The 56,299-nt window shown below is 73.1% G+C and carries 49 protein-coding genes (2 of these 49 running past the window's edge); 34 read left to right on the top strand and 15 right to left on the bottom strand.

Translation table 11 applies throughout. The features are described from left to right. Window positions 1-351: the 5' portion of a class I SAM-dependent methyltransferase gene (locus tag ACIBCJ_RS16010; RefSeq protein WP_362101923.1), read on the bottom strand. The gene continues 345 nt to the left of window position 1, outside the view; only the first 351 of its 696 coding nucleotides appear in the window; its start codon is at window positions 349-351; its stop codon lies off the left edge, out of view. Between the two features lie 273 nt (window positions 352-624). On the opposite strand from ACIBCJ_RS16010, the gene cobT reads away from it, so the two are divergent. Further along, complete coding sequence (gene cobT / locus ACIBCJ_RS16005; protein ID WP_365980132.1) at window positions 625-1,698, top strand: nicotinate-nucleotide--dimethylbenzimidazole phosphoribosyltransferase; 1,074 nt, start codon at window positions 625-627, stop codon at window positions 1,696-1,698. Window positions 1,699-1,949: 251 nt separating this feature from the next. Here cobT and ACIBCJ_RS16000 read toward each other — a convergent pair whose 3' ends face one another. Then, window positions 1,950-2,690: a hypothetical protein gene (locus ACIBCJ_RS16000; protein ID WP_362101917.1), complete on the bottom strand. Its 741-nt coding sequence runs from the start codon at window positions 2,688-2,690 to the stop codon at window positions 1,950-1,952. Window positions 2,691-2,750: 60 nt separating this feature from the next. Here ACIBCJ_RS16000 and ACIBCJ_RS15995 point away from each other — a divergent pair, with 60 nt between their 5' ends. Beyond that, window positions 2,751-3,533: an adenosylcobinamide-GDP ribazoletransferase gene (locus tag ACIBCJ_RS15995; protein WP_362101914.1), complete on the top strand. Its 783-nt coding sequence runs from the start codon at window positions 2,751-2,753 to the stop codon at window positions 3,531-3,533. A gap of 31 nt (window positions 3,534-3,564) precedes the next feature. On the opposite strand, the gene ACIBCJ_RS15990 is transcribed toward ACIBCJ_RS15995, so the two are convergent. After that, a complete protein-coding gene (locus tag ACIBCJ_RS15990) occupies window positions 3,565-4,359 on the bottom strand; it encodes an endo alpha-1,4 polygalactosaminidase (RefSeq protein ID WP_362505551.1) in 795 nt (264 codons plus the stop codon). Window positions 4,360-4,610: 251 nt separating this feature from the next. Here ACIBCJ_RS15990 and ACIBCJ_RS15985 point away from each other — a divergent pair, with 251 nt between their 5' ends. The 7 genes from ACIBCJ_RS15985 to ACIBCJ_RS15955 all read left to right on the top strand — a co-directional run bounded on the left by ACIBCJ_RS15985 (window position 4,611) and on the right by ACIBCJ_RS15955 (window position 15,845). After that, window positions 4,611-6,143 (top strand): leucyl aminopeptidase, encoded by a 1,533-nt coding sequence (locus tag ACIBCJ_RS15985; protein WP_362101908.1) that lies wholly within the window; start codon window positions 4,611-4,613, stop codon window positions 6,141-6,143. Window positions 6,144-6,583: 440 nt separating this feature from the next. Beyond that, a complete protein-coding gene (lpdA, locus tag ACIBCJ_RS15980; RefSeq protein ID WP_166661916.1) occupies window positions 6,584-7,972 on the top strand; it encodes a dihydrolipoyl dehydrogenase in 1,389 nt (462 codons plus the stop codon). Between the two features lie 63 nt (window positions 7,973-8,035). Beyond that, window positions 8,036-9,838: a 2-oxoglutarate dehydrogenase, E2 component, dihydrolipoamide succinyltransferase gene (sucB, locus tag ACIBCJ_RS15975; protein WP_365980131.1), complete on the top strand. Its 1,803-nt coding sequence runs from the start codon at window positions 8,036-8,038 to the stop codon at window positions 9,836-9,838. A gap of 211 nt (window positions 9,839-10,049) precedes the next feature. Then, a complete protein-coding gene (locus tag ACIBCJ_RS15970; RefSeq protein ID WP_133888340.1) occupies window positions 10,050-10,673 on the top strand; it encodes a GntR family transcriptional regulator in 624 nt (207 codons plus the stop codon). Window positions 10,674-11,041: 368 nt separating this feature from the next. Further along, the gene (aceE, locus tag ACIBCJ_RS15965) at window positions 11,042-13,744 is read left to right on the top strand and encodes a pyruvate dehydrogenase (acetyl-transferring), homodimeric type (RefSeq protein WP_365980130.1); all 2,703 of its coding nucleotides are present in this window, start codon (window positions 11,042-11,044) and stop codon (window positions 13,742-13,744) included. A gap of 61 nt (window positions 13,745-13,805) precedes the next feature. Beyond that, window positions 13,806-14,789: a WYL domain-containing protein gene (locus ACIBCJ_RS15960; RefSeq protein ID WP_365980129.1), complete on the top strand. Its 984-nt coding sequence runs from the start codon at window positions 13,806-13,808 to the stop codon at window positions 14,787-14,789. 534 nt (window positions 14,790-15,323) lie between these two features. Beyond that, window positions 15,324-15,845, top strand: coding sequence for a DUF4240 domain-containing protein (locus ACIBCJ_RS15955; RefSeq protein WP_362505578.1), 522 nt, complete (start codon window positions 15,324-15,326; stop codon window positions 15,843-15,845). 49 nt (window positions 15,846-15,894) lie between these two features. Here ACIBCJ_RS15955 and ACIBCJ_RS15950 read toward each other — a convergent pair whose 3' ends face one another. Then, on the bottom strand, window positions 15,895-16,776 hold the full coding sequence (locus ACIBCJ_RS15950; RefSeq protein WP_362102998.1) for a peptidoglycan recognition protein: 882 nt from the start codon (window positions 16,774-16,776) through the stop codon (window positions 15,895-15,897). Window positions 16,777-16,935: 159 nt separating this feature from the next. On the opposite strand from ACIBCJ_RS15950, the gene ACIBCJ_RS15945 reads away from it, so the two are divergent. Next, entirely contained in the window at window positions 16,936-18,120 is a 1,185-nt protein-coding gene (locus ACIBCJ_RS15945) for a MarP family serine protease (RefSeq protein ID WP_365980128.1), read from the top strand. On the opposite strand, the gene ACIBCJ_RS15940 is transcribed toward ACIBCJ_RS15945, so the two are convergent. Continuing rightward, on the bottom strand, window positions 18,110-18,679 hold the full coding sequence (locus ACIBCJ_RS15940) for a GNAT family N-acetyltransferase (RefSeq protein WP_365980127.1): 570 nt from the start codon (window positions 18,677-18,679) through the stop codon (window positions 18,110-18,112). The two genes, ACIBCJ_RS15945 and ACIBCJ_RS15940, sit on opposite strands and share 11 nt — an antisense overlap. Window positions 18,680-18,751: 72 nt before the next feature. Here ACIBCJ_RS15940 and ACIBCJ_RS15935 point away from each other — a divergent pair, with 72 nt between their 5' ends. Further along, on the top strand, window positions 18,752-19,696 hold the full coding sequence (locus tag ACIBCJ_RS15935) for a TIGR01777 family oxidoreductase (protein WP_362103004.1): 945 nt from the start codon (window positions 18,752-18,754) through the stop codon (window positions 19,694-19,696). A gap of 379 nt (window positions 19,697-20,075) precedes the next feature. After that, window positions 20,076-21,476, top strand: a complete 1,401-nt coding sequence (locus ACIBCJ_RS15930) for an NAD(P)/FAD-dependent oxidoreductase (protein ID WP_362103006.1) — start codon at window positions 20,076-20,078, stop codon at window positions 21,474-21,476. A gap of 43 nt (window positions 21,477-21,519) precedes the next feature. Here the strand turns inward: ACIBCJ_RS15930 and ACIBCJ_RS15925 are convergent, their stop codons facing one another. Further along, window positions 21,520-22,983, bottom strand: a complete 1,464-nt coding sequence (locus ACIBCJ_RS15925) for a regulator (RefSeq protein WP_365980126.1) — start codon at window positions 22,981-22,983, stop codon at window positions 21,520-21,522. Between the two features lie 235 nt (window positions 22,984-23,218). Here ACIBCJ_RS15925 and lipB point away from each other — a divergent pair, with 235 nt between their 5' ends. The 4 genes from lipB (at window position 23,219) to ACIBCJ_RS15905 (ending at window position 26,462) form a co-directional block, all read left to right on the top strand. Further along, on the top strand, window positions 23,219-24,019 hold the full coding sequence (lipB, locus tag ACIBCJ_RS15920; protein ID WP_362103010.1) for a lipoyl(octanoyl) transferase LipB: 801 nt from the start codon (window positions 23,219-23,221) through the stop codon (window positions 24,017-24,019). Between the two features lie 195 nt (window positions 24,020-24,214). Further along, window positions 24,215-25,168 carry a lipoyl synthase gene (gene lipA, locus ACIBCJ_RS15915; protein WP_133888330.1) on the top strand — a complete coding sequence of 318 codons (954 nt, stop codon included), beginning with the start codon at window positions 24,215-24,217 and terminating at the stop codon, window positions 25,166-25,168. A 244-nt stretch (window positions 25,169-25,412) separates the two neighbouring features. Continuing rightward, complete coding sequence (locus ACIBCJ_RS15910; protein WP_133888329.1) at window positions 25,413-25,643, top strand: hypothetical protein; 231 nt, start codon at window positions 25,413-25,415, stop codon at window positions 25,641-25,643. Between the two features lie 114 nt (window positions 25,644-25,757). Continuing rightward, on the top strand, window positions 25,758-26,462 hold the full coding sequence (locus ACIBCJ_RS15905; protein ID WP_362103013.1) for a DUF4191 domain-containing protein: 705 nt from the start codon (window positions 25,758-25,760) through the stop codon (window positions 26,460-26,462). Window positions 26,463-26,588: 126 nt separating this feature from the next. Here ACIBCJ_RS15905 and ACIBCJ_RS15900 read toward each other — a convergent pair whose 3' ends face one another. After that, on the bottom strand, window positions 26,589-27,056 hold the full coding sequence (locus ACIBCJ_RS15900; protein WP_133888327.1) for an RDD family protein: 468 nt from the start codon (window positions 27,054-27,056) through the stop codon (window positions 26,589-26,591). A gap of 219 nt (window positions 27,057-27,275) precedes the next feature. Here ACIBCJ_RS15900 and glnA point away from each other — a divergent pair, with 219 nt between their 5' ends. Both glnA and ACIBCJ_RS15890 read left to right on the top strand, forming a co-directional pair. Beyond that, a complete protein-coding gene (glnA, locus tag ACIBCJ_RS15895; protein WP_133888326.1) occupies window positions 27,276-28,685 on the top strand; it encodes a type I glutamate--ammonia ligase in 1,410 nt (469 codons plus the stop codon). 172 nt (window positions 28,686-28,857) lie between these two features. Continuing rightward, a complete protein-coding gene (locus tag ACIBCJ_RS15890) occupies window positions 28,858-29,118 on the top strand; it encodes a hypothetical protein (protein WP_362103016.1) in 261 nt (86 codons plus the stop codon). Between the two features lie 30 nt (window positions 29,119-29,148). On the opposite strand, the gene ACIBCJ_RS15885 is transcribed toward ACIBCJ_RS15890, so the two are convergent. After that, a complete protein-coding gene (locus ACIBCJ_RS15885) occupies window positions 29,149-29,988 on the bottom strand; it encodes an NAD(P)H-binding protein (RefSeq protein ID WP_362507668.1) in 840 nt (279 codons plus the stop codon). A gap of 108 nt (window positions 29,989-30,096) precedes the next feature. Here ACIBCJ_RS15885 and ACIBCJ_RS15880 point away from each other — a divergent pair, with 108 nt between their 5' ends. Beyond that, window positions 30,097-30,480 (top strand): helix-turn-helix domain-containing protein, encoded by a 384-nt coding sequence (locus tag ACIBCJ_RS15880; RefSeq protein WP_362103020.1) that lies wholly within the window; start codon window positions 30,097-30,099, stop codon window positions 30,478-30,480. A 106-nt stretch (window positions 30,481-30,586) separates the two neighbouring features. Next, the gene (locus ACIBCJ_RS15875) at window positions 30,587-31,774 is read left to right on the top strand and encodes a winged helix DNA-binding domain-containing protein (protein ID WP_362507665.1); all 1,188 of its coding nucleotides are present in this window, start codon (window positions 30,587-30,589) and stop codon (window positions 31,772-31,774) included. A gap of 163 nt (window positions 31,775-31,937) precedes the next feature. Here ACIBCJ_RS15875 and ACIBCJ_RS15870 read toward each other — a convergent pair whose 3' ends face one another. After that, window positions 31,938-32,252: a hypothetical protein gene (locus tag ACIBCJ_RS15870; protein ID WP_362103024.1), complete on the bottom strand. Its 315-nt coding sequence runs from the start codon at window positions 32,250-32,252 to the stop codon at window positions 31,938-31,940. Window positions 32,253-32,426: 174 nt separating this feature from the next. Between ACIBCJ_RS15870 and ACIBCJ_RS15865 the strand changes: the two genes are divergently transcribed. Together ACIBCJ_RS15865 and ACIBCJ_RS15860 are read left to right on the top strand one after the other, a co-directional pair. Then, window positions 32,427-32,786, top strand: coding sequence for an arsenate reductase family protein (locus ACIBCJ_RS15865; RefSeq protein WP_362103026.1), 360 nt, complete (start codon window positions 32,427-32,429; stop codon window positions 32,784-32,786). Window positions 32,787-32,904: 118 nt separating this feature from the next. Next, complete coding sequence (locus ACIBCJ_RS15860; RefSeq protein ID WP_365980124.1) at window positions 32,905-33,642, top strand: hypothetical protein; 738 nt, start codon at window positions 32,905-32,907, stop codon at window positions 33,640-33,642. Between the two features lie 3 nt (window positions 33,643-33,645). On the opposite strand, the gene ACIBCJ_RS15855 is transcribed toward ACIBCJ_RS15860, so the two are convergent. Further along, window positions 33,646-34,518 (bottom strand): alpha/beta fold hydrolase, encoded by an 873-nt coding sequence (locus ACIBCJ_RS15855; RefSeq protein WP_365980123.1) that lies wholly within the window; start codon window positions 34,516-34,518, stop codon window positions 33,646-33,648. Between the two features lie 115 nt (window positions 34,519-34,633). Here ACIBCJ_RS15855 and ACIBCJ_RS15850 point away from each other — a divergent pair, with 115 nt between their 5' ends. From ACIBCJ_RS15850 to ACIBCJ_RS15815, 8 genes are all read left to right on the top strand, one after another. Then, window positions 34,634-35,110, top strand: a complete 477-nt coding sequence (locus ACIBCJ_RS15850) for a MarR family transcriptional regulator (RefSeq protein ID WP_365980122.1) — start codon at window positions 34,634-34,636, stop codon at window positions 35,108-35,110. 135 nt (window positions 35,111-35,245) lie between these two features. After that, window positions 35,246-36,277: a glutamine synthetase gene (gene glnII / locus ACIBCJ_RS15845; protein ID WP_362103032.1), complete on the top strand. Its 1,032-nt coding sequence runs from the start codon at window positions 35,246-35,248 to the stop codon at window positions 36,275-36,277. A gap of 41 nt (window positions 36,278-36,318) precedes the next feature. Further along, window positions 36,319-37,248 (top strand): DUF6891 domain-containing protein, encoded by a 930-nt coding sequence (locus ACIBCJ_RS15840; RefSeq protein WP_365980121.1) that lies wholly within the window; start codon window positions 36,319-36,321, stop codon window positions 37,246-37,248. A 340-nt stretch (window positions 37,249-37,588) separates the two neighbouring features. Then, the gene (locus ACIBCJ_RS15835; RefSeq protein WP_365980120.1) at window positions 37,589-38,203 is read left to right on the top strand and encodes a winged helix-turn-helix domain-containing protein; all 615 of its coding nucleotides are present in this window, start codon (window positions 37,589-37,591) and stop codon (window positions 38,201-38,203) included. A gap of 69 nt (window positions 38,204-38,272) precedes the next feature. Beyond that, window positions 38,273-39,307: an SDR family oxidoreductase gene (locus tag ACIBCJ_RS15830; protein WP_362103038.1), complete on the top strand. Its 1,035-nt coding sequence runs from the start codon at window positions 38,273-38,275 to the stop codon at window positions 39,305-39,307. A gap of 52 nt (window positions 39,308-39,359) precedes the next feature. Then, a complete protein-coding gene (locus ACIBCJ_RS15825; protein WP_365980119.1) occupies window positions 39,360-40,646 on the top strand; it encodes a sensor domain-containing protein in 1,287 nt (428 codons plus the stop codon). Then, window positions 40,631-41,284, top strand: coding sequence for a response regulator transcription factor (locus ACIBCJ_RS15820; protein ID WP_362103042.1), 654 nt, complete (start codon window positions 40,631-40,633; stop codon window positions 41,282-41,284). Before ACIBCJ_RS15825 ends, ACIBCJ_RS15820 begins: the two co-directional genes overlap by 16 nt. Window positions 41,285-41,443: 159 nt before the next feature. Continuing rightward, complete coding sequence (locus ACIBCJ_RS15815) at window positions 41,444-42,955, top strand: DUF1996 domain-containing protein (RefSeq protein ID WP_365980118.1); 1,512 nt, start codon at window positions 41,444-41,446, stop codon at window positions 42,953-42,955. Between the two features lie 75 nt (window positions 42,956-43,030). Here the strand turns inward: ACIBCJ_RS15815 and ACIBCJ_RS15810 are convergent, their stop codons facing one another. After that, window positions 43,031-43,474: a hypothetical protein gene (locus ACIBCJ_RS15810; RefSeq protein WP_362103046.1), complete on the bottom strand. Its 444-nt coding sequence runs from the start codon at window positions 43,472-43,474 to the stop codon at window positions 43,031-43,033. A gap of 129 nt (window positions 43,475-43,603) precedes the next feature. On the opposite strand from ACIBCJ_RS15810, the gene ACIBCJ_RS15805 reads away from it, so the two are divergent. The 4 genes from ACIBCJ_RS15805 to ACIBCJ_RS15790 all read left to right on the top strand — a co-directional run bounded on the left by ACIBCJ_RS15805 (window position 43,604) and on the right by ACIBCJ_RS15790 (window position 48,056). Further along, entirely contained in the window at window positions 43,604-44,119 is a 516-nt protein-coding gene (locus ACIBCJ_RS15805; RefSeq protein WP_362103048.1) for a tetratricopeptide repeat protein, read from the top strand. 60 nt (window positions 44,120-44,179) lie between these two features. After that, window positions 44,180-46,111 carry a hypothetical protein gene (locus ACIBCJ_RS15800; protein ID WP_365980117.1) on the top strand — a complete coding sequence of 644 codons (1,932 nt, stop codon included), beginning with the start codon at window positions 44,180-44,182 and terminating at the stop codon, window positions 46,109-46,111. Window positions 46,112-46,209: 98 nt separating this feature from the next. Further along, window positions 46,210-47,298: a PDR/VanB family oxidoreductase gene (locus ACIBCJ_RS15795; RefSeq protein ID WP_365980116.1), complete on the top strand. Its 1,089-nt coding sequence runs from the start codon at window positions 46,210-46,212 to the stop codon at window positions 47,296-47,298. A 68-nt stretch (window positions 47,299-47,366) separates the two neighbouring features. Continuing rightward, window positions 47,367-48,056, top strand: coding sequence for a TetR/AcrR family transcriptional regulator (locus ACIBCJ_RS15790; RefSeq protein WP_362507635.1), 690 nt, complete (start codon window positions 47,367-47,369; stop codon window positions 48,054-48,056). Here ACIBCJ_RS15790 and ACIBCJ_RS15785 read toward each other — a convergent pair. The 4 genes from ACIBCJ_RS15785 to ACIBCJ_RS15770 all read right to left on the bottom strand — a co-directional run. Continuing rightward, window positions 48,053-48,406, bottom strand: coding sequence for an isomerase (locus ACIBCJ_RS15785; RefSeq protein ID WP_362103056.1), 354 nt, complete (start codon window positions 48,404-48,406; stop codon window positions 48,053-48,055). The two genes, ACIBCJ_RS15790 and ACIBCJ_RS15785, sit on opposite strands and share 4 nt — an antisense overlap. Window positions 48,407-48,453: 47 nt before the next feature. Then, window positions 48,454-53,868, bottom strand: coding sequence for a pullulanase-type alpha-1,6-glucosidase (pulA, locus tag ACIBCJ_RS15780; RefSeq protein ID WP_365980113.1), 5,415 nt, complete (start codon window positions 53,866-53,868; stop codon window positions 48,454-48,456). Between the two features lie 221 nt (window positions 53,869-54,089). Beyond that, complete coding sequence (locus ACIBCJ_RS15775; protein WP_365980112.1) at window positions 54,090-55,772, bottom strand: glycoside hydrolase family 13 protein; 1,683 nt, start codon at window positions 55,770-55,772, stop codon at window positions 54,090-54,092. A gap of 113 nt (window positions 55,773-55,885) precedes the next feature. Further along, window positions 55,886-56,299, bottom strand: partial view of a sugar ABC transporter permease gene (locus ACIBCJ_RS15770; RefSeq protein ID WP_133888304.1) — the 3' portion only. 498 nt of this gene lie beyond the right edge of the window; only the last 414 of its 912 coding nucleotides appear in the window; the start codon falls outside the window, past its right edge; the stop codon is at window positions 55,886-55,888.

Below are 56,299 nucleotides of genomic sequence, written 5' to 3'. Positions count from 1 at the left end.
GTCGAGGCCGTCGAACGAGGTGTACGGGAAGTGCCTGCGCGCGGTCAGCGGGAAGTCGGCGTCCCCGGTGCCGACGTCCAGCCAGCTCTCCGGCGCGGGACAGCGGCGGAGCACGGCGCGGGCGGCCAGCCCGTGTCTCAGCCGGACCCCGGCCCGGACCAGGGGGTGCTCGGGGCCGGGCGTGAGCGGGGGGTTGCGGAAGACGTGCCGGCAGTCCGAGCACCGCTCGACCGGCGACCGGTGGGGCGCGCCCTGCCGCGGCCCGTCACCGCGCAGCCGGGCACGCAGCCGCCGCGAGCCGCACCACGGGCAGTCCTGCCGGTAGGGCCCGTACGGAGGCACGGGAGGCACGGCGGGCACCGGGGAGGCGAGAGCAACGGGCGGCACCGGCGGGGCGGGGGGAACCGGGGGCACCGGGGGGAGCGGGGGCACCGAGGGGCTGGAGGGTCCGGACACGGGCGGCTCCCGACGCGAGACGAGGACGTACGAAGGGCGTACGAGGCGTACGACATTCCTGGCAAAACGTTACGTAGGTGATCGCGTTCCGGTGCGCAACGACGCAGCCCGGGCGCGCTGCCCACGGGCCCTTAATCGGGTGGGACCGGGGCCGGTACTGTTCGGCGAATGAGCTCGCTGAATCTCGACGACTTCACCGACCTGATCGAGCGCCCCGACGGCGGGGTGCGTCGCGACGCGGAGGCGCGCCGGGAGCGTCAGGCCGTCCCGCCCGGATCGCTGGGCCGCCTGGACGACCTGGGCGAGTGGCTGTCGGCCGCGCAGTCCGCGGTACCGGTCCGGCCCGTCGTGCGGCCCCGGGTGGTGCTCTTCGCCGGTGACCACAAGGTCGCCGAGCTGGACGTCTCCGCGCGGCCCGCGGGCGGCGCCGGTGAGCTGGTGCGCGAGGTGCTGGAGGGCGGCCGGCCGGTGTCGGTGCTCGCCAGGCGCCTGGACGTGCCCGTGCGCGTCGTCGACATGGCGCTGGACTGCGACCCCGCGACGCTGTCGGCCGAGGTGGCCGGACACCGGGTGCGGCGCGGCGGCGGACGCATCGACGTCGAGGACGCGTTGACCCTGGAGGAGGCGGAGGCCGCCTTCCGGGCCGGCATGGCGGTGGCCGACGAGGAGGCCGACTCGGGCACGGACCTGGTGGTGCTCGGCGACGTGAGCGTCGGCGGTACGACGGCGGCGGGCGTCCTGGTCGCGGCGCTGTGCGGGACGGACGCGTCGGTCGTCACCGGGCGGGGCGGGCTGCCGATCGACGACCTGGCCTGGATGCGCAAGTGCGCGGCGATCCGCGACGCGCTGCGCCGCGCGCGGCCCGTCCTCGGCGACCAGTTGCAGCTCCTCGCCACGGTCGGCGGGGCGGACCTCACCGCCATGACGGGCTTCCTGTTGCAGAGCGCGGTGCGGAAGATGCCGGTGATCCTGGACGGGGTGGTGACGGCCGCGTGCGCGCTGGTGGGGCAGCGGGTCGCCTTCCGGGCGCCGGACTGGTGGCTGGCCGCGCACGACAGCGGGGAGCCGGGGCAGACCAAGGCGTTCGACCGGATGGCCCTGGAGCCGCTGCTGTCGCAGGGCGTGAAGGTGGGCGAGGGGGTCGGTGGACTGCTCGCCCTGCCCCTGGTGCAGGCGGCGGCGTCGCTGGCGGCGGAGCTGCCGGAGGTCTCCGACGGCGAGGTTGCGGCAGTCGACGAGTGAACGGGTTGCCCGGTGACCCGGCATGGGTGCGGGCGCGGGGGGCGCGTGGCCCGGCGCTGACCGGGTGCCTCCCCCGGTGACGGAACGGCCTGGGAGGTACCCCCAGCGCCCACCCGTGCCGCCCTGGGGGTGCCCCCTCTGGGGTGCCCCCTCTGGGGGAGGCACGACTGCCCGCAGCCGGGGGGCGGCATCACTGCCCGCAGCCGGGGGCGCGGCAGCCGTTCGCGGCTGGGCGCCGGGGTGACGCCCGGTCAACGAGGGTCCGGGCGGCCGCCGATCCAGTCCTGGACGGTGCGGCGGGGGCCGGTCCAGCGGCGGTCGTGGTGGTAGGCGCGCAGGCGGGCCCTCGCGCGGGCGCGGGGGCGGCGGGCGTAGAAGCGGCGGGCCCACGGCGAGCCCGGCCGGGCCAGGCGGACCGCGCCGACCAGGGCGATCACGGGCACGATGACCCCGAAGACGGCCAGCCGCGCCTTGCCCTTGGCCAGGGAGAGCAGGGAGAAGAGGAAGTTCCCGGCGACCGTCGCGGCGACGTTCACGCGGTCCTGCATCTCGTCCTGCGACAACCCGTCGACCCCGAACGGCGTGAAGCCGGCGAGGACCAGTCCGACCAGGGCCGCGGTGAGCACCACGACCTCCACGCTCTTGCGGCCCGCCTCGGTCCAGTAGACGTCGTCCAGGTGCAGGATCAGCGCGAACTCGTCCAGTACGAGCCCGGCGCCCACCCCGAAGACCACCGCCGCGAGCGCGGACCCGAATCCGTGCCGGCCGCCCGCCACCGCGCCGAAGCCGCCGACGACGGTGAGCACGACCCCGGGGACCACGTGGTGGATGTGCACCCCGCCCGTCTCGACGTTGCCAAAGGGGCCCTTGCCGGCCCTGATGAGCCGGGTGACGACCCGGGTGATCACGAACGTCAGCACGAAGGCGCCCAAGGCGAGGAGCAGCGGCAGCTTGCCCGGTTCCATGATGTTGCGCTGCCACCAATCTCCCATATGCGCACTTTATCCCCGGGGCGCGTCAATGCCTCGCCGACCGCCGGGTAGTCTGCGCCGGTGCTCAGGACCCCCTCCCCCGACGGTCTCCGTTTCGCCTTCGGCACCCTCACCGTGTTCCCGGTCGAGGTGACCCGCTGGGACCGGGACGCCGCGCGCGGCGGCATGCTCTGCGCGCCGCTGGCCGGGCTGGCCGTCGGCGTCGCCGCCGCGGGCACCGGGCTGTTGCTGCTGTTCCTGGGCGCCGGGAGTCTGCTCGCCGCGGTCGCCACGGCCGCCGTGCCCGCCCTGCTCACGCGTGGACTCCACCTGGACGGGCTGGCCGACACCGCCGACGGGCTGGGCAGCGGCAAGCCCGCCGAGGACGCCCTGCGGATCATGAAGCAGTCGGACATCGGACCGTTCGGCGTGCTGGCCCTGCTGTTCACGCTCCTCGCCCAGGTGGCCGCCCTGGCGCAGGCCTACGACGGCTCGTGGGCGCGCGGCGCGCTCGCCGCGGTGGTGTCGGCGACGGCCGCCCGGCTGGCGCTCACGACGGCGGCCCGGGCCGGGGTGCCCGCCGCCCGTCCGGAGGGACTGGGTGCCGCGGTCGCCGGGGTGGTCCCGGTCGGCGGGGCACGGGCCGTGGCGGCTGCCGTCACCCTGGCCGGCGCGGCGGCGGGGGCGGGCCTGGGCCCGTACGACGCGCTGCGCACGGCGCTCGCCGTGGTGGGTGCGGTCGCGGCCGCCGAACTGCTGCTGCGGCACTGCGTGCGCCGCTTCGGGGGCGTCACGGGCGACGTCTTCGGCGGGGTGGCGGAGACGGCGGCCACGACCGCGCTGGTCGTCCTGGTCCTGGGCTGAGCCGCGAGGACGGGGCCCGGGACCGAGGGGTTCAGCAGGCCTCGCGCCACGCCCCGAGTTCGTACTTCTTCAGCATCGAACTGAGCCGCAGCTCACGGGAGTCGGCGCAGAAGCGTTCCGTCGGCAGCTCGTACTCGACGTGGAAGACCGCCTTGCCGGCGTCGATGAACGGCTGGTTGTCGCCGCACTCCCGGTACTGGGCGCACTGCTCGTTGACGGCGAAGTCGAAGTCGTCCACCAGCTGCGGTATCTGGTCCAGGTCGTTCTTCAGGCCGACGGCCATCCCCCGGTCGTGGGCGAGCTTCGCGATCAGCCGGTTGTAGCGGAGCTGGTCGTCGCCGGTGAGCGGGAAGCCGGTCTCGTTCCTGTAGCCGTCCATGTTGTCCGGCTCGACCGCGTCGAAGCCCTTCTCCCGGCACATGTCCAGGCGTTCGGCCATCAGCGGCTCCAGGACGTCCGTCGCACGGATGTCCAGCCACCGCTCCCCCTCCCAGCCGTTGCCCTTGCCCAGCACCGCCGCCGGGAACGTCTCGGCGTCGGGCCGGAAGTCCTCCCAGGCACCGGTGGAGACGTAGCAGATCACCTTGCGTCCGTCCTCGTGCAGGCCCGCGACCGCGGCCTCGTCGTGGTCGAAGCCGTCGATGTCGTAGACGGGTACGTCGACGGACGTGTCGAGCCTGCCGCTGAGCTGCCACTGCCAGGCGGTGCCCGGCGTCGGCCGCCAGTGGCCGCCGGCCCCGCCGTCGTCACCGTCGTCGTCGGGCGCCGACGTGCAGCCCGCGAGCAGCAGCAGGAGAAGGGCTGTCGACAGGACCGGGCGTCTCACGGGCGTTGCTCCAGAGTGAGGTCGGGGCGGGCGGTCGTGCCCCGGCAATGATCTCCCATCCGCGTCTCCGGGCGGAAACCGCGGCCCGCGGGAGGGGGCGCGGCCCGGGGCGAGCGTAGGCTCGTGCCGAGTGTTCGCCTGCCCAGGCGAGGACCGCATCGCAGGAGGGATCTAGGGTCGGTTGTCGGGCCCGGTCGACCCACCCGCATTCGGCCACACCAGACTTCATACGGAAGCGAGAATTCACCACCGTGACTGCTCTCACTCTCTCCACCGCCGCGGCGCCCGGTCTCCGGGCCGACGCGATCGTGATCGGCGTCGCCAAGGGCGCAGGCGGCCCGGCCGTCGCCCCGGGCGCCGAGGCCGTGGACAAGGCGTACGACGGCCGGCTCGCCGGCGTCCTGGAGACCCTCGGTGCCTCGGGCGCCGAGGGCGAGGTGACGAAGCTGCCCGCTCCGGCCGGCTTCAAGGCGCCCGTCGTGGTGGCGGTGGGTCTCGGCGCCGAGCCCGAGAAGGACGCCGGCTTCGACCCGGAGTCGCTGCGCAGGGCCGCCGGCGCGGCCGCCCGCGCCCTGGCCGGCGCCAAGAAGGCGGCCTTCGCGCTGCCGCTCGCCGAGGCCGCCGACGCCGGTTTCGTCGCCGAGGGCCTGCTGCTCGGCGCGTACTCCTTCGACGCGTACAAGGAGTCCGCGAAGGAGGCCAGGGGTGCCAAGGGCAACGGCAAGGCCCCGCTGGCGGAGGCCGTGCTGCTCGGCGGCAAGCCCCGCGACAAGGCGTACAAGGCGGCGATCGAGCGTGCCGTGGCCGTCGCCGAGGAGCTGAACCGCGCCCGCGACCTGGTCAACACCCCGCCGAACGACCTCAACCCGGAGGCGTTCGCGGCGGTGGCGCAGGCCGCGGCCAAGGAGCACGGCATCAAGGTGCAGGTGCTCGACGAGAAGGCGCTCACCAAGGGCGGTTACGGCGGCATCCTCGGCGTCGGCGCCGGTTCGGCGTCGGGTCCGCGGCTGGTGAAGCTGTCGTACACCTCGCCCAAGGCGAAGAAGTCCCTGGCCTTCGTCGGCAAGGGCATCACCTACGACTCGGGCGGCATCTCGCTGAAGCCGGCCGGGCACAACGAGACGATGAAGTGCGACATGGCCGGTGCCGCCGCCGTGTTCGCCGCGGTCGTCTCCGCCGCGCGCCTCGGCCTGGAGGTCAACGTGACCGGCTGGCTGGCGCTGGCCGAGAACATGCCCTCGGGTTCCGCGACGCGCCCGGGTGACGTGCTGCGCATGTACAGCGGCAAGACGGTGGAGGTGCTCAACACCGACGCCGAGGGCCGGCTCGTGCTCGCCGACGCGCTGTGGGCGGCCTCGCAGGACAAGCCGGACGCGATCATCGACGTGGCGACCCTGACCGGCGCGATGATGCTGGCGCTGGGCAGCCGGACGTACGGGATCATGGCGAACGACGACGCGTTCCGCTCCGCGGTGCACGAGGCGGCGGAGGAGTCCGGCGAGCCGGCCTGGCCGATGCCGCTGCCGGAGCACCTGCGCAAGGGCATGGACTCGCCGACCGCCGACATCGCGAACATGGGCGAGCGGATGGGCGGCGGTCTGGTGGCCGGGCTGTTCCTGCGCGAGTTCGTGGGCGAGGGCATCACCTGGGCGCACCTGGACATCGCGGGTCCGGCCTTCAACGAGGGCGGGCCGTTCGGGTACACGCCGAAGGGCGGCACGGGTACCGCGGTGCGGACGCTGGTGCGGGTCGCCGAGCGGGTTGCCCTCGGCGACCTCGGATGACGTACGCCTGAGAGTCCGGGGGTGCGGGTGGTACCGCGGCTGCGAGTCCGTCGTGGCTCGTCGCGCCGTTCCCCGCGCCCCTGGGCGGGGGTGTCCCCGGCGTCGGCCGAGAGGGACCCGACCCCCCGGCCGTCGCGCCCGCGCGGCGGAGCCGCACATCGGCACAGCCCCGCGCCCCTGGGCGGGGGTGTCCCCGGCGTCGGCCGAGCAGAGCTGTCCGCTCGGTCGGCCGTCCCTGCGCCGGGCAGGGCGAACCCCGCTCACCTGAACGTGGGGCGTCTCACACCCCGGCCCCACGTCTCGTTCGCCTCTTACAAGTGCGAAGATGGAGCCCGGCAGGACAGGGCCCACCCATAGGGCCGAGAACAATGAGCGGCCGGACACCAGCCGCCGACCGGTCACTGGAGACCGGCGTGGCGCACATGCATGGAGGACGTGACGTGGCGAACGACGCCAGCACCGTTTTCGACCTAGTGATCCTCGGCGGTGGCAGCGGTGGTTACGCCGCGGCCCTGCGCGGGGCGCAGCTGGGCCTGGACGTCGCCCTGATCGAGAAGAACAAGCTCGGCGGCACCTGCCTGCACAACGGCTGCATCCCCACCAAGGCCCTGCTCCACGCGGGTGAGGTCGCCGACCAGTCCCGCGAGAGCGAGCAGTTCGGCGTCAAGACGTCCTTCGAGGGCGTCGACATGGCGGGCGTGCACAAGTACAAGGACGAGGTGATCGCCGGCCTGTACAAGGGCCTGCAGGGCCTGGTGGCCTCGCGCAAGATCACCTACATCGAGGGCGAGGGCCGGCTGTCCTCCCCCACCTCGGTGGACGTCAACGGCCAGCGCGTCCAGGGCCGTCACGTCCTGCTGGCGACCGGCTCCGTGCCGAAGACGCTGCCGGGCCTGGAGATCGACGGCAACCGGATCATCTCCTCGGACCACGCCCTCACGCTGGACCGCGTGCCGAAGTCCGCGATCGTGCTGGGCGGCGGCGTCATCGGCGTCGAGTTCGCCTCCGCGTGGAAGTCCTTCGGCTCCGAGGTCACGGTCATCGAGGGCCTCAAGCACCTCGTCCCGGTCGAGGACGAGAACAGCTCCAAGCTCCTGGAGCGCGCCTTCCGCAAGCGGGGCATCAAGTTCAACCTGGGCACCTTCTTCGACAAGGCCGAGTACACCCAGGACGGCGTCAAGGTCACCCTCGCCGACGGCAAGGAGTTCGAGGCCGAGGTCCTGCTCGTCGCCATCGGCCGCGGCCCGGTCTCGCAGGGCCTCGGCTACGAGGAGAACGGCGTCGCGATGGACCGCGGCTTCGTCCTCGTCGACGAGTACATGCGGACCAACGTCCCGACCATCTCCGCCGTCGGTGACCTCGTCCCCACCCTCCAGCTCGCGCACGTCGGCTTCGCCGAGGGCATCCTGGTGGCGGAGCGGCTCGCCGGCCTGAAGACCGTGCCGGTCGACTACGACGGCGTGCCGCGGGTGACGTACTGCCACCCGGAGGTCGCCTCCGTCGGTCTCACCGAGGCCAAGGCCAAGGACGTCTACGGCGCGGACAAGGTCGTCTCGATCAAGTTCCCCCTGGGCGGCAACGGCAAGAGCCGCATCCTGAAGACCGCGGGCGAGATCAAGCTCGTGCAGGTCAAGGACGGTGCCGTGGTCGGCGTCCACATGGTCGGCGACCGCATGGGCGAGCAGGTCGGCGAAGCGCAGCTGATCTACAACTGGGAGGCGCTGCCCGCCGAGGTGGCCCAGCTCATCCACGCCCACCCGACGCAGAACGAGGCGCTCGGCGAGGCCCACCTGGCGCTGGCCGGCAAGCCGCTCCACATGCACGACTGACCGCTTCGGTCTTCGGGCGCGACGACACAGACTTCCGCAATTTCGTAAGGAGCAACCGAAACCATGGCGGTTTCCGTAACCCTTCCGGCGCTCGGCGAGAGCGTCACCGAGGGCACCGTCACCCGTTGGCTGAAGGCCGAGGGTGAGCGCGTCGAGGCCGACGAGCCGTTGCTCGAGGTCTCGACCGACAAGGTCGACACCGAGATCCCGGCCCCCGCCTCCGGCGTGCTGTCCTCCATCAAGGTCGCCGAGGACGAGACCGTCGAGGTCGGCGCCGAGCTGGCGCTGATCGACGACGGCAGCGGCGCCCCGGCCGCCGAGCAGGCCCCGCAGGCCGAGCAGGCCGCCGAGCCCGCTCCCGAGCCCGCCGCTGCCGCCCCGTCCACGGAGCAGGCCGCCCCGGCGCCCGCGCCGAGCGCCGAGCAGTCCACCGGCGGCGGCTCCGCCGAGGGCACCGACGTGGTCCTGCCCGCGCTGGGCGAGTCCGTCACCGAGGGCACCGTCACCCGCTGGCTGAAGTCGGTCGGTGACAGCGTCGAGGCCGACGAGCCGCTGCTGGAGGTGTCGACGGACAAGGTCGACACCGAGATCCCGGCCCCCACCTCCGGCACCCTGCTGGAGATCGTGGTCGGCGAGGACGAGACCGCCGAGGTCGGCGCCAAGCTCGCCGTCATCGGCGAGGCGGGCGCGGCTCCGGCCGCCGCCCCGGCCCAGGAGGCCCCGGCCGCCCCCGCGCAGCCCGAGCCCGCCCAGGCCCCGGCTCCGCAGCAGGCGGCTCCGGCCCAGCAGGCCCCGGCCGCCCCGGCACCGCAGGCCCCCGCCGCCCCGGCACCGCAGGCCCCCGCGGCCCCGGCTCCGCAGCAGCAGGCCGCCCCGGCCCCCGCGCCGGCCCAGGCCGCCGCTCCGGCTGCCCCGGCCGCCGCCCAGCCGGTGGACGACGGCGCCTACGTCACCCCGCTGGTGCGCAAGCTCGCCGCCGAGAACGGCGTCGACCTGTCCACCGTCAAGGGCACCGGCGTCGGCGGCCGTATCCGCAAGCAGGACGTCGTCGCCGCCGCCGAGGCCGCGAAGGCCGCCCCGGCTCCGGCTGCCGCCGCCCCTGCCGCGCCCGCCGCGAAGAAGGCCCCCTCCCTGGAGGCCTCCCCGCTGCGTGGCCAGACCGTCAAGATGCCGCGCATCCGCAAGGTCATCGGCGACAACATGGTCAAGGCGCTGCACGAGCAGGCCCAGCTGTCGTCGGTCGTCGAGGTCGACGTCACCCGTCTGATGAAGCTGCGCGCCCGTGCCAAGGACGCGTTCGCGGCCCGTGAGGGCGTCAAGCTCTCGCCGATGCCGTTCTTCGTCAAGGCGGCGGCCCAGGCGCTGAAGGCGCACGCGCCGATCAACGCCAAGATCAACGAGGCCGAGGGGACCATCACCTACTTCGACACCGAGAACATCGGTATCGCGGTGGACTCCGAGAAGGGCCTGATGACCCCGGTCATCAAGAACGCCGGTGACCTCAACCTGGCCGGCATCGCCAAGGCGACCGCCGACCTGGCGGGCAAGGTGCGGGCCAGCAAGATCAGCCCGGACGAGCTGGCCGGTGCCACCTTCACCATCAGCAACACCGGTTCGCGCGGCGCGCTGTTCGACACGATCATCGTGCCGCCGGGCCAGGTCGCCATCCTCGGCATCGGTGCCACGGTCAAGCGTCCGGCCGTCATCGAGACGGAGGACGGCCCGGTCATCGGCGTCCGCGACATGACGTACCTGACCCTGTCCTACGACCACCGTCTGGTGGACGGCGCAGACGCCGCCCGCTACCTGACGGCGGTCAAGGCGATCCTGGAGGCGGGCGAGTTCGAGGTCGAGCTCGGCCTGTAATTCCCCCCGTCAGCGGGCCTGTACGGTGCCCCCGCCCGGAGCTTTCCGGGCGGGGGCTTCGCCGTGTTCCGGGCGGGGCACGCTGTGTAAGTCTCGTCTCACCTGCGTGGAAGCGCCCCCGTGCGCCCTTCCCGCCCGCCGTGACGGCCGTATTGTTTCTCCACGTCAGTCGCCCCAGGGGTCCGAAGGTGACCCTCCCGAAGGAGCTCCCATGACCGCGCCCGTCGTCCACTCGCTGCGCGAACAGATCCGCGAGCACATCCTGGAAGGGATCATCAGCGGGCGCTGGCAGCCGGGCGAGCGGATCGTGGAGCGCCGGATCGCCACCGAGCTGGAGGTCAGCCAGACCCCGGTGCGCGAGGCGCTGCGGGAGCTGGAGTCGCTGCGGCTGATCGAGTCGGCGCCGAACAAGGGCGTGCGGGTGCGGAACCTGACCGCCGCCGACCTGGAGGAGAGCTACCCGGTCCGGGCCGGCCTGGAGGCCATCGCGGCGGAGCTGGCGGCGGAGCGGCTCGCCGAGGACTGCTCGGCCCTGGAACCGCACGTCGCCGCGCTGTACGAGGCCGACCGGGTCTCGGACGGCACGGGGCAGGTGCGGCACACGGTCGGCTTCCACCGCGAGCTGGTGCGGGCCGCGGGCAACTCGGTGCTGCTGCACACGTGGGAGGGGCTCGGGATCGAGGTGTTCACCGCGCTGTCGATACGGTGGCTGGGCACGGTGCAGCAGTCGTACGCGGAGGAGCACGAGGAGCTGGTCGCGGCCTTCCGCCGCCGGGACCCCCGCATCCCGGAGATCGTCAAGTCCCACGTCCTGGGCTGCGCCCCCCGTCCCTGACGACCGGCGGAGCCCTCCAGGGGCGCGGAGCCGTGTCGGTATGCGCCTGCGCCGCGCGGGCGTGATCAGCCACCGGGCACCCGCGGACGCCACGCGGCCGACCCTCCGAGCTCATCCGCGCCCACCCCTTCTCACCTGCACGAATCCCCGACAGGACCGTCACCCCGTGCCATCGCCGAAGGCACCGCGTGCCTACTTTCTCGTGATCAAGAGGTTTTGGCCCTCAACCCTTTGATCGATCATCGATCAGGGAGTTACAGTCACGCTTGGGTCTCCCACCGGAGCCCAGCCCTGTCCTGCCAAAGACCTAGGGCACCCCCGAACCCTTGCCGATGAGGGAACCCCCTTCGACTGAGGAAGGCGGCGACATGACCGACCCCAAAGCCATCCAGCCGAGCGAGCTCGACCAGCTCCCGGACCGCGACCCGGAGGAGACCGCCGAATGGCAGGCCTCCCTGGACGCCGTCACCAAGGCGGCCGGGCCGCACCGTGCCGCGTACCTGATGCGCCGCACACTGGAGCGCGCCGAGGGCGCGGGCCTCGCCCTGCCGAAGCTCCTCGAGACGGACTACGTCAACACCATCCCGACCTCCGCCGAGCCCACCGTGGACGGCGACGAGGCGATGGAGCAGCGGATCACCGCCTGGAACCGCTGGAACGCGGCGGCGATGGTGACCCGCGGGAGCAAGCACGGTGTCGGCGGCCACATCGCCACCTTCGCCTCCGCTGCCTGGCTGTACGAGACCGGCTTCAACCACTTCTTCAAGGGCAAGGAGGGGGACGGTTCCGGCGACCAGCTCTACGTCCAGGGCCACGCCTCGCCCGGCATCTACGCCCGCGCCTTCCTCGACGGCCGCCTGAACGAGGAGCAGCTGGACAACTTCCGCCGCGAGGCGGGCGGCAACGGTCTGCCGTCCTACCCGCACCCGCGGCGCCTGCCCTGGCTGTGGGAGTTCCCCACCGTCTCCATGGGCCTCGGCCCGATCTCCGCGATCTACCAGGCGCGGTTCAACCGCTACCTGACCAGCCGCGGCATCAAGGATCTGACGAACTCCCACGTGTGGGCGTTCCTCGGCGACGGCGAGATGGACGAGCCGGAGTCCACCACCGCGCTCACCCTCGCCTCCCGTGAGGGCCTGGACAACCTGACCTTCGTGATCAACTGCAACCTGCAGCGCCTCGACGGTCCGGTCCGCGCCAACTTCAAGATCGTGCAGGAGCTGGAGGCGCAGTTCCGCGGCGCCGGCTGGAACGTCGTCAAGTCGCTGTGGGGCACGGCCTGGGACGAGCTGTTCCAACTCGACACCACCGGCGCCCTCGTACGCCGCCTGCGCGAGGTACCCGACGCGCAGGTGCAGACGTACCAGACGCGCGACGCCGCCTACATCCGCGAGGACTTCTTCAACAAGGACCCGCAGCTCGCCGAGATGGCGAAGCTGCTGTCCGACGACAAGATCCTCGAGTGCTTCCACTACTCGCGCGGCGGTCACGAGTCCCGCAAGGTGTACGCCGCCTACCGCGCCGCGCTCGCCCACAAGGGCGCGCCGACCGTGATCCTGGCCCAGACGGTCAAGGGGCACACCCTCGGCACCGGCTTCGCGTCGAAGAACGCCAACCACCAGATGAAGAAGCTCTCGGTGGACGAGTTCAAGGACATGCGCGACCTGCTCGGCCTGCCGATCAAGGACAGCGACTTCGTCGACGGCGTGGTCCCCTACGGCCACCCGGGCGCCGACTCCCCCGAGGTGCGCTACCTCCAGGAGCGCCGCGCCGCCCTCGGCGGTCCCGCCCCGGCCCGCCGCGTGCACCCGGTCGCGCCGCTGCCCGCGCCCGCCGAGAAAGCCTTCGCGTCCTTCGACAAGGGCTCCGGCTCGCAGAACGTGGCCACCACCATGGCCTTCGTCCGCCTGGTCAAGGACCTGGTCCGCGACAAGGAGACCGGCAAGCGCTGGGTGCCGATCGTCCCCGACGAGGCGCGCACCTTCGGCATGGAGAGCCTCTTCCCGTCCCTGGGCATCTACTCGCCCAAGGGCCAGACGTACGAGCCGGTCGACCGCGACCAGCTGATGTACTACAAGGAAGCCAAGAACGGCCAGATCCTCAACGAGGGCATCACCGAGGCCGGCTCGATGGCCGACTTCATCGCCGCGTCCACCGCGTACGCGACGCACGGCGAGGCGATGATCCCGTTCTACATCTTCTACTCGATGTTCGGCTGGCAGCGCACCGCCGACCAGATGTGGCAGCTCGGCGACCAGCTCGGCCGCGGCTTCCTGGTCGGCGCCACCGCGGGCCGCACCACCCTCACCGGTGAGGGCCTCCAGCACGCGGACGGCCACTCCCCCGCCATCGCGGCGACCAACCCGGCGGCGCTGTCGTACGACCCGGCGTTCGCCTACGAGGTCGCGGCGATCGTCAAGGACGGTCTGCGCCGGATGTACGGCGAGGCGGCTCCGGGCGAGGACCCGAACGTCTTCTACTACCTGACGGTCTACAACGAGCCGATGCCGCAGCCGGCCAAGCCGTCCGCCCCCGGCGTGGACAAGGGCATCGTCAAGGGCCTGTACCGCTTCAACACGGCGGAGACGGCGGGCCTGACCCCGGCCGCCAACGCCCCGCGCATCCAGCTGCTGGGCTCCGGCACGGCGATCCACTGGGCGCTCAAGGCGCAGCGGCTGCTCGCCGAGGAGTGGGGCGTGGCCGCCGACGTGTGGTCCGCGACCTCCTGGACGGAGCTGCGCCGGGACGCCATGGACGCCGACGCGGCGCTGCTGCGCGGCGAGGAGCGGGTGCCGTACCTGCGCCGGGCGCTCCAGGGCGTCGAGGGTCCGGTCCTCGCGGTCTCGGACTACATGCGTCAGGTCCCGGACCAGATCGCGCAGTGGGTCGAGCAGGACTACTCGTCGCTCGGTGCCGACGGCTTCGGCCTGTCGGACACCCGTGACGCCGCCCGCCGTCACTTCGGGGTGGACGCCGAGTCCATCGTGGTCGCGACCCTGGCCCAGCTCGCCAGGCGCGGCGAGGTCAAGGCGACGGCCGTGAAGGAGGCGCGCGAGCGCTACGGCCTGTAGAGGTCGTGACGGAAGGCCCCCGCTCCGGCGGGGGCCTTCCGCGTCCCTGCATGATGTGCACATGCGTGCTGCCCGCCTCATCAAGATGGTGCTGCTGCTCCAGTCCCGTCCGGCCATGACCGCGGCCGAGCTGGCCCGGGAGCTGGAGGTCTCGGAGCGGACCGTGACCCGGGACGCGCAGGCGCTGTCGGAGGCCGGCGTGCCGGTGTACGCGGAGCGCGGCCGGGCCGGCGGTTACCGTCTCGTCGGCGGCTACCGCACCCGGCTGACCGGGCTGGCCCGGGGCGAGGCGGAGGCGCTGTTCCTGTTCGGGGTCCCGGGGGCGCTGCGCGAGATGGGCCTGGAGGACGCGGCCTCGGCGGCCCGCCTGAAGGTGTCGGCGGCCCTGCTCCCCTCCCTGCGGGACGCCTCCCGTACGGCGGCCCAGCGCTTCCACCTGGACGCGCCGAGCTGGTTCCGCGAGCCCGAGACGCCCGTGCTGCTGCCCGAGGTCGCGGCGGCGGTCTGGGACGACCGGCGCGTCGCCGCGCGCTACCTGCGGGGGCCGGACGAGGTCGTCCGGGAGCTGGAGCCGTACGGGCTCGTGCTGAAGGCCGGCGTCTGGTACCTGTGCGCGAGGGTCGCGCGGGCGACGCACGACGGGGCCTTCCGCGTGTACCGCATCGACCGCTTCACGGCGGTGGAGGCGGGCGAGGAACGCTTCGAACGGGACGAGGCCTTCGACCTGCCCGCGTTCTGGGCGGAGCGGGCCGAGCAGTTCTCGCGGTCCATCCTGCGGGCCGAGGTCGTGGTGCGGCTGTCGGCCGACGGCCTGCGGAGGCTGCCCCACGCCGTCGACGCGCCGGCCGCCCGGGAGGCGCTGGAGGGTGCGGGGGCGCCGGACGCGGACGGCTGGGTGACGGTGACGTTGCCGGTGGAGTCGGAGGAGGTCGCGCACGAGCAGCTCAGGATGCTCGGGCCGGAGGTGGAGGTGCTGGCGCCGGCGGCCCTGCGGGAGCGGTGCGCGCGGGATGCGCGGCGGTCGGCGGGGTTGTACGGGGGGTGACGTCTCGCCGGGGGCGGTGGGTGGGTCGCGTGGTCCGGCGTCGACCGGTGAGCCGGGGTGGGTGCGGGTGCGGGGAGACGCGTGGCCCGGCGCTGCCGCGGTGCCGCTGCGCCCACCCGTGCCGCCCCAGCGGCACGACTGCCCGCAGCTACGGCGGCGCTGCTGCCCACAGCCGCGACGGGGCAGCCGCGTACAACGGGAAAGGGCCACCGGGGGATCGCGGCCGGCAGCCGCGTACGGCGGGAAAGGGCCGCCGGGGGATCGCGGCCGGCAGCCGCGTACGGCGGGGAGGGGACGGGGTGGGGGTGTCCGCCCGCAGCGGTTGGCGCGTCAACGCCCCGAGCCTCTTCAAGTAACCGATTCCGCGCCGTTCCGAGGACGGACACCCCCGCCCCGGCCCCGCACCACCCACCGAACCCAAGGCGCTGCACGCACCCCCACCGAAGCCGCACAGGCCGCCGCAGGCATCCGTAGATAACGATCCGCCGCACTCCACGTGCGCCGTCACCGCCCAGGGCCGATGCTGGACGCGTGATGGACGAGACGGAGTTCTGGGAGCTGATCGATGCCGCCCGGCAGGGCGCCGACGGCGATCCCGAGGACCAGGCAGACCTGCTCGTGGAGCGGTTGCTCGACATGGACCCGGACCTGGTGCTCGACTTCGCCCGTCACTTCGAGGCCCGGTACAACCGCGCCTGCGCCTGGGACCTGTGGGCCGCCGCGTGGATCCTGCTCGGCGGCGCGAGCGACGACGCCTTCGACTTCTTCCGCTGCTGGCTGATCGGCCAGGGCCGTGAGGTGTACGAGGGCGCCGTGCACGAGCCCGACTCGCTCGCCGAGCTGCTGGACGACTTCGACGAGGAGCTGGACGGCGACGGCGAGGAGCTGGGCTACGCGGCCGACGAGGCCTACGAGCAGCTCACCGGCACCGTCGCCCCCGACCTGGGCATCGCGCCCGCCCCCGCGGAGCCGCTGGGCACACCGGTCGACCTGGAGGACGACCGCGCCCTCGCCGAGCGCCTGCCCCGCCTGTGGGCGAGGTTCGGACCGGGCTGAGGCGCGAGCCGGAAGCCGGGACGCCGTCCGGGGCCGCCCGCGCGGCCGGTCAGGCGCGGCCCTGGAGGCGGGCCGCCGTGTCCCTGATGTCCGCGAGCCGCGCGGTGAGGGCCGCGCCGGGACAGCTCGTCGCGTAGCCGTCGTCGTGCCCCGCGACGGCGGGCAGCGTGGCGGTGGCTCCCGCCGCGTACCGGCTGAGGCCGTTGCTGGAGACCAGGGCGACCTTCGCGTGCGGGTCGGTGCCGGTCTCACCGAGCTTCCAGGCCGCCACGGCGGCGATCGCGTCGGTCAGCTCGTCCGGCACGGGCACCCCGGCCGTGTAGGTGCCGAGGGCGGCGATCCCGGTGGTGCGGTGGTTGAACCCCTGCGTGTGGGCACCGGTCACCGGGCGGTCGATACCCCCGGCCCGGCCCTCGTAGATCGTGCCGCAGCGGTCGACGACGAAGTTGTACCCGATGTCGTCCCAGTCCCGCGCACCGGTCTGGCCCTGGTACACACCGCGGAGGATGGAGGGCACGTCGGCGCAGTCGTAGCCGTTCGGCGTGTCGGTGTGGTGGACGAAGACGGCGACGACCCTGTCGTCGTAGCGCGGGGCCGGCTGCGCGCGGGCGGCGCCGCCCAGCCAGACCGACCGGGGCACGATGTCGGGCCGCGGCGCCGCGTAGCGGTCGGCGGCGGAGGCGGCCGGGCCGGCATCGGCGTCGGCCGCCCGTTCCACCCCGTTCGCGCACAGGAAGAGGGCGGCGACGGCGGCCAGCCCCGGCAGGGCGCCGAGCAGCGCCCGGACCGCGACCGGCAGGCGGGGGGCGCCGGCCGTCCGGGCGGCCCGTCGCTCCCGGGCCCGGCGCGGTCCTCGGAAGACTCGCATGGTCCTACTGTCCGGCGGATCCGCTCTGTCCGCGATGTGTGCGATGCCACCCGGTGGAACCATCGTCCCGGTGCCCGGCGTTTCACGGTGGACCGCACACGTTCGCCGACCGCGCCCCCGAGGGACTCGACCGATTTTCGGACAGGTGTGCGCCTCGGACTGATCGACCGGCCCGTACGGCACGTACTGAGGGCCCAGGGCTCCGGCAGAAAGGCGGTTCGCGTGGACCTGCTCGACCCCGTGCTGGCGCTGGTGGTGCTGGCCTACGCGGCTTCGGGGTACCGGCGCGGCCTGGTGGCCGGCTGCGTGTCGCTGGCCGGCTTCGTGGGCGGTGCGGTGCTCGGCGTGTGGCTGCTGCCGTGGGTGACGGACCTGGTGGCGCGGGGCTCGACCGCGGCGACGGCGGTCGCGGTGGTCACGGTGCTGCTGCCGGCCATGGTGGGCCACGAGCTGGCGGGGCGGCTCGCGCTGCGCCTGCGCCGGGAGCTGGCCGCCGGCCCGCTCCGGGTGGCCGACGGCGTCGGCGGGGCGGTGGCGCACGCGGCGGCGGCGCTGATCGTGGCGTGGGTGGCGGCGAGCGTGCTGGCGGCGTCCTCGTCGTCGCTGCTCACCTCGGCGATCCGGGGCTCGGCCGTGCTGGACGCGGTGCAGCGGGTGATGCCCGACACCACCCCGGCGTGGTTCTCCCGGGCGACGTCCGCGCTGGCCGACGCCGGGTTCCCCCAGGTCTTCAACCCGTTCGAGAACGAGTCGGCCGCCGAGGTCGCGAAGCCCTCCGGCGACAGCGTCACGCCCGCGGCCACCCGGGCCGCCAGGCTCGGCACGGTGAAGGTGGAGGGCGTCGCCGGCGCCCAGGGCCGCGAGGGCAGCGGCTTCGTGTACGCGCCGGAGCACGTGATGACCAACGCCCACGTGGTGGCCGGCATCGACGACCCGACCGTGCGGATCGGCGGCGTGGGCCCGGCGTACGAGGCGCGGGTGGTGCTGTTCGACCCGGACAAGGACGTGGCCGTGCTGTACGTCCCCGACCTGAGGGCGCCGGTGCTGCGGTTCGACGAGGACGCCGCGCGCGGCGACGCGGCGGTGGTCGCGGGCTATCCGCAGGACGGGGCCCTGGATCTGCGGGCGGCGACGGTGGCGAACCGGATCCGGGCCACCGGCCGGAACATCTACGGCGACGAGAGCGTGACGAGGGAGATCTACTCGATCCGCTCCACGGTCCGCCCCGGCAACTCGGGCGGACCGCTGCTGACCACCGACGGCCGGGTGTACGGCGTGGTCTTCGCCCGTTCCACCTCGGACGCGGAGACCGGGTACGTGCTGACGGCGGCCGAGGTGGCCCCCGAGGCGCGCAGCGCGGCGGACGCCACGCGGGCAGTGGACACGGGCGAGCCGGTCACGTCGTGAGCGCGTCCCCTGCCGGACCTGCCGGACCTGCCGGGCTCGCCGGGCCGTCCGGGCCTGCCGGACCGTCCGGACCGGTCAGCATCTGCCCCATCAGCACGTCGTCGGCGTACCGGCCGTCCAGGAGGAACTCCTCGGGCTGCACGCCCTCGACGACGAAGCCCTCCGACTCGTACAGCCCCCGCGCGGCGGTGTTGTGGCCGAGGACCCGCAGGGTGATTCGGCGGAAGCCGCCCTGCCGGGCCTCCTCGACGGCGGCCCGGACCAGGGCCCGGCCCACGCCGTGCCCGCGGGCGGCGCCGGCGACGGCGAGGCCGCGGATCTGACGGACGTGGGTGTTGGAGGCGAGCGGGGTGGGGAGGCCGAGGCGGACGTACCCGACGACGGCGCCGTCGAGTTCGGCGACCAGGTGGGCGTCGGGCCCGCAGGTGTCGCGGAAGAACGGGTCGTCCGGCCCCGGCGGGGGCGAGACGGCGTGCAGGTGGGACCAGGTCTCCAGGTCGATCCGGCGCAGCGGCTGCTCGTCCTCGGGCCTGGCTCGGCGTATGTGCGGGGCTGGCATGGCGATCACTGTACGGCGCGGTGGCCGGGACCGTTCCGTGGTTTTCCCCGGGCGACCCGGCAGGATGGGCCCATGGACGACGGACAGGTGGACGGCGGGCGCAGGGGCGGACGTTCGGGCGGGGGGCGGTCCCGCGTCGCGGTGGCCGGCGCGTCCGGTCTCATCGGCGGCGCGCTGGCGCGCTCCTTGGCCGCGGACGGGCACGAGGTGGTGCGCCTGGTACGGCACGACCCCGCCGGAGCGGACGAGGTCCGCTGGGATCCGGAGCACGGGCGGGTGGACGCGGCCGGTCTCGAGGGGTGTGACGCCGTGGTCAACCTGGCCGGCGCCGGGGTGGGCGACCGCCGCTGGACCGACGCGTACAAGACGCGCATCCGCACCAGCCGGGTGCACGGCACGACGGCGCTGGCGGAGGCCGTCGCCTCGATGGAGCGGCCGCCGCGCGTGTTTGTGAACGGCAGCGCGATGGGCTACTACGGGCAGACCGGTGACCGTCCCGTGGACGAGAGCGCTCCGGCCGGAGAGGGTTTCCTGCCGGCCCTGTGCGTGGAGTGGGAGGCCGCGGCCGCCCCGGCCCGCGAGGCGGGCGTGCGGACGGTGTTCACCCGGACCGGTCTGGTCGTCGCGCGCGGCGGCGGGGCCTGGGGGCGGCTCTTCCCGCTCTTCCGGGCGGGGCTCGGCGGTCGGCTGGGCGACGGCTCGCAGTACTGGTCCTTCGTGGCGCTGCACGACGAGGTGGCGGCCGTCCGGCACCTGATGGACCGGGACGACCTGTCCGGCCCCTTCAACCTGACCGCCCCGCGGCCGGTGACGAACCGTGAGGTCACGCTGGCCATGAGCAGGGTGCTGCACCGGCCGGCGCCGTTCGCGGTGCCCGCGCCGGTGCTGCGGGCGGCGCTGGGCGAGATGGCGGGCGACGTACTCGGCAGCGCCCGGGTACTGCCGGCCCGCCTCCTGGAGTCGGGCTTCCGCTTCGCGTTCCCGGAGATCGACGGGGCGATCCGGGCGGCGCTGTAGAGGCACCACGGCGTCGTACACCGGCCGGGCGTCCGGACCGCGTCCGGGCCCGTGACCGGCCAGACGCCCCGACCACCGGCCGACCGCCTGTCCGACCCCCTGACCGGCCAGACGCCCCGACCACCCGCCGACCGCCCTCGACCCCTTGCCCCCCGGCAGACCACGGGCCGCCGCCCAACCCGCACCGATCGATACCGACCGACCCCGACCGCACGGCAACCACACCGCACCCGCATGCGACCACTGTGCGACCGTGTGCTGCTCCCGTGCGACTCCCGCTGACCGCTTCGAGCCCTAGCCTCGTCTTGAACTCGGGTATTCCTCAAGCCTGTTGGGGGCATGACGTCTCCAGCGGCCGCGCAACCTCGAGGAGGGGCACGTGTTTGAGCCCGCGTACCAGGCGGACGTCGTCGTCGTGGGAGCCGGGATCGCCGGACTCGCCGCGGCTCAACGGCTGACCGGCGCAGGAGTGACGACCACGGTCCTGGAGGCCGCCCACACGGTGGGCGGCCGGATGGCCACGGAGAAGGTCGACGGTTTCCGGCTCGACAGAATCGGACAGCTGCTGTCCACGGCGTATCCCGAACTGCGCCGCACCCCAGGGCTGGACGGCCTCGCGCTGCTGCCCTTCGCCCCCGGCGTCCTGCTGCACAGCGAGGGACGCCACCACCGCGCGGGCGCCCCGGCGGGTGTACGGAGCGCACGGGGCGCACTCCATGCTGTGCGCGCCCTCGCGAGCGCCCCCCGCTCCATCCCCGCGCCCCGGCGCACGGTGAACGCGCCCGGTCCGTCCGGTGAACCCGCCGCACCCCGCACCCGCGCCGGCGCCCCGCTCGGCACCGCCGTCGACCAGGCCCGGCTCGGTGCCGCGCTGGCCCGGCTCGCGCACACGCCGGCCGAGCGGCTGCTGGCCCGGCCGGAGCTGCCCGCCGCCCGCGCACTGGCCGCCCGCGGACTGCCGCCCCGCACGATCGAGGGCTTCCTGCGTCCGCTGCTCGCCGCCCTGCTGTGCGACCCGGACCTGACGACGTCCAGCCGGTGCGCGGACCTCGCGCTGCGCGCCTTCGCCTGCGGCCGGCTCGCCCTGCCCGAGGGCGGTGCGGAGGCGCTGCCGGAGCACCTGGCGCGGTCGCTGCCGCCGGGCACCGTGCGCACCGGGGTGCGCGTCACCTCGGTGGCGACCAACGCCGTGACCACCGCCGAGCACGGCGTCATCCGCTGCCGGGCCGTCCTCGTGGCGACCGACGCCCGCGCCGCCGCCGAGCTGCTGCCGGGCCTGCGGGTGCCGGACTTCCACCCGGTGACGGTGGTGCACCACACGACCGACGAACCGCCGACGACCGGCGCGTCCCTGCTGCTCGACGCCGACCGGGGCGGTCCGGTGGCCCACACGGCGCTGGTCAGCCGGGTGGACCCGTCCCGCGCGCCGGCCGGCCGCACCCTCGTCTCCTCGACGGTCCTCGGCCCGCCCCCGCCCGACCTGGACACCGCCGTGCGCATCCACCTCTCCCGCCTCTACGGCACCCCCACCACCCGCTGGGAGACCCTCGCCGTGCACCACACGCCCGAGGCGGTGCCCGCGATGCGCCCGCCGCACGACCCGCGCAGGCCGGTACGGCTGCTGGCCGGGCTGTACGTGTGCGGCGACCACCGCGACACCAGCACCCCCCAGGGCGCCCTGCACTCGGGCCTCCGGGCGTCGGCAGCGATCCTGTCGGACCTGGGGGCGGGCCGGCCAATGCACGCGGCGGAACCGACGGCGACCGCCCACGCGGCCTAGACAGGGAGTGTCGTCCGGACGCCCAGGGCCCCCTCCCCCCCTGCTATCCCAGGGCCGCCACCTTGTCCCGGTACCCCCGTACCGGGGCGGCGTCCCGATACGGCTCCAGGCGGCGCTCGAAGTCGCGGACGTACTCCGTGGCCCGTACCGAACGCATTTCGGCCGCCTGGCCGGCCGCTTCGGCGGCCAGCTGGCAGGCCTGGTCGAGTTCGCCGAGCCCCAGCCGGGCGGTGGCGAGGACGACCCGGCAGAAGAGCCTGCTGCGGGCGTAGACGGGGGCGCGCAGCTGCAGCGAGCGTTCCGCGTGCTGGGCGGCGGCGCGGAACTGCTGGAGGTCGCGGTGGCAGTGTCCGAACTCGTCGGCGAGCTGCGCCTCGTCGAAGAAGCGGGCCCAGTGCGGCACCTCGTCGCCGGGCCGGGCGGCCTCCAGCGCCCGCTCGGCCCGCACCAGGGCCGCGGTGCAGGCCCGCACCTCGCCGAGGAGGGCGTGCGCCCGCGCCTCGGCGGCGTGCAGCAGCGTCTGCACGACCGGCGGCGCCGAGGTCCCCACGCCCTGCTGCGCCACCCGCGCCAGCTGCACGGCCTCGCGCCCGTGGCCCAGGTAGACGGCCTGCCGGCTCATGGTGACCAGCACGTACGAGCCGTACGCCCGGTCCGCCGCCGCCTGCGAGAGCCGCAGCGCCTGCACGAAGTAGCGCTGGGCCAGCCCGTGCGCGGCGATGTCGTACGAGGTCCAGCCGGCGAGCCGGGTCAGGTCGGCCGCGGCGGCGAAGAGGCGGCGGCCGGTCTGCTCGCCGTAGGTGCCGCGCAGCATCGGCTCCAGCTCGTGCTCCAGGTAGCGCACCAGGGCCTGGCGGGCGTGTCCGCCGCCGTACCGGTCGTCGAGGCTGCGGAACAGCTCACCGACCGAGCGCAGCGCGGCGAGGTCGCCCCCGCCGACCTTCTGCCCCGGGCCCCGCTCGGCCTGGGCCCGGCGCCGGGACGGGTCGAGCGGGACGGCGAGCCCGGGGGTCATGGGGCGGCCCTGCGCGGGGATGCGGACGGGCACCTCGGCGCGGGCCACCTTCTCGTCGGCCCGGCCGATCAGCCAGTCACGGCTGGGCACGACGAGTCCGGCCGGTGTGAAGGCGATCTTCCGCAGTTCGGCGTGGGAGCCGGAGTCCTTGCGCCACAGCCCGCCGACGATGTCGACCGCCTCGTCCGGGCTCCCGGCGAACTCCAGGCCCGCGTAGACCGGCGCGCAGGCGTCCAGGCCGAGGTCCTGGGCGGTCAGGCGGCGGCCCAGGCGCCGGGTGAAGACCTCGGCGATCAGGGCCGGGGTGGTGCCGCGGGGCTGCTGGCCGCGCAGCCACCGGGTGACGGACGTCTTGTCATATCTGAGGTCCAGGCCGTGTTCGAGTCCGAGCTGGTCGACGCGACGCGCGAGACCCGCGTTCGAGAACCCCGCTTCGGCGATGAGCGCGGCGAGCTGGCGGTTGGGGGTGCGCTGCGCGGGTCGTTCCGTCATGGTGCGGTGCGGTCTCCTGCCTTCCGGGTGTTCGAAGTGCCCGGAGCGCCTGTGAGCAGCCCTTATGGCCTCGTGAACGGCGCGAATGTAGCGGAGAGTAAACACCCGATCGCACAATTCGCCCGGCATTCATCCGATCGTGTGAGGATCGCCCACCCGGCTGACGGCGCGCGGACGGTCGTACAGTGGCGTGGGCACGCTTCGTGCCTTACGACCTTGCAGGGAGGCACGTGCCGTGAGTGAGCTGCGCTTCGTCCGGATGGGCTTCGGTGCCGAACGCGTCGAGTACCAGGAGGCGTGGGACGAACAGCGCCGGGTGCACGCCGCGCGGTTCGCCGACGAGGTTCCCGACACCGTGCTGCTCCTCGAACACCCGCCGGTCTACACCGCCGGCCGGCGCACCGAGGAGAGCGAGCGTCCGCTGGACGGCACCCCGGTGATCGACGTGGACCGCGGTGGCAAGATCACCTGGCACGGCCCCGGCCAGCTGGTGGGCTACCCCATCCAGAAGCTCCCGCGTCCGGTCGACGTGGTGGCCCACGTCCGCCGTCTGGAGGAGGCCCTGATCCGCACCTGCGCGGAGTTCGGCCTGGAGACCACCCGGGTGGAGGGCCGCAGCGGCGTCTGGGTCCTCGGCGATCCGGTCGAGCAGCGCCCGAAGCTCGGTGGCCTGTCCCTGGACTTCGACCCGCGCCTGACCGACGACGAGTTCGACCCCCGCCTGAACGGCCCCGAGTACGCCCCGTCCAACGCGGGGCAGCGCCGCGAGGACCGCAAGATCGCCGCGATCGGCATCCGGGTCGCCAAGGGCGTCACGATGCACGGCTTCGCGCTGAACGTGAACCCCGACAACCAGTGGTTCGACAAGATCATCCCCTGCGGCATCCGCGACGCGGGCGTCGCCTCCCTGGCGAACGAACTCGGCCGCGACGTGACCATCGAGGAGGTCCTCCCGGTCGCCGAGCGCCACCTGCGCGACGTCCTGGAGAACGCGGACCTGAAGCCGAGGGTCATCGAGAAGGCCCCGGCGGCATAGATCCAGCCGGCGGCACGAATCCAGCGCCGGGCGGCATAAATCCAGCCCGTCCGGCGTTTGAGGACGAGGCCCGTTCGGGGCCGAAGCGGGGGCCTGGGGGCGGCAGCCCCCAGCAGGACCAGCACCAACGCCGACCAACAAATCAACGGGCGTACCCTGAAGAACGCCGAAGAATCAAACGCTAGGGAGCCGGTCGTGTCCGCAGTCGCACCCGACGGACGCAAGATGCTGCGCCTGGAGGTCCGCAACAGCCAGACCCCCATCGAGCGCAAGCCCGAGTGGATCAAGACCCGGGCGAAAATGGGCCCCGAGTACACCAAGATGCAGAACCTCGTGAAGAGCGAGGGCCTGCACACCGTCTGCCAGGAAGCCGGCTGTCCCAACATCTACGAGTGCTGGGAGGACCGCGAGGCGACCTTCCTCATCGGCGGCGACCAGTGCACCCGGCGTTGTGACTTCTGCCAGATCGACACCGGCAAGCCGGAGGCGCTCGACCGCGACGAGCCGCGCCGCGTCGGCGAGTCCGTCGTCACGATGGACCTGAACTACGCCACCATCACCGGCGTCGCCCGCGACGACCTGCCGGACGGCGGCGCCTGGCTGTACGCGGAGACGGTGCGCCAGATCCACCAGCAGACCGCCGGCCGCGAGGCCGGCCGCACCAAGGTCGAGCTGCTCGCCCCCGACTTCAACGCCGTGCCGGAGCTGCTGCGGGAGGTCTTCGACTCCCGCCCCGAGGTCTTCGCGCACAACGTCGAGACGGTCCCGCGGATCTTCAAGCGCATCCGCCCCGGCTTCCGCTACGAGCGCTCCCTGAAGGTCATCACGGACGCCCGCGACTACGGCCTGGTCACCAAGTCGAACCTGATCCTCGGCATGGGCGAGACCCGCGAGGAGATCAGCGAGGCGCTCAAGCAGCTGCACGAGGCCGGCTGCGAGCTGATCACCATCACGCAGTACCTGCGCCCGTCCGTGCGCCACCACCCCGTGGAGCGCTGGGTCAAGCCGCAGGAGTTCGTGGAGCTGAAGGAGGAGGCCGAGCAGATCGGTTTCTCCGGCGTGATGTCGGGCCCGCTGGTGCGTTCCTCGTACCGCGCCGGACGGCTCTACGGGATGGCCATGGAGCAGCGCCGCTCCGCCACCGTGTGAACTCCCGCACAAGTTACTACTGGCCAGTAATGGCCGAGGTGCCGCGGCCCCGACCGTCCTCGCTGATGAGGGCACCGGTCGGGGCCGCGCATCCGTTCCGGCACCCGGCCACGCGACTTCATGTGCGTTTGACCGGCGGGTCACGCCCTGGTAACACCAATCAGTGACCCTGGAATCACAGCACGTACACCACCATGTACACCCGTCTCCGGGAACCGGAGCCGTACCGAGGGGGACCTCCGCGATGCAGGCCGCACCCGTTCGTGCCACCGCCGCTCGTGACACCGTCGTCCGTGCCACCGCCATCCCGTCGTTCACCACCGCCCTGCGGGCCGTCGAGTCGCTGCTGATGAGCGGCGGCCAGCGCACCGCCCGGCGCAACGCGTGGAACTCCGTCCTGGAGGACCGCCGTCGCGCCAAGGACCGCATCGAGACGGAGCGCGCACTGCGGCAGTCCGTCGCCGGCCGGCCCTGACCGCACGCCCGGCCGCCCGCCCGGCGCGCCGGCGGCGCCGTCCCGCCGCGATCCCGCCTCCCCCGCCGGGCACTGCCGTCGTCGGCGCTTCCGGGGGCACGTAGACTTCGTGCCATGGCGAGGAAGGAACCTGCAGCGGACGCTGCAAACCCCGGGCGACTGAAGCAGATCGCTCTGACCTACAAGATGACCCGCAAGGCCGACAAGAAGATCGGTCTTGTGCTCGCGGGTGTCGGCATCGTCGTCTTCGGTGTCCTCCTCGGGATCGGTTTCTTGATCGGTCACCCCATCTATCTCGGCATCCTGGGCCTGCTGCTCGCCTTCCTCGCGACGGCGATCGTCTTCGGGCGCCGGGCCGAGCGGGCGGCCTTCGGGCAGATGGAGGGACAGCCGGGCGCGGCGGCGGCCGTACTGGACAACATCGGCCGTGGCTGGACGACCACCCCGGCGGTGGCGATGAACCGCAACCAGGACGTGGTGCACCGCGCGGTCGGCAAGGCCGGCATCGTGCTGGTCGCGGAGGGCAACCCGAACCGGGTGAAGTCCCTGCTCGCGGCCGAGAAGAAGAAGATGAACCGCATCGTCGCCGACGTCCCCGTGCACGACCTGATGGTGGGCACCGGCGAGGGGCAGGTCGAGCTGAAGAAGCTGCGCACGACCATGCTCAAGCTGCCCCGTGTACTGTCCGGCCCGCAGGTCACCGTGACCAACGACCGGTTGCGCGCCCTGGGCGACCTGATGAGCAACATGCCGCTGCCCAAGGGCCCGATGCCGAAGGGCATGCGGATGCCCCGGGGCGGCAACCCCAGGCAGCGCTGACCCCTCAGGGCTCCGGCAGGACTCCGGAGCGCCGGTACGCCGATGGGGGCGGCCCGATCACTCGGGCCGCCCCCATCGGCGTACCACCGCCGTGCTCACCGGGCGTCGCACTCGCCCCGCGAGGCGTCAGGTCCGGACTTCCACCGTGCGGGCCAGCCGGTCGTGCAGGCCGCGGCCGTCGCGGTCCCAGATCAGCGCCGGCAGGGCGAGGCACAGCAGGACCGAGCGGAGCAGGGCGCGCAGCGGGCTGGGCCGGCCGGTGGCGAGGTCCACCACCCGCAGGCCGAAGAGGCGCTTGCCCGGGGTGAAGCCGATCGTGCCGACGGTCAGCACGCTCAGCACGAAGAAGATCAGCAGTGCCCAGTTGCTCGCCGTCTGCCCGTAGCTGCCCGTGATCAGGCCGTATGCGATCAGGACGCACAGGGCCCAGTCGACGGCCAGCGCGCCGAGGCGCCTGCCCGGGCGGGCGATCGAACCCGGCCCCTCCTCCGGCAGACCCAGCTGCTCACCGCGGTACCCGAGATCGGTGCCGCCCTCCTCGATGGCCGCGCGGGGGCCGGAGAGCCACGATCCGATTGCTTGCCTGTTGTCCACCCGACCACGGTACTGCGCCGGTCCGCGAAGCCGGGACGGTGGGGTGTGACGGGGGCCGATGCGGCCTAGGCTGGGAGGGAGCCGGTTAACTTCTGCGAAACAAATGGGTCACGCCCGAGAAATCACCCGTCCCTAGGGTCGAGGGAGCGTGGGCCACCCGCACTGGCCGCACGAACGATCTACCACCCCGGCGGGACGGTCGGGAGTAGGAGGAGCTGGATGTTCCAGAACGCCGACGACGCCAAGAAGTACATCGCGGACGAGGACGTCAAGTTCGTCGATGTCCGGTTCTGCGACCTGCCGGGCGTCATGCAGCACTTCACGTTGCCCGCCGAGGCGTTCGACCCCGACGACGAGCAGGCCTTCGACGGATCCTCGATCCGCGGCTTCCAGGCCATCCACGAGTCGGACATGTCCCTGCGCCCCGACCTGTCCACCGCGCGCATCGACCCGTTCCGCCGGGACAAGACGCTCAACATCAACTTCTTCATCCACGACCCGATCACGGGCGAGCAGTACTCCCGCGACCCGCGGAACGTGGCGAAGAAGGCCGAGGCGTACCTGGCCTCCACGGGCATCGCCGACACCGCGTTCTTCGGCCCGGAGGCGGAGTTCTACGTCTTCGACTCCGTCCGCTTCGCCACCAGCGCGAACGAGTCCTTCTACCACATCGACTCCGAGGCCGGCGCCTGGAACACCGGTGCCCTGGAGGACAACCGCGGTTACAAGGTCCGCTACAAGGGCGGCTACTTCCCGGTCCCGCCGGTCGACCACTTCGCCGACCTGCGCGCCGAGATCTCCCTGGAGCTGGAGCGGTCCGGCCTGAAGGTCGAGCGCCAGCACCACGAGGTGGGCACCGCCGGCCAGGCGGAGATCAACTACAAGTTCAACACGCTGCTCGCGGCCGCCGACGACCTCCAGCTCTTCAAGTACATCGTGAAGAACGTGGCCTGGAAGAACGGCAAGACGGCGACCTTCATGCCGAAGCCGATCTTCGGTGACAACGGCTCGGGCATGCACGTCCACCAGTCCCTGTGGTCGGGCGGCGAGCCGCTCTTCTACGACGAGCAGGGCTACGCCGGCCTGTCGGACACCGCCCGCTACTACATCGGCGGCATCCTCAAGCACGCCCCGTCGCTGCTGGCCTTCACCAACCCGACGGTGAACTCCTACCACCGCCTGGTGCCGGGCTTCGAGGCCCCGGTGAACCTGGTGTACTCGCAGCGCAACCGCTCGGCCGCGATGCGCATCCCGATCACGGGCTCGAACCCGAAGGCCAAGCGCGTCGAGTTCCGCGCCCCGGACGCCTCCGGCAACCCGTACCTGGCCTTCTCGGCGCTGCTGCTGGCGGGCCTGGACGGCATCAAGAACAAGATCGAGCCGGCCGAGCCGATCGACAAGGACCTCTACGAGCTGGCTCCCGAGGAGCACGCGAACGTGGCGCAGGTCCCGACCTCGCTGGGCGCCGTCCTGGACCGCCTGGAGGCCGACCACGAGTTCCTCCTCCAGGGCGACGTTTTCACGCCGGACCTGATCGAGACGTGGATCGACTTCAAGCGCGCCAACGAGATCGCGCCGCTCCAGCTGCGTCCGCACCCGCACGAGTTCGAGATGTACTTCGACGTGTGATCGACGCCCCACGCCGTTCCGGCCGGCGCCCCCGTCCCCGTTTCCCGGGGGCGGGGGCGCCGTCGTGCGTGGCCGAAAACACTTCACAGGGTGAGCGCGGGCCGGGATCATGTCCACTGACACGGTTGTCCGAGTCAGGTTGCACGTCGGGGGGACGGGGAGAGTGCCGGAGATGGCGGAGCCAGGCGACGAGGAGCGCGAGTTCGACCTGAGGTGGGCGGACGGTGCCGAGCACAAGGAGCCCTCGGCGCGGGCGCGGATGCTCGCCGCACGCTGGAAGGAGAACCCTCCCGGCCCGGTCCCCTTCCGCGCCGACCCCGACCACGTGGGCTCCGGCCGCCGGTCCTCGTGGGTGTCCACCGCGGTGGTGCTCGGCTGCGTGGCCGCGGTGATCGTGCTGCTCGGTTACGTCAATTTCCGGGCGCCGTACTAGGGCCGACACGGCCGCCCGGCGCCGCCGGGTTCAGCGGAAGGCCTCGACGTGACGGGCGGCCCAGTCGGCGAAGGAGCGCGGGGCACGGCCGAGGACGCGCTCGACGTCCGGGCTGACGCGCAGCTCGGCCGGGCTCGGGTCGCCGAGGATGTCGAGGGTGTCGTCGGCGAGTTCCGCCGGCATGCTCAGGGCCATGGCGGCCCTGGCCTCCTCGCGGGTCAGCTCGTGGAAGGCCACCGGCGAGCCCAGGGCGGCGGCCAGGGCCTCCGTCTGGCCGCGCGGTGTGATCACCTCCGGGCCGGTCAGCTCGTAGGCGGCGCCGGCGTGCCGGTCCTCCAGCAGGCAGGCCGCCGCCACCGCGGCGATGTCCGCCGGGTCGACGACCGGCACTCCGACGTCGCCGAAGGGCGCGGCGACGACCCCTCGCTCCCGGACGGACTCCGCCCACCACAGCGCGTTGGAGGCGAAGCCGCCCGGCCGCAGGACGGCCCACTCCAGGCCGGACTCCCGCAGCGTGTCCTCCAGTTCGCGCATCGCGATCCGCGTTCCCCCGAAGGGTCTGGTCACCACGCCGAGCGTGGAGAGCAGGACGACCCGGCGGACGCCGCCGCGCGCGGCTTCGCCGATGAGGTCGGCGGCGTCGGCGCCCGTGGCGTGCAGGTCGCCGGAGAGCAAGAGGAACATCGACTTCGCCCCGGCCAGCACGGGCCGCAGGGCGGCGGGCTCGGCGAGATCGGCCACCACGTGGCGGACGCCGTCCGGCACCGCCGCCGGATGCCGCGACACCGCCGTCACCTGCTCGCCCGCCTCCGCCAGTGCCCGCGTCAGCGGCCGGCCGATGTTTCCGGTCGCCCCGGTCACCACGATCATGATCAGCTCCCTCTCGGATCCTTCCCGGATCCCGTCCTGGATGGAGGGCTCACGCTAGGACCGAGGGCTAACTATGGGTAAGGGCATACCTGTAGGTAAGCTCATGACATGACGGAAGGCCTGCAGCACCGGAGGGTCGAGACCGGCCGGCGCTATGACGTGTTTCACACCGACTGCCTGGCGCGCGACATGGTCGACCATGTGACCAGCAGGTGGGGCATCTGGGTGCTGATCTCCCTGCGCCACAACGACCTGCGCTTCTTCGAACTGCGCGAGAGCATCCAGGGCATCAGCGAGAAGATGCTCGCCCAGACCCTGCGCCTCCTGGTGGCGGACGGCCTGGTCTGGCGGGAGGTCGAGCCGACGACGCCGCCCCGGGTCACGTACGGACTGACCGAGTTCGGCCGGGACATCGGTGAGCCGCTGACGGAGCTGTTCGACCGGATCACCCGCCGGCTGTCGTTGCCCGGCACCGGCACCGGCACCCCCTAGCCGGGACACGAAGCCCTCCGGTCCGCGGGCCGCCGGTTGTCAGTGGGGTCGGGCACGATGTCCCCACCGAGGACGCGACGCGCGTACGGACGGGTGGAGGGCCTGCATGGGTGAGGACGTACGACGGCACATCGGGACGGCCGAGCGGCGGGACCGGCTGGCCCTGCGGCAGCTGCTGACGGCGTCCGCGCGGGCGCGGAGCCCGGAGGAGGTCGCCGGTGCACTGGTCGCGCTGCACGGCACGGACCCGGCGACGGTGCACCTGGCCGTGGGCGCGCGGCTGGCGGACAGCGCGAAGACCGTGGCGGAGACGGAGCGCGCGCTGTACGACGACCGGTCGCTGGTCCGGATGCACGGCATGCGGCACACGGTGTTCGTGTTCCCGACGGAGCTGACGGCCGTCGTGCACGCCTCCACCGGACGGACCGTCGCCGCCCGGGAGCGGGCCAGGCTGCTCAAGAACATGGCGGAGGCCGGGGCCCCGGACGCCGCCTGGCTGGCGGAGGTCGAGGAGTCGACGCTGGCCGCGCTGGCCCGGCGCGGCCAGGCCACGGCGGCCGAGCTGGCCCGTGACGAGCCGCGCCTGAAGGAGCAGTTCGCCTACGCGGCCGGGAAGAGCTACGAGGGCGTGCACACCGTCTCCACCCGTCTGCTGCGGGTGCTGGGCGTGGAGGGCAAGGTGGTGCGGGGCCGGCCGCTGGGCTCGTGGACGTCCGGCCAGTTCCGCTGGGCGCCGGCGCCCGAGCATCCCGAGCTGGACCCGGGCGGCGCCCAGGCCGAGCTGTTGGGCCGGTGGCTGGCGGCGTGCGGTCCGGCGACCGAGGACGACCTCAAGTGGTGGACCGGGTGGCGGGTGACGGAGGTGCGCCGGGCGCTGACCGCGATCGGCGCGGAGGCGGTCTCCCTGGACGAGGGCACGGGGTACGTCGTCGCCGGTGACGCCGGCCCCGTCGCCGGTCCCGCCGAGCCGTGGGCGGCGCTGCTGCCCGGCCTGGACCCGACGGCGATGGGCTGGCAGCAGCGGGACTGGTACCTCGCCCCCGGGCTGCGGCCGGCGCTCTTCGACGGCAGCGGCAACGTCGGTCCGACGGTGTGGTGGAACGGCCGGGTGATCGGCGGCTGGGCCCAGCGCGCCGACGGCGAGATCGTCTGGCGGGTCCTGGAGGGTGAGGGCGTCGGCCGGGAGGCGGCGGCCGCGATCGCGGCGGAGGCCGAGCGGCTGGCGTCCTGGGTGGGCACGACCCGGATCACGCCCCGGTTCCGGACGCCGCTGGAGCGGGAGTTGTCGGCGTAGGTCACCGCGCGGCGCCGGTCGGGTGAGTCGGCCCGTCCGAAGACCCTCCGGGGGGCGAGGGCAAGGCCCGTCAGGGCCGAAGTGGGGACCCGGGGGCGGCAGCCCCCAGGGCCGGTGGCACGAGCGCCGGGCACCGTGGACGACACGGCACCCGGCGCCGAGGTCACCGCGAGTACCGCATCAACGCCCGCACCATGTGGCACGTGGTGTCCGACGGCGGGTGGACCCCGATGGTCAGCGCGGCGCTCCGGATCCTCTCGTCGCGCGCCTGGGCGGGCAGGTAGACGCCGGAGTCCAGCAGGGCGATGGCGAGGCGCATCGCCTTGAGCCGGCGGTTGTGCGACACGTACCACTCGCGGGGGCGGCCCGCCGGCAGCGGACGCTTCTCCACGGGCTCGTACGGCAGGTCGAGCAGGACGGGCCGCTTGGCGGTGGACTGGGTGGGCAGCGGCTTCGGCTTCAGTGCGGCAGCGGGCACGGGCATCCTCCTGTCGCGGTCGGGGCGCCGTCGGACCACCCGGCGACACCCTCGAACACTGCTTCTATTTTACCGCCCCCCACTGACAAAAGCCCCTGCGCACAAGGGCTTTCGGGGCCGCTGTGACCCCCGTGGTGAACGAGTTCGCGCACCCCTCCGGTTACCGTGTGCGGCATGGAGATCTGGATCAATCCGGCCTGTTCGAAGTGCCGCAGCGCGATCAGCCTGCTCGACGCCGAAGGGGCCGACTACACCGTCCGCCGTTACCTGGAGGACGTGCCGAGCGCGGACGAGATCCGCGAGGTGCTCACCCGGCTCGGGCTCGAACCGTGGGACATCACCCGCACCCAGGAGGCGGCCGCCAAGGAACTGGGCCTGAAGGACTGGCCCCGCGACGAGGCGTCACGCGACCGCTGGATCTCCGCGCTCGCCGGTCACCCGAAGCTGATCCAGCGGCCGATCATCACGGCGGACGACGGGACGGCCGTGGTGGGGCGCACCGACGAGGCGGTCCGGGAGGCCCTGTCCCGGTAGTCCGGGAACCGAGAGTGTGACACAGGTTACGTGCGCGCGTCGACGCGACCGGTGAGCAACTCCGTTCGGTATCTCGTACATAGCGGCGTACGCTCCCCTACCTCTTCAGGAGGCGCGCATGTCGCGCAGGAGAACTCTCGGCACGAAGAAGAAGATCGCGCTACTGGTGGGCGCCGCCACGGTGGCCGGCGGCGGCGCCTTCGTCATGGCGAACGCCTCGAACGCCGCGCAGACCACCCAGGAGGCGCGGACGACGGCCGCCCGGGACTCGGGCGTCTGCCAGGGGCTGGCCACCGCGCTCGGCAACAACCAGCGGTTCATCGAGGGCCAGCGGGCCGAACCCGACGCGCTGTCCCAGGCCCGGATCGAGAACCGCGAGGCGGTCGTCGCGGAGATCGAGCGCAAGCAGGCGGCGTCGGGCTGCGCGGTCGGGGAGTCGGCTCAGGACTCCCAGGCCGCGCCGCCGGCCCAGAGCGGCTCCCCGTCCGCGCAGCCGCCGCAGGCCGGGCAGGAGGCGGGCCAGGACGCCGGCCGAGACACCGGGCAGGAGACCGGAGAGCAGGCCGGCGACCAGGCCGGCGGGGCCGGGCAGGCAGGCGACCAGGCTGGCGAGCAGGTCTGCGCCGGTTCCACCGTCACCCTCTCCGGCGAGGGCGGCGCGCCCGCCGCCTCCAGCAACCAGTTCCCGGTGGGCACCGAGCTACGGGTGACCAACCTCGACAACGGCAAATCCACGACCGTCGAGGTCACCTCGGTCTCGGGCAGTTGCGCGCTCCTCAACAACGCGGCGTTCGAACAGGTGCGGGAGGAGGGCAAGTTCCTGATCCGGCGCGCGCTGATCGAGAAGGTCGGCTGACGATCAGCCGGCCGGTGCGGCGAGGAAGCCGCCGAGGCGCTGCCCCAGTCCGGACGGCGCGGACTGCGGCAGCGCGTGGTGGGACACGTCCGGCAGGACCACCGTCTCCGCGTGCGGCAGCAGGGTCCGCGCCCGGGCCACCACCTCGGCGGCGTCGTGCGTCCTGCTGTTCCCGGCCAGGAGCAGCAGGACCGGCACGTCGAGGGCGCGCAGGGCCTGCGGGGCCGGGCGCGGCCCGGTGACCGGCCTGCGCTCCGGGAAGCCGGCGGCGGCCTCCTGGAGGGCGAGCCAGTCGGCGTCGAGCGGGGTCGCGCCCGTCTCCCAGTCCAGGAAGGCGCGCACCCGGCGGGGCGTGGGCCGCAGCAGCATCGGCAGCGCGTGCAGCAGGTAGGCCGCCTTGAGCCCGGCGAAGCACTGGGTCGGGTCCAGGAGGAACAGGCGGCGTACCCGGCCGGGTGCGTGCAAGGCGTGGTGCAGGGCGATCCAGGCGCCGTAGGAGTGCCCGCCGAGGTCGGTCTCGGCGATGCCTAGGCCGTCGAGGAGCGCGTCCAGCCAGCCGGTGAGGTCGGCGACCGTACGGGGGTGCCGGTCGCCGGCCGGGAGGCTGCGCCCGGGGGCACCGATCAGGTCGACGGCGTGCACGCGGTGGGTGCGGGACAGCTCGGCGGCCTGGGCGTACCAGGACGCGGAGGTGGCCGCGCCGCCGCCCGGCAGCAGGACGAGGGGGCGGCCGTCGGCCGGGCCGGTCACGTGGACGTGCGTCTGACCGAACGGGGTGGGCACGGTCACCGCCTCGGTCCCCGCGGGCCACTTGGCCATGACCTTGTCGTAGGCGTCGTGGAATCGGCCTGCGTCGTACGAACCGCGCGCGCTCATGGGCGTGCCCCCTGTCCCGTTCGCTCCCCTGGTCCCTGCATTTCCCTGCGTCCCCGCTAGTATCTCGCCGAACGAGATACTTGTCGAGCGAGATGATCGTGAAGGAGGGTGCCGGATGTCCGACCGGGGACCGGAGATGGAGATCGTCCACCTGTTGCGGGCGCTCACCGTGGAACTGGGCGCGCACAGTGCGCGGTTCGCTCAGCGCAACGGCATGCACCCCACCGACGTCCGCGCGCTCATCACGCTCATGGACGCCGCGCGGGCGGGCGAGGCGCTGACCGCCGGGCACCTGGGCGCCGCGCTCGGGCTGAACTCGGCGGGGACGACGGCGCTGGTGGACCGCCTCGAGCGGGCGGGGCACGTGCGGCGGGTGCGTGACGAGCGGGACCGGCGCAAGGTCACCGTCGAGGTGGACGAGCACGCGGTCGCGCTGGGCTGGTCCCACTTCGGGCCGCTGATCGCCCGCGCCGTGGAGCTGCTGAGTGGATACGACGCACGCGAACGGGCCGCGATCGAGCACTTCCTGACCGGCATGCGGGAGGCGGCCGGCGACGACGTGAGTGAGTCGCACCACAACGAGCCCGGGTAACACGGGGTTCACACACGGGCAACGGTCGGGAAATCGCCCGTTGGCACGCTGCACGGCAGTAGACGCGGCGCCCCTGCCGCCCAGCGCCGCAGCACCCGCGAGAGCGCCCAGACCACCCCGAAGGATGTGGCCCCCGTGACCTTCAAGGCCGAGTACATCTGGATCGACGGCACCGAGCCGACGGCCAAGCTCCGTTCCAAGACGAAGATCATCACGGATGCTCCGGCCGGCCTGGACGCGCTGCCCGTCTGGGGCTTCGACGGCTCCTCCACCAACCAGGCCGAGGGCAACTCCTCGGACTGCGTGCTGAGGCCGGTCTTCTCCTGCCCCGACCCGATCCGCGGCGGCGACGACATCCTGGTGCTGTGCGAGGTCCTCGACACGGACATGACGCCGCACCCGAGCAACACCCGCGCCGAACTGGCCGAGCTGGCCGAGCGTTTCGCCGCGCAGGAGCCGATCTTCGGCATCGAGCAGGAGTACACCTTCTTCAAGGGCGCCCGCCCGCTCGGCTTCCCCGAGGGCGGCTTCCCGGCCGCGCAGGGCGGCTACTACTGCGGTGTCGGCTCGGACGAGATCTTCGGCCGCGACGTCGTCGAGGCGCACCTGGAGAACTGCCTCAAGGCCGGTCTCGGCATCTCCGGCATCAACGCCGAGGTCATGCCCGGCCAGTGGGAGTTCCAGGTCGGCCCGCTGGCGCCGCTGGAGGTCTCCGACCAGCTGTGGGTGGCCCGCTGGCTGCTCTACCGCACGGCCGAGGACTTCGGGGTCTCCGCCACCCTCGACCCCAAGCCGGTCAAGGGCGACTGGAACGGCGCGGGCGCGCACACCAACTTCTCCACCAAGGCGATGCGCGAGGGTTACGACGCGATCATCACGGCCGCCGAGTCCCTCGGTGAGGGCTCCAAGCCGATGGACCACGTCAAGAACTACGGCGCCGGCATCGACGACCGCCTCACCGGCCTGCACGAGACCGCCCCGTGGAACGAGTACTCCTACGGCGTCTCCGACCGCGGCGCCTCGGTGCGCATCCCGTGGCAGGTCGAGAAGGACGGCAAGGGCTACATCGAGGACCGCCGCCCCAACGCCAACGTCGACCCGTACGTGGTGACGCGGCTGCTCGTCGACACCTGCTGCACGGCGCTGGAGAAGGCCGGCCAGGTCTGAGACCGGCCCGCGCCGTCAGTGGCGCGTGCGAGGGTGGGGACATGGAGATCGACGATGTCCTCGCCCTCAAGGTCGAGACGGAGAACGGGCGGACGCACACCGGGCTGCGGGCGGCGGAGCTGCGGGAGCTGGTCGCGCGGATCGGCCGTGCCGGCGACCGCTTCCTGGTGGTGCAGCGGATACCGGACATCCCCGACGTGTTCGCCCAGGTGTGGCACGAGGACGGCGAGGGGTACCGGTTCGAGTACCGGGCCGCCGTGGACGCGTTCTTCGGTGCCGACCTCGGCGATCCGCACCGCGTGGCCGGGCTCCTGACCGGCTGGGCCCGCCAGGAGCCCGGATGGGAGGCGGGCGTCGTCTGGGAGGCGGTCGACCTCGGGCCCCGCGAGGACGTTCCGGAGCTGCCGGACGAGGTCCGGCGGCAGACGGAGCGGCTGATCCGGGAGCGGCTGCGCTGCGGGTACGACACCCGCAAGGTGCTGGTGCAGATCGCGGAGGAACACCTCGTCGGCGGCGAGTACGGCGAGCGGCCGGTCTCCCGCGACCAGGCCCGGCAGTTGGTGGACCGGCTGTGGCTGGAGCAGGTGGCCGAGCAGGAGAGCTGGGGCGGGGAGAGCACCGACCCGGACCGGCTCACCCGGGTCTTCGAGGCCCTGGACGGGGCCGGTATCACCGCCCGGGAGAACTTCACCTGCTGCCGGGGCTGCGGCACGGCGGAGATCGGCGCGGAGCGCCGGGGCGCCCGGGGCTTCGTCTTCTTCCACCGGCAGAGCACCGAGGCCGCCGCCGAGGGCCACGGGCTCATGCTGCACTACGGCGGTTTCGACGGCTCGGAGGAGACGACCACGGCCGTCGGGCACGAGGTCGTGGCGGCGTTCGCGGACTCCGGCCTGTCCACGCAGTGGGACGGCGACCCGGGCCGGGCGATCGAGGTCGCCCCGCTGAACTGGCGCAAACGGCTGGTGGGGTGACCGTTTCGACGTCCGGATCAGGCCAGTCGGCGTCCACGCACTGAGAGGACTCTCCTCTCCCCCGCCGCCGTCTGCTTCAATGGGCCCATGGCCAGCTTCCGGAAGTACGCAGCGACGGGTCGCCATGACCTCGAGCCCTTCTGGCCTTCCCGTCAGCACGACGACTTCGACCGGGTGTGTTGCCGCGCGACGATCGCGCCGGCCCGCTAGGAAGCCGAACTCCCAGGCCTTCCGCGCCTGCCGCCGGTGCGCACGACGTACGTCCCGCGACGCGCCCGACCACGAACTCGCGCCCGTCGCCCCTCCCGACGAACCTCTCGCGCGAAAGAGCTGACGTCTCATGGCGACCCCCCGTTCCCTGTCCACCGTCACCCTCGGCTCCCCCGCCGCCCGTCCCGACTCCGGCAGCCCACGGCACCGGCTGCGCGCCGTCGATCCGGACGAGGTGGTGAACGTCGCCGACCTGCTGCCGCCGGGCGCCACCTGGCTGCCCGCGCCCCCGCACACCCTCCCGGCGCTGCCGGGTCACCCGCCGATGGTCGGCTACCTGGTGCTCGTCCCGGCCGACCAGCAGCCGCCCTTCGGGGACCCGGACCGGAGCCGGGACCGGATCGCGGGCCCCCCGGCGCACAGCCCGGCCCGAGGACAGGTCCCGGGCGAGAACCCGCTCGTCCGGATCGACCCGGCCCGGCGCACCGCGGCCGTGGAGGGCCGCGAACTCGACCTGACCTACCTGGAGTTCGAACTGCTCGCCCATCTCGTCGCGCATCCGCACCGGGTCCACACCCGCGACCAGCTGGTCACCACGGTGTGGGGCTACGGACACGTGGGCGACGGCCGCACCGTCGACGTGCACGTGGCCCGGCTGCGCCGGAAGCTCGGCGCGGAACACCGGCAGACGATCCAGACGGTGCGCCGGGTCGGTTACAAGTACACGCCGCCCACCGGCCGCTGACCCCGGCCGCCCCTCTGCCGACGGCAGAGGACCGTTCCCCGCGAAGCCCGCGCCCGGCACAGTGGCGGCATGAGGCTACTGGTGCTGGGCGGTACGGAGTTCGTGGGGCGGGCCGTGGCCGAGGCGGCGCTCGGCCGCGGGTGGCAGGTGACCGTCCTGCACCGCGGACGGCACGCCCCGCCGCCCGGGGTGCGGGCGCTGCACGGCGACCGCACCGCGCCCGACGGGCTCGCCGCCCTGGCCGAGGGCACCTGGGACGCCGTCGTCGACACCTGGTCGGCGGCGCCCCGCGCGGTGCGGGACGCGGCGCGGCTGCTGCGGGGCCGCGCCGGACGGTACGTGTACGTGTCGAGCTGCTCGGTGTACGCCTGGGCGCCGCCCGCCGGGTACACCGAGGACGCCCCGCTCGTCGAGGGCGCCTCGGCGGACGCCGGGCAGCGCGACTACGCCCGGGACAAACGGGGTGCCGAGCTGGCCGCCGTGGAGACCTTCGGCGCGGACCGGTCGGTGCTGGTGCGGGCCGGGCTGATCCTCGGCCCGTACGAGAACGTCGGCCGGCTGCCGTGGTGGCTGAACCGGGTCGCCCGCGGCGGCCCGGTCCTCGCGCCCGGCCCGCGGGACCTGCCCCTGCAGTACGTCGACGTCCGCGACCTCGCCGACTGGACGCTCGGCGCGGTCGACCGGGAGCTGGGCGGACCGTACAACCTCGCCTCCCGGCCGGGGCACACCACCATGGGCGGACTGCTCGACGCCTGTGCGAGGGCCACCGGCGGCGCGGCGGAGCTGCGCTGGACGGCCCCCGAGACGGTGCTCGCCGCCGGCGTCGAGCCGTGGGGCCGGCTGCCGGTGTGGACGCCGCCGGGCAGCGACCTGCACGACGCGCTTCAGGGCGCGGACGTCTCCCGTGCCCTGGCCACGGGCCTGTCCTGCCGCCCGGTCGGTGACACGGTGGCCGACACCTGGTCCTGGCTGCGGGGCATCGGCGGTACCGCGCCGCAGCGCCCCGACCGGCCGCCGGTCGGCCTCGACCCTGAGACGGAGGCGAGAATCCTCGCGGCCGACACCACCCGACCCGGCGGAGGTGTACCTGGCACCACCCCCTGACCGGGGTGCCCGGCCCCGTGCCCCGGGCCGCCGTCTCGGCGAGACTGCCGTCATGAGCATCGACACGAAGAGCGGCACCCGGCGGACCCGGCCCCCCGAGCGCACGACGCGGACGCGGGGCATGGCGCCGGCGGCCGTGCGGGGACTGGCCCTGACGTTCATCTCCCTGCCCGGGGCGGTGCTCTGCTTCTGCCTGACCCTGGTGTCCGTCGCCCTCGTCCCGATCGGCGTCGGCATCGTCACCACGCCGTACGTGCTGACCGGTGTGCGGATGTTCGCGGACTGGCGGCGGCTGCTCGCCGCCGAGTGGGGCGGGGTGCGCATCCAGCGTGCCTACCGGCCGCTGCCCGAGGGCGCCAATCCGTGGACGCGCACCTTCGGGATGCTCCGTGACCCGGCGACCTGGCGGGACCTCCGCTGGCTCCCGGTCGACATGACGGCGGGCTTCGTCACCGCGCTGCTGGCCTTCGCGCTGGTGGTGTACCCGCTGGAGGGGTTCACGCTCGCGGCCGGGCTGTGGCGGGTCTGGGACGACACCTACTGGTACGGCTTCGTGCCCGTGTCCGACCAGACCACCGCGTTGTACGCCGCCGCCCTGGGCGCCGTCCTCCTCGTCGCCGCCGCCTGGCTCGGCCCGCTCGCGCTGCGGGCCCACTTCCGGCTCACCGGTGCGCTCCTCCGCTCGGGCCAGACCGAACTCGCCGAGCGGGTACGGGTGCTGACCGAGACCCGGCGCGACGCCGTGGACACCTCCGCCGCCGAACTGCGCCGCATCGAACGCGACCTGCACGACGGGGCGCAGGCGCGGCTGGTCGCCATGGGCATGGACCTGGGCACCGTCGAGGCGCTGCTGGAGAAGGACCCGGGCAAGGCCAGGGAACTGCTGGCGCAGGCCCGGCGTTCCTCCGCCGACGCCCTGACCGAGCTGCGTGAGCTGGTGCGCGGCATCCACCCGCCGGTGCTCGCGGAGCGCGGGCTCGGCGACGCGGTGCGCGCCCTGGCGCTGCGCCTGCCGGTCGCCGTCGAGGTCGACGTGGACCTGCCCGGCCGCGCCGAGGCACCCGTCGAGTCGGCCGCGTACTTCGCGGTCAGCGAGGTCCTCACCAACGCCGTGAAGCACTCCGGCGCCGACCGGATGTGGGTCGACGTGCACCACCACGAGGGGAACCTGCGCGTCTCGGTCACCGACAACGGCAGGGGCGGCGCGGTGATCGGGGCGGGTTCGGGCCTGGCCGGGGTGGAGCGGCGACTGGGTACATTCGACGGCGTCCTGGCCGTCAGCTCGCCCGCGGGCGGCCCCACCATGGTCACCATGGAGATCCCTTGCGCGTTGTCCTAGCCGAAGACCTGTTCCTGCTGCGCGACGGACTGGTCCGGCTCCTGGAGGCCCACGACTTCGAGATCGCCGCGGCCGTCGAGACCGGCCCGGAGCTGTCCCGGGCCCTGGCCGAGCTGGAGCCGGACGTGGCCGTGGTCGACGTCCGGCTGCCGCCCACGCTCACCGACGAGGGCCTGCAGTGCGCGCTGGAGGCCCGCCGCAACAAGCCCGGGCTGCCGGTCCTGGTCCTCTCCCAGCACGTGGAGCAGCTGTACGCGCGCGAGTTGCTGGCCGACGGGAGCGGCGGAGTGGGTTACCTGCTCAAGGACCGGGTGTTCGACGCGGAGCAGTTCGTGGACGCCGTGCGCCGGGTGGCGGCGGGCGGTACCGCGATGGACCCGCAGGTCATCCAGCAGCTGCTCAGCCGGCGTGCGGCGGAGGACCGGCCGCTGGAGCGGCTCACCCCCCGTGAGCTGGAGGTGCTGGAACTGATGGCGCAGGGCCGGACCAACGCGGCGATCGCCGGCAAGCTCGTCGTCACGGAGCGGGCGATCGCGAAGCACACGGCGAACATCTTCGCGAAGCTGAGTCTGGAGGTCTCGGACGACGACAACCGCCGTGTGCTGGCGGTTCTGGCGTATCTGGACCGCGGTCGCTGACCTTCTCACGCGTCCCGCCCGTCCCACGGGACCCGGCAATTCCCGCCACGGGTGAACACCTCCGGAGCGGCTTCCGTATGAAGGGGAGCCGCTTCACTCCTGTCGGGCGCCCTCGATGCCCCGCAAGCGATGCCCCCGCAAGGAAGTCAGAGGAGTTCCATGGGACGCAACACAAGAAAACGCCGTACGCCGCTGGCCACCAAGATCGTTGCCGGGGCGGCGGCCCTGGCGGTCGGCGGGGGCGGGCTGGTCTGGGCCAACTTCTATGCTTCGGCGCACGAGGAGCACGGGGGCCACAACCGGACCAGGTCGGCCGCCGCGCAGGTCGCGACGATCGACTGCCCCGACGTCGGTCAGCAGATCCGGGACGTGCCGGACCGGGCGCGCGGAGAGGTGGATGGCGAACTGGCCACGATGGACAGCCAGATCACCGACGCCTACCAGCGTCTCGCCACGACACGGCGGGCGCAGGCGGGTGACGCGCAGTTCGTCGGCAACAGCATTCTCGGCCCGCTCAAGGAACGCCGGAAGGCGATCATCGACCGGATCCAGCTGGAGATCAACCGGGCCGGCGGCCGGGCCGACGACAACCTGGACGAGCTGGCCGGATGCCAGGGCCGTCCCGCCGACCAGATGCAGAACGGCGGCGGCCAGAACGGCGGAGACGGGCAGAACGGCGGAGACGGCCAGGACGGCGGAGACCAGAACGGGGACGGCCAGAACCAGGACGACAACGGCAATGGTGTCGCCGGTCCGGTCGCCGACGACTTCATCGACATCAACGACGTCCAGCCGAACTCCCGCAACAGCCGCAACGGTCTCGCCGCGAACGGCGACGGCGGTTCCACCGGCACCTTCACCACCGAGTGCGGCGTCAACGAGAACAACCTGTTCAACAGCGACAACCTGATCGCCGCCCCGGGTGTCGACAACGGCGCGCACCACACCCACGACTACGTCGGCAACCAGGACAACGACGCCTTCTCCAGCGACCAGGACCTCGCGGCCGCGGACACCTCCTGCCAGAACCAGGGCGACAAGTCCACGTACTACTGGCCGGTGCTGCGCCTCCAGGACGGTACGCAGGAGTTCGACGCGGGCGACCAGGGCGGTGGCGCGGAGGGCAACATCGGCAAGATCCTCAAGCCGGCCCAGGCAGAGATCAAGTTCGTCGGCAGCCGGCAGGGCGACGTGGTCGCGATGCCGAAGTTCCTGCGCGTCATCACCGGCGACGCCAAGTCCTTCACCAACGGCGACGCCAACGCCAACTCCTCGTGGAGCTGCTCGGGCTTCGAGGACCGCCAGGTGACGGACAAGTACCCGCTGTGCCCCGAGGGCAGTCAGGTGCTGCGCACGATCAACTTCCAGAGCTGCTGGGACGGCCAGAACATCGACAGCGCCAACCACCGGGACCACATGGCGTTCGTCCAGGAGGACGGCAGCTGCGCGAACGGCTTCCAGGCCGTCCCCCAGCTGCAGATCCGCCTCGCGTACGACATCCCCGCCCCGACCGTCGAGAACGGCCAGGTGCAGAACCCGTACGCCGTGGACAGCTTCCCGGAGCAGCTGCACAAGCCCATCACCGACCACAACGACTTCATCAACGTCATGGACGAGGACCTGATGAACGAGGTGGTCGACTGCATCAACCGCGGCGAGGACTGCCAGTAGCGGTCCAGGTCCGGCACGCGTGAGAGGGCCGGTGGCGGAGATCCGCCACCGGCCCTCCTCGTGTCACGCGCCCGGTCAGCCGGTGTGTCCGGCGTGCTCGCCGTGCCCCGCCGGGTGACCGCCGTCGCCGCCGTGCCGGGCGCCCTGCTCCAGGGTGCCGCCGAGCCGGCCGCGCAGGTCGGCGACCACGTCCTCGTGGCCGACGGCGACCCATTTGCGGCCGACGAGGTAGTAACCGCCGTAGTCCTTGGCCGTGTTGATCCACTCGCGCTGGCCGCGGTCGGTGGCGAAGGTGGCGAGGACGTACTTCCCGTCGCCCTTCCCGCACAGGGCCTGGCGGATGGTGTCGGCATCGGTCTGCAGGTCGGGCGTGCACTTCGCCTCGACGGCCAGGTGTTCCAGACTGCCGGTCGCCGTCTCGGGCACGGCGGCCTCGCCGTCCCCGTCGGCGCCGCAGCCGGCCAGCGTGAGGACCGCCGCAAGGGCGGCCGCCGCGAGCATCGGTCGGGTCAGCCTCATGTGTTCCTCCGGTCCGCTGGGGCGACATGCCGCACGGAGCCCCCGAGGGCTCTCGCCATCGATACGGGCGCGACGCGCGAAGTACTCAGGAACCCGGGTGCTCTTGTGCCGGGACCGTGCGAGAGTGGCGTGGTGGACCAGGACTGGGAACAGCGCGTGACGGCCGCCTGGGCGGCTTTCGACGACTACGCCGAGGACGATGCCGCCGACTTCCGTGCGGTCGTCGACGCCCTCGCAGACGAGTTGCCGGCCGACAGCCCCCTCGGCCTGTTCGAGCGGGCCTGCGCCTGGGACTCCACCGGCCACTCCGACCGTGCCGTGCCGCTGTACCGCGAGGCACTGGAGCGCGGACTCTCCGAGGCCAGCCCCTACAAGGGGCGCCGGGCGAAGATCCAGCTCTCCAGCTCCCTGCGGAACACCGGGCACCCGGAGGAGGGCGTGAAGCTGCTCTCGCCGGAACTGGTCGCACCGTCGGACGAGTTGGACGACGCCGTGCGGGCCGTGCTCGCGCTGTGCCTGTCGAGCATGGGCCGCGACCGGGAGGGCCTGGCCCTGGTGCTCGGCGCGCTGGCCCCCCATCTGCCCCGCTACCAGCGGTCGATGGCCCACTACGCGCGCCTCCTGGTGGAGCCGGAAGCGGAGTAGCGCGCCCCGGCGGGGGCGGCCCCACGGTGACCATCGCCCCGTTCGCTCGTTCTGCTGAACGTGCAGCCACAGGATGTCGCCCCGCGCCCCGCACCGTCCGCCGCCTCCCCGGCCGACCCGGTGGTGGACGTCGAGCAGGCCGAGGCCGCGCTCGTCGAGCACTATCCGCGCCTGGCCCGGCTGGCTTACCTGGTGCTGCCGCCGGGCCTCGGCCGCAGCCGCCGGGTGCTGACCGCGCACGCCCTCACCCAGCGCGCCCTGCCCCGGAACCGGACGACGACCCCGGTGATCCCGGCCCAGTCCACCGGCCGGGCGGTCGACCCCGGGTACGCCCTGGTCCGGCTGCGCGTGGTGCGTACGGCGCTGGAGGCCGGGCTGCCGCTGCGGCGCCGGGCGTGGCCGCGGCGGTCCCAGCTGCCGCCGCTGCTGCCGCACGTGCGGGGCCTCAAGCTCTTCCCGCGTTCCGGCGGCGCCGACGAACTCGCGCTGGACCAGCGGCTGTCCGCGCTCTCCGGGCCGGGCCGGGCGGCGTACGTGCTGCGCGGCCTGGAGCGGCTGCCCGACGACGGGGTGCGGCAGCTGCTCGACGCCGCCGGGGTCGCCGACCCGGAGGCGGCCCTGCGGGAGGCGGACGGGGTGCCGGGCCGGTACGGGCTGCTCGGCTCGCCCGAGTTCGACCCCTGCTCGCTGCAGGCCAGGCCGACCGATCTGCTGCGCCGGCGTCAGCACACCAGGGCCGCGCTGGTCGCCGGAGCCGCGCTGGTGGTGTGCGGGGCGCTGCTCGGGCTGCCCGGGGACGGGTGGGGGCCGGACGGCGCCGCCGCCCCGTCCTGGGCGCGCAACCCGGCGGCCGAGGCCGCGCTGGATCCCGGCAGGCTCACGAAGGCCGCGCCCGCCGCCTGGGAGACGTCCGCGCGCACCGACTTCTCGGTGTGGCCGGCGCGGGGTGGGCTCACCGGCGACGTGGAGCTGCTGCGCCGCGCCCTGGCCGTCTGGGCCCGGCCCGGCGAGAGCGTCGGGGTGTCCGCGACGCCGGGGACCGCGACCGGCGGTCCCGCGGGCCCGCCGCAGCTGCTGTACGCCGGGGAGGTGGACAACGCCCGGGTGGTCGTCCTGCACGACGGGCTGCGCCTGGTCAGGTACGCCGAGCCGAAGGACGGTTCCGCCGGCGCCGCCCTGGACTTCGCACGGACCGACGGGGCGGGCCGTGCCGAGGCGACCGCGGTGGTCCTGGGCCGGGCCGACGGCAACGTCCGCTACCTGACGGCACCCTGGGTGACGGGGGTGACCGGGCGGGATCTCGTCGAGCCGGTCTCCGGCACCAGGGAGCTGACGCTCACCGACGGGGTGACGTCCCCGCTGGCCAGCCCGGTGCAGCAGCGGTCCGGTGCGTGCACGTCGTGGAACGTGCTGGAGCTGACCGACGGTTCGCACACCCGGGTGGTGAGTGACCTGGGCGAGCTGGTGCCGGCCCGGCTCACCACCGGTCGTCCCGGTGCGGCGAAGGACGCCTCGGGCGCGAAGGCGCTGGCCGCCTGGGCGCCGTACGCCTGCTCGCTGGGCACGGTGCGCGGGCAGGGGGTGCGCTCGGTGAACGCCTGGGAGTTCGCGGCGCAGCCGCTGCCCGACGGGACGGGGTCGGGCGCGTGGGTGTGCACCCGCGCCGAGACCTGGCGCGGTGACGGGACGCGGGTGCTGGCGCAGTTCCGGACGCCGGGCGGGGCGCAGGGCGCGGTGGCGGCGAAGGCGCAGGACGTGCCGGCGTGCGGCGAGCGCGACCCGCACGTGCTGGCCGGGGTGCTGTGGAAGTCGGAGGGCGGGCACTGGTACCTGCTCGCGGCGGGCAGCCGGGGCACGAGGTCGGTCGAGGCCACCGGCGGGATCGACGACTCCGCCGACGGCAACCTGCTGACGGCGAAGGCCGAACAGGGCGCGCGGGCCCAGCTGACGGGGACGCTGGAGGACGGGCGGACGATCGGCGGGCTGCGCTAGCCCGGGCGCACACGGCGTCGCCCGGCTTGCTGACACTGACGTCAACAAGTACCGGCAGAAGGGTTCCGCACCGAGCTACCAGTCAGTACATTGACGCCATGTCCAACAAGCTTGTTCCGCTGTTCACCCGGCGGCCGAGGCCGACGGTCCTGCTCCTCGCGGCCGGTGCCGCGCTCGTCGTCGGCCGGGCGGTGCGGCGCCGGACACCGGGCTCGCCGGCGGGCACGGGTTCCGTCCCCCGCCCGCCGGCCACGGGACGGTCCCGCTCCTCGGCGTCGACGCTGCTGGTGACCGCGCACGAGCGGTTGGCCGACGGGGTGGTGCTGCTGCGCCTGGAGGGGACGGATCTGCCGCGCTGGGAGCCGGGCGCCCACCTGGACCTGGTGCTGCCCTCGGGCCTGGTCCGGCAGTACTCGCTGTGCGGCGACCCGGAGGACACCTCGTCGTACACCGTGGCCGCGCGGCTGGTCGAGGACGGGCGGGGCGGCTCGCGCGAGCTGCACGAGCAGGTGCAGGAGGGCACCGAGCTGGAGGTGCGCGGGCCGCGCAACCGCTTCCCGCTGGTCCAGGCACCCGCCTACGCGTTCGTCGCCGGGGGCATCGGCATCACGCCCGTGCTGCCGATGCTGCGGGCACTGCCCGAGGGCACCGAGTGGCGGCTGCTGTACGGCGGCCGGACGCGGGCGTCGATGCCGTTCCTGGAGGAGATCGAGAAGCTGGACCCGGACGGCGGCCATGTCACAGTGGTTCCCGAGGACGAGGACGGGCTGCCCGACGTCGGCGCCTTCCTTGCCGACCTGCCCGAGGGCGCGGCCGTCTACTGCTGCGGCCCGGAGGGCCTGATGACGGCCGTGGCGGAGCGCCTCCCCGACGGCGCCGCCCTGCACCTGGAGCGGTTCGCGCCGCGCACCACGGCCGACGGCGACGGGGAGTTCGAGGTCGAGCTGCACCGCAGCGGGCGCACGCTGACCGTGTCCGGCGACTCCTCGGTGCTGGCCGCCGTGCGCGCCGAGCTGCCGAACACCCCGTACTCCTGCGAGCAGGGCTGGTGCGGGACGTGCCAACAGAAGGTGCTGGAGGGAGAGATCGATCACCGGGACGATCTGCTGACCGACTCGGAGCGGGGCGACTCGATGCTCATCTGCGTGTCCCGCTGCCGGGGTACGCGGCTGGTGCTCGACATGTGAACCGCCGATGCCCGGTCCGATCCGGTCCGGCCCGTTCGAGGGCCGGATTCGATCGGTAAGGTGTTCGTATGACTACCGGGGTGCGCCGCAGAATGGGCGTCGAGGAGCGACGGCAGCAGTTGATCGGCGTCGCGCTCGATCTGTTCAGCCGCCGCTCGCCCGACGAGGTCTCCATCGACGAGATAGCGTCGGCGGCGGGCATCTCGCGCCCGCTGGTCTACCACTACTTCCCCGGCAAACTCAGCCTGTACGAGGCCGCGTTGAAGCGTGCCGCGGACGATCTGGCGGCCCGGTTCGCGGAGCCGAGGACCGGCCCGCTGGGCGCGCGGCTGCTGCGGGTCATGGGCCGCTACTTCGACTTCGTCGACGACCACGGCCCGGGTTTCTCGGCCCTGATGCGCGGCGGCCCGGCGGTGGGCTCGTCCACGGCCAACGCGCTCGTGGACTCCGTACGGCAGGCCGCGTATGTCCAGATCCTTTCGCACCTGGACGTCACCGAACCGCCCGCGCGTCTGGAACTGGTCGTCCGCTCCTGGATCTCGCTCGCCGAGTCGACGGCGCTGCTCTGGCTGGACGGGCGCCGCATCCCGCGCGCCGAGCTGGAGGCGCAGCTCGTGCAGGACTTCGGCGCGCTGCTGGCGGTGAGCGCCGCGCACGACGCGTGGATGGCCGCCCTCGTGCGCCGCGTGGTCGCGGCCGAGCCGGCCGACGGGCCCCTGGGGGCCCTGGCCGGCCGGCTCGCGGAACTGATCGGCTAGCCCTCGAACTTCCGGTACGACGGGTCCAGGTCGCGGACCTCGGCCGACAGGTGCAGCCGGATCCCGTCCCTGGGCTGTACGTGCTTGCGCAGCAGTTCCACCACGGCCTCGGTGAGCCGGGCCTTGGTGGCCTCGTCGCGTCCGGCGAGCAGGGCGATCGAGACGTTGACGACGGCGTGCCGGTCGCGCTCCGCTCCGACGACCTCGTCCTCGGTGACCGTCACCCGCGTCTTGCACGCCTCCGGTCGCGCCCCGGCCGTCTCGACGACCACCGGGTGCAGGGCGAGCGCGAACTCCTCCCAGTCGACGTCGTCGAGACGGGGGGAACGCTCGACACTGATCTGCGGCATGGGTGCTCCTGTTCTGCGGTGGACAGGAGCACCCTAACCGCGGCGTACTAGTGCGTGCGGGTGAAGACCGCCACCGTGCGGCCCGGCACCGTGAAGGTGCCCGATTCCTCCGCGTAGGCCGCCTTCTTCACGACCGGGTCCGTCCCCGACGCCTGCACCGGGTGCAGCCGGTAGCCGGTCCCGGCCGCCTCGGTCACCCGCTGGCGCTGCTCCTGCGGGGTCGCGTTGAAGACCACGACCAGGTCACCGAGGCTCATGGTGATCACGCCGGGGGTCTCCCGCGTGCCGGAGAGCGGGAAGGAGAGCCGGGACTGCACCTGCCCCGCCGTGGCCAGGGAGAAGTCCTTCTCGCCGGTGCGGATCCTCAGCAGGTCCCGGTACGCCGCCGAGGCGCCGGTGATCTGCGGGCAGCCGACCCGCACCGACCCCAGCAGGGGCTTGGCGTACGACCACTTGTCCCGGTTGTCGGCGGCCGGCGGCAGTCCGCGGCCGAAGCCGTTGCCGTCGCCGCAGTTCCAGTGGAGGGCGTTGAACCAGTCGCCGCTGTCGAAGGAGTTGCGGTCCAGCGACTTGGAGCGCAGCAGGTCGGTGCCGGCCTGGGAGAGCGCCGGGCCCTGCGAGAGGGCGGCGGTCGCCAGGGCGAGGACCTGCATGCGGGCCCGGTCGTCGGCGGAGGTGTCCTTCGGCAGCTTGAAGGCGAGCGCGTCGAACAGGGACTCGTTGTCGTGGGCGTCGGCGTAGGCGAGGGCGTCGCCGGGGGCCGCCGCGTATCCGGCGGGGGCGCCGTTGTAGTCGACCTCGGAGCCCTTGACCTCCTTGCCGTCGGTGCCGGTGAAGGCGTAGTCGGCGAGGTTGCCGCTCAGCCCGACCTTGATCAGGTCCTGGTAGTGCAGCAGTCGGGCCTTCTGCTCGGCCTCGGTGCCGTTGTCCGACGAGCCGTTGGGATCGGTGTAGAGGCCGGACGCGAAGCCCTGGACGCCGGGCTCCTCGTCGAAGGGGCCGCCGCCGCGCACGGCGTCACGGGCCCGGTCGGAGAAGGTGGCGATGCCGGTGCCGGCCATGTTCTTCTGGGTGGCCTGGACGAAGCGGGCGTCGTCGGCGACCTCCCCGAAGTTCCAGCCCTCGCCGTACAGGATGATCTTCTTGCCGTCGACGCCGTCCTTCTTGAGGGTCAGTGCGTCCAGTGCCTTCCTGACCGCGAGGATGTTGGCCTTGGGGTGGTGGCCCATGAGGTCGAAGCGGAAGCCGTCGACCTTGTACTCCTTGGCCCAGGTGACGACCGAGTCGACGACGAGCTTGCCCATCATGGCGTTCTCGGTGGCGGTGTTCGAGCAGCAGGTGCTGTTGGCCACCGAGCCGTCGGCGAGCAGCCGCTGGTAGTAGCCGGGCACGATCCGGTCGAGGACGCTCGTCCCTGCCTGGCCGCTCGCGGCCGTGTGGTTGTAGACGACGTCCATGACGACGCGCAGGCCGTCGTCGTTGAGGGCCTTGACCATCCTGCGGAACTCGACGGTGCGCCCGGTGCCGTCGGGGTCGGTGGCGTAGGAGCCCTCGGGGACCGTGTAGTGGTACGGGTCGTAGCCCCAGTTGAAGGCGTCCTTGGCGGCGGCCTTCGTCACGCACTCCTGCTGCTGCTCGGAGTCGGCCGGGTAGGAGGCGAGGTCGCAGTCGGGCGCAGTCTGCTCGGACTTCTTCTCGGGAACGGTGGCGATGTCGAAGGCGGGCAGCAGGTGCACGTAGGACGTGCCGGCCTCGGCCAGCTCGCGCAGGTGCTTCGAGCCGTCGCTGTCCTTGTCGGTGAAGGCGAGGTAGGTGCCGCGGTGGTCCGCGTCCGCCGTCGGGTCGGCGACGGAGAAGTCCCGGATGTGCAGCTCCTGGATCTGGGCGTCCCGCAGCGGCACCGCCTCGGGCTTCCGGTAGCCGTCCCAGCCGCGCGGGGCGAGGGAGCGGTCGTCCAGGTCGACGACGAGGCTGCGCTCGGAGTCGGTGGTCAGGGCGAGGGAGTACGGGTCGGTGACCTTGTTGGTGACGACCTTGCCGACGGTGGGCGCCCACACCTTGACGGCGTACCGGTAGGCCTTGCCCTGCCAGGACTTCGGGCCGGTGACGGACCAGACGCCGGAGGCGTCGTCGCGGCGCATCCGCACGGTGCGGCCGTCGATCTCCAGGGACACGTCCTGCGCGGTCGGTGCCCACACGGAGAGCGTGGGCCGGCCGTGGCGGAAGACCGGGCCGAGGCCGGCCTTGGCCGCCCGGTCCGCGTACAGGTCGTCCAGGACGCCGGCGGTCTGCACGCCGGTCGTCGCGAGCAGGGCACCGCCGGCGGTGCGCTGGGCGGCGACGACCTGGCCGCGCAGGGCCTCACGGACCCGGTCGCGGTCGCGCGGGTCGACCGACCAGGCGGTGTACTCCTTCAGGTGCGGGAACTTCGCCTTCTGGGCGTCGGTGAGGGCGCCCTTCGTCAGGCGCAGCCACCGCTGGTCGTCGCCGGTGAGCCGGCCGCCTTCGGCGGTGACGGAGCCGGTGCGGGAGGCGACCAGCTGGGTGGAGGCGGCGCCCTCCGAGCCGTTCCAGGCGACGGTGTCCCGGTCGATCCAGACGGCCTTGGAGGTGGTGAGGTCGACGGCCGCCGCGGAGCCCGCGGGCTGCGGCAGCAGGTACTCCTCCTGACCGCTCAGCAGCCACACATCGTGACCGTCGGCCTTGAGGTCCAGGGCCTGGTCGGTGGGCAGGTCCTTCTCGTCGCCCTTGTGCACGATGTAGCTGAGGCTGCTCGCGCCCTCGGTGAGGGGCACTTCGAAGACGGCGCCGTACGCGTCGGTCCTCACCGGCTGGAGGGGCTTGGCCCAGTCGGTGGGGTTCGCGGCGTCGCCCCAGACGTGCAGGCCCCAGCCGTCGTAGTCGCCGTCGGCGCGCTTGTAGTGGAGTACGGCCTTGCCGGTGTCCTGGGCCGGGTATTCGGGCCGCTCCGTGGTGACCTGCTCCTTGCCCTGCTCGATCCACACCTCGCCGGTCTCGGTGACGTCGATGGTGCGGTCGGCGGCGACGTCCTTGTCGCCGTCCTTGTCGATGACGAGGAAGTTCACGTCGGACGCGCCGGGCTTGAGCTTGACGTAGGCGAAGGCGCCGTAGGCGTCCCGGCCGGTGAAGGGGTGGGTCCCGGGCCAGGTGGTCGCCTCGCCGTCGGCGAGGTCGCCCCAGGCGTACAGGCCCCAGTCGTCGTAGTTCCCGTCCGCGCGCTTGTAGTGGACGACGGCGTAGTCGCGGGAGGCGGCGGTGGGCACCTCCTCGGCGGGCGGGGTGCCGGTGGTGGAGGCGGCGGTGGCGCTCGCGGTGCGGCCCGCCGAGTCCACGACGACCGCCTTGTAGCGCAGGGCGGTGCCGGCGGGGGTGCCCGCGCCGATGGTCTGGGTGACCTTGTAGGGGGCGTGGTCGGCCGTGCCCAGGGTGCGCCACTTCCCGTCGCCCGTCTGGGCGGCGAAGACGACGCGGTCGAGCTGTCCGCCGGTGACGTCGGCGGTCAGCTCGACGGTGCCGGTGGCGCCGGGATCCGGGGCGCGGAGGGTGATCGCCGGCTTGGCGGCGGGCGCCGCGAGCCTGCCCGCGGCCTTGAGGACGACGGCCGACCCGGCCGGGACGGTGACGGTGACCTTCGTGTCGGCGCCCGACTTCACGGTGGCGCCGGTGCCGTAGAGGCCGCGGAAGGTCATGTTCGCCGAGCCGGTGGTGAAGGCGGCGCTCTTCGCGGTGTCGGCGTTGTTGAAGGCGACGACGTACTCGGTGCCGGTCTTCGCGTCGGTGCGGGAGAAGGCGTAGACGCCGGGGCCGTCGGCCGCGTAGCGCTCGGTCTGGACGCCGTCGGCGAGGGCCGGGTTGGCCTTGCGCAGCCGGGCGAGGGCGCTGATCTGCCGGTAGAGCGGCGCGTCCGTGTCGTAGGCGGCCTCGGCGTGGGTGCGGTCGGTGCCGAGCTGGTCGTCGTCGAGGTAGTCCGCGGTGCGGGAGGCGAACATCGGCTGGCGGGCGTCCTTGTCGCCGCCGGCGCCGGTGAAGCCCTGCTCGTCGCCGTAGTAGACCACCGGGTTGCCGCGGCTGAGGAACATCAGCTCGTTGGCGAGCCTGTCCTTCTTCAGCAGCTCGGCGTCGGTGGCGTCCGGGTCGTCCTGCTTCAGGAAGGTCCCGATGCGGCCCATGTCGTGGTTGCCGAGGAAGGTGACCTGCTCGTAGGCGTTGGCCTTGTCGGTCGTGTACTTGTAGTCGTCGCCGAAGACCGAGGCGAGCTTCCGGGCGCTGCCGCCCTGGGAGGCGTACGCGCGGGCCGCGTCCTGGAAGGGGAAGTCCAGGGTGGAGTCCAGGCGGCCCTCGGTGACGTAGGGCGCGGTGACGGAGGTGTCGGCGGAGTAGACCTCGCCGAACATGAAGAAGTCGTCGCGGCCCTTCTTGGCGGCGTAGGCGTCCAGTGCGGTCGCCCACTGGGTCCAGAACTCCATGTCGACGTGCTTCACGGTGTCGATCCGGAAGCCGTCGATGGCGAAGTCCTTCACCCACCGCTGGTAGATCTTCTCCATGCCGCCGACGACCTCGGGCCGCTCGGTCCACAGGTCGTCGAGGCCGTTGAAGTCGCCGTAGGTGGCGGACTCGCCGGCCCAGGTGGAGTCGCCCCGGTTGTGGTACATCGCCGGGTCGTTGAGCCAGGAGGGGACCTTGAGGTTCTTCTTGGCGGGCGGGACGACGGGGGTGCGCGGGAAGGCGTCGGTGTCCACCCGGGGGAAGCCGCTGCCGCCGTCCGCGTAGTCGGCGTCGTCGAAGGGCTCGCCGTCCTCGGTCAGGTACGGGAAGGCGCCCTTGGAGAGGTAGCCGTAGGACTTCTCCTCGTAGTCGACGACGTCGGCGGTGTGGTTGGTGATGACGTCGAAGAAGACCTTCATGCCCTTGGCGTGGGCCTTGGAGATGAGGTTCTTCAGGTCCTGGTTGGTGCCGAAGTGCGGGTCGACCTGGGTGAAGTCGGTGATCCAGTAGCCGTGGTAGCCGGCCGAGGCGTCCTTGCCGGTGCCCTGCACGGGCTGGTTCTTGAAGATGGGCGCCATCCAGATGGAGGTGGTGCCCAGGCCCTTGATGTAGTCGAGCCTCTCGGTCAGGCCCTTGAGGTCGCCGCCCTGGTAGAAGCCCTTGTCGGTGGGGTCGTAGCCGGTGCTGAGCCGGGTGCCGGTCAGGCCGCCCTCGTCGTTGCGGGTGTCGCCGTTGGCGAAACGATCCGGCAGGACGAAGTAGAACTGCTCACGGGTCAGGTCGTGGCGTGCGGCGGTCTTCGCCAGCTGCGCGTCGGACGGGGGCGCGGGCGGGGCGTCGGCGCGCGCGGCGAGCGGGGGGAGCAGGGCGGCGGCGAGCGCGGTCACGGTGACGGCCGCGACCCGTCTCACTCGTGCGGTACGGCGCGCGTCAGGCACCGGCCATCTCGGTATCACAGGCGTGAGCTCCTTGCGAGTACGGCTCGTTGGGTCCGACCCCGGCGAGACCGTAGCGCTGCCGCAAGTCTTGCGGCAAGACTTGCGAAAGTAACAGAAAGGATTTTCACCGGACTTGCTCAGGCCGTCCGGGCGCCGCGGCGGACACGCGAAGGGCCCGCCGTCTCCCCGGGGGGAGGCGGCGGGCCCTTCAGCGGTCCGGACGGGGCGTCAGGCCCTCGTCAGCCGGTCGTCCACCACACCGTCGTGTCCGCGGGCACCTTGGCCTCGCCGGCCGCCTCGGTGATCTCCCCGCTGGCCAGCAGCACGCGGCCGTACGCGGGCATCGCCACCGACTCGCCGGTGGTGTTGGCGACGCACACGAACTCCCCGCGCCGGAAGGCGACGACGCCCTCGGGGGCCCGCAGCCACTCGACCGCGTCACCCGCGCCGAGGTCGGTGGTGGAGCGGCGGACGGCCAGGGCCTCGCGGTACAGCTCCAGGGTCGAGCCGGGCGCGCCGGTCTGCGCCTCGACGCTCAGCTCGCCCCAGCCGGCCGGCTGGGGCAGCCAGCTGCCGCCGTCGCCGAAGCCGTACGAGGAGCCCTCGCGGGTCCACGGGATCGGCACCCGGCAGCCGTCGCGGAAGCCGTCCTGGCCGGCGCCGCGGAAGTACGCCGGGTCCTGGCGCACCTCGTCGGGCAGGTCGACGACGTCCGGGAGGCCCAGCTCCTCGCCCTGGTAGACGTAGGCCGAGCCGGGCAGCGCCAGCATCAGCAGGGTCGCGGCGCGGGCCCTGCGCAGGCCCAGTGCGCGGTCACCGGCCAGGCGGATCTGGGTGCCGAGGCCCGCCGGGTTGGCGAAGCGGGTGGCGTGCCGGGTGACGTCGTGGTTGGACAGCACCCAGGTGGCGGGGGCGCCGACCGGGCGCATGGCGTCCAGGGTGCGGTCGATGACCGTGCGCAGTTCCCCGGCGTCCCAGTGGGTGCCCAGGTACTGGAAGTTGAACGCCTGGTGCAGTTCGTCGGGGCGGACGTAGTTGGCGGTGCGCTCGACGGTCGGGGTCCACGCCTCGGCGACGAAGATCCTCTCCCCCGAGTACTCGTCGAGGATGCGCCGCCACTGCCGGTAGATCTCGTGCACGCCGTCCTGGTCGAAGAACGGCATGACATCGTTGCCCAGCAGCTTCAGCTGCTCGTGCGATCCAAGGTCGGGCAGGCCCTCGGCCTTCACCATGCCGTGTGCGACGTCGATGCGGAAGCCGTCCACGCCCATGTCCAGCCAGAAGCGCAGGATGGAGCGGAACTCGTCGCCGACGGCCGGGTGCTCCCAGTTGAAGTCGGGCTGCTCGGGCGCGAAGAGGTGCAGGTACCACTCCCCCGGCGTGCCGTCGGGTTCGGTGACCCGGGTCCAGGCGGGGCCGCCGAAGATGGACTCCCAGTCGTTGGGCGGAAGTTCGCCGTTCTTCCCCTTGCCGGGGCGGAAGTGGTAGCGGTCCCGGGAGGGGGAGCCGGGGCCCTCGGCGAGGGCGCGCTTGAACCACTCGTACTGGTCGGAGGAGTGGTTCGGGACCAGGTCGACGATGATGCGCAGGCCCAGCGCGTGGGCGTCGCGGATCAGCGCGTCGGCGTCCAGCAGGGTGCCGAACATGGGGTCGACGGCCCGGTAGTCGGCGACGTCGTAGCCGGCGTCGGCCTGCGGGGAGGCGTAGAAGGGGCTGAGCCACACGGCGTCCACGCCCAGGTCGCGCAGGTAGGGCAGGCGGGTGCGGACACCCTCCAGGTCGCCCATGCCGTCGCCGTTGCTGTCGGCGAAGCTGCGCGGGTACACCTGGTAGATGACCGCGTCCCGCCACCAGTCGCGGCGCTCGGAGACGGTGGCGACGGCGGAGGTGGGGGCCGGTGCGGCGGAGTGCTGCTGGCTCATGTCGTCCTTGGTACGTAACGGAAGCGGAGTGGAGGCGTGGGGGCGGAAGAGGCGGCCGGCCGCGGTGCTGCGGGGTCGGATGGGCACCGCGGCCGGACGTTTCCGGGGCGGGCTCAGCCCTTCGTGCCGCCTGCGGTGAGGCCGGTCACCAGGTTCTTCTGCACGAGGTAGAAGAACGCGGAGACGGGTATCGCGACGAGCACGGCGGTGGCCGCCATCAAGTTGCGCTGCGCGTCGTGTTCGCTGACGAAGCTCTGCAGTCCGACGGCGAAGGTGTACTTCGTGTCGCTCAGCATGAACGTCGAGGCGAAGGCGACCTCGCCGAACGCGGTGATGAAGCTGTAGAAGCCGGCGACCGCGAGGCCCGGCCGGGCCAGCGGCAGGATCAGCCGGAAGAAGGTGCCGAACGGGGTCAGCCCGTCGACGCGCCCGGCCTCGTCGATCTCGAACGGGATGGTGTCGAAGTAGCCCTTGAGCAGCCACGCGCAGTACGGCACCGCGGTGGAGCAGTAGACCAGGATCAGGCC

This window comes from Streptomyces sp. NPDC051136, from assembly GCF_044455745.1.
Classification (GTDB): Bacteria; Actinomycetota; Actinomycetes; order Streptomycetales; family Streptomycetaceae; genus Streptomyces.
Note: the sequence above shows the minus strand (reverse complement) of the source record. Positions and strands in the feature narration are given on the sequence as shown.

What these genes read in the sequence shown, in the direction of transcription:
- ACIBCJ_RS15860 (WP_365980124.1), top strand. Translation starts at nt 32,905, where the DNA reads ATGTCGCGCAGGAGAACTCTCGGCACGAAGAAGAAGATCGCGCTACTG.
- ACIBCJ_RS15785 (WP_362103056.1), bottom strand. Translation starts at nt 48,406, where the DNA reads ATGCCGCAGATCAGTGTCGAGCGTTCCCCCCGTCTCGACGACGTCGAC.
- ACIBCJ_RS15810 (WP_362103046.1), bottom strand. Translation starts at nt 43,474, where the DNA reads ATGAGGCTGACCCGACCGATGCTCGCGGCGGCCGCCCTTGCGGCGGTC.
- ACIBCJ_RS16000 (WP_362101917.1), bottom strand. Translation starts at nt 2,690, where the DNA reads ATGGGAGATTGGTGGCAGCGCAACATCATGGAACCGGGCAAGCTGCCG.
- aceE (WP_365980130.1), top strand. Translation starts at nt 11,042, where the DNA reads ATGACCGACCCCAAAGCCATCCAGCCGAGCGAGCTCGACCAGCTCCCG.
- ACIBCJ_RS15850 (WP_365980122.1), top strand. Translation starts at nt 34,634, where the DNA reads ATGTCCGACCGGGGACCGGAGATGGAGATCGTCCACCTGTTGCGGGCG.
- ACIBCJ_RS15940 (WP_365980127.1), bottom strand. Translation starts at nt 18,679, where the DNA reads ATGCCAGCCCCGCACATACGCCGAGCCAGGCCCGAGGACGAGCAGCCG.
- ACIBCJ_RS15950 (WP_362102998.1), bottom strand. Translation starts at nt 16,776, where the DNA reads ATGGTTCCACCGGGTGGCATCGCACACATCGCGGACAGAGCGGATCCG.
- ACIBCJ_RS15795 (WP_365980116.1), top strand. Translation starts at nt 46,210, where the DNA reads ATGTCCAACAAGCTTGTTCCGCTGTTCACCCGGCGGCCGAGGCCGACG.
- ACIBCJ_RS15825 (WP_365980119.1), top strand. Translation starts at nt 39,360, where the DNA reads ATGAGCATCGACACGAAGAGCGGCACCCGGCGGACCCGGCCCCCCGAG.
- glnA (WP_133888326.1), top strand. Translation starts at nt 27,276, where the DNA reads ATGTTCCAGAACGCCGACGACGCCAAGAAGTACATCGCGGACGAGGAC.
- sucB (WP_365980131.1), top strand. Translation starts at nt 8,036, where the DNA reads ATGGCGGTTTCCGTAACCCTTCCGGCGCTCGGCGAGAGCGTCACCGAG.
- ACIBCJ_RS15775 (WP_365980112.1), bottom strand. Translation starts at nt 55,772, where the DNA reads ATGAGCCAGCAGCACTCCGCCGCACCGGCCCCCACCTCCGCCGTCGCC.
- ACIBCJ_RS15905 (WP_362103013.1), top strand. Translation starts at nt 25,758, where the DNA reads ATGGCGAGGAAGGAACCTGCAGCGGACGCTGCAAACCCCGGGCGACTG.
- ACIBCJ_RS15880 (WP_362103020.1), top strand. Translation starts at nt 30,097, where the DNA reads ATGACGGAAGGCCTGCAGCACCGGAGGGTCGAGACCGGCCGGCGCTAT.
- ACIBCJ_RS15835 (WP_365980120.1), top strand. Translation starts at nt 37,589, where the DNA reads ATGGCGACCCCCCGTTCCCTGTCCACCGTCACCCTCGGCTCCCCCGCC.
- ACIBCJ_RS15960 (WP_365980129.1), top strand. Translation starts at nt 13,806, where the DNA reads ATGCGTGCTGCCCGCCTCATCAAGATGGTGCTGCTGCTCCAGTCCCGT.
- ACIBCJ_RS15910 (WP_133888329.1), top strand. Translation starts at nt 25,413, where the DNA reads ATGCAGGCCGCACCCGTTCGTGCCACCGCCGCTCGTGACACCGTCGTC.
- ACIBCJ_RS15890 (WP_362103016.1), top strand. Translation starts at nt 28,858, where the DNA reads ATGGCGGAGCCAGGCGACGAGGAGCGCGAGTTCGACCTGAGGTGGGCG.
- ACIBCJ_RS15925 (WP_365980126.1), bottom strand. Translation starts at nt 22,983, where the DNA reads ATGACGGAACGACCCGCGCAGCGCACCCCCAACCGCCAGCTCGCCGCG.
- ACIBCJ_RS15840 (WP_365980121.1), top strand. Translation starts at nt 36,319, where the DNA reads ATGGAGATCGACGATGTCCTCGCCCTCAAGGTCGAGACGGAGAACGGG.
- ACIBCJ_RS15830 (WP_362103038.1), top strand. Translation starts at nt 38,273, where the DNA reads ATGAGGCTACTGGTGCTGGGCGGTACGGAGTTCGTGGGGCGGGCCGTG.
- ACIBCJ_RS15855 (WP_365980123.1), bottom strand. Translation starts at nt 34,518, where the DNA reads ATGAGCGCGCGCGGTTCGTACGACGCAGGCCGATTCCACGACGCCTAC.
- cobT (WP_365980132.1), top strand. Translation starts at nt 625, where the DNA reads ATGAGCTCGCTGAATCTCGACGACTTCACCGACCTGATCGAGCGCCCC.
- ACIBCJ_RS15970 (WP_133888340.1), top strand. Translation starts at nt 10,050, where the DNA reads ATGACCGCGCCCGTCGTCCACTCGCTGCGCGAACAGATCCGCGAGCAC.
- ACIBCJ_RS15865 (WP_362103026.1), top strand. Translation starts at nt 32,427, where the DNA reads ATGGAGATCTGGATCAATCCGGCCTGTTCGAAGTGCCGCAGCGCGATC.
- ACIBCJ_RS15955 (WP_362505578.1), top strand. Translation starts at nt 15,324, where the DNA reads ATGGACGAGACGGAGTTCTGGGAGCTGATCGATGCCGCCCGGCAGGGC.
- ACIBCJ_RS15885 (WP_362507668.1), bottom strand. Translation starts at nt 29,988, where the DNA reads ATGATCGTGGTGACCGGGGCGACCGGAAACATCGGCCGGCCGCTGACG.
- ACIBCJ_RS15935 (WP_362103004.1), top strand. Translation starts at nt 18,752, where the DNA reads ATGGACGACGGACAGGTGGACGGCGGGCGCAGGGGCGGACGTTCGGGC.
- ACIBCJ_RS15790 (WP_362507635.1), top strand. Translation starts at nt 47,367, where the DNA reads ATGACTACCGGGGTGCGCCGCAGAATGGGCGTCGAGGAGCGACGGCAG.
- ACIBCJ_RS15875 (WP_362507665.1), top strand. Translation starts at nt 30,587, where the DNA reads ATGGGTGAGGACGTACGACGGCACATCGGGACGGCCGAGCGGCGGGAC.
- ACIBCJ_RS15815 (WP_365980118.1), top strand. Translation starts at nt 41,444, where the DNA reads ATGGGACGCAACACAAGAAAACGCCGTACGCCGCTGGCCACCAAGATC.